This window comes from Corynebacterium sp. HMSC30G07, from assembly GCF_001806945.1.
Lineage (GTDB): Bacteria > Actinomycetota > Actinomycetes > Mycobacteriales > Mycobacteriaceae > Corynebacterium > Corynebacterium riegelii.
The window spans coordinates 42,557-98,349 of sequence record NZ_KV786473.1 but is presented as its reverse complement, the minus strand read 5'-3'; the positions used below and the strand labels follow the sequence as shown (position 1 = coordinate 98,349).

54 protein-coding genes and 1 pseudogene (1 of these 55 cut by a window edge) are annotated in these 55,793 nt (G+C 60.2%); 39 read left to right on the top strand and 16 right to left on the bottom strand.

Annotated elements, in window-relative coordinates; translation table 11 throughout:
* From rho to HMPREF3104_RS08580, 19 genes are all read left to right on the top strand, one after another.
* Positions 1–1,740, top strand: partial view of a transcription termination factor Rho gene (gene rho, locus HMPREF3104_RS08670; RefSeq protein ID WP_083279033.1) — the 3' portion only. Its footprint begins 114 nt before the window's first position; the window shows 1,740 of its 1,854 coding nt (coding positions 115–1,854); its start codon lies beyond the left edge, outside the window; it ends in the stop codon at positions 1,738–1,740.
* A complete protein-coding gene (gene prfA, locus HMPREF3104_RS08665; RefSeq protein ID WP_070495195.1) occupies positions 1,740–2,819 on the top strand; it encodes a peptide chain release factor 1 in 1,080 nt (359 codons plus the stop codon). The genes rho and prfA overlap by 1 nt, the downstream gene beginning before the upstream one ends.
* Complete coding sequence (gene prmC, locus HMPREF3104_RS08660) at positions 2,806–3,675, top strand: peptide chain release factor N(5)-glutamine methyltransferase (protein ID WP_246816399.1); 870 nt, start codon at positions 2,806–2,808, stop codon at positions 3,673–3,675. Before prfA ends, prmC begins: the two co-directional genes overlap by 14 nt.
* Positions 3,648–4,319 (top strand): L-threonylcarbamoyladenylate synthase, encoded by a 672-nt coding sequence (locus tag HMPREF3104_RS08655; protein ID WP_052204677.1) that lies wholly within the window; start codon positions 3,648–3,650, stop codon positions 4,317–4,319. The genes prmC and HMPREF3104_RS08655 overlap by 28 nt, the downstream gene beginning before the upstream one ends.
* A 16-nt stretch (positions 4,320–4,335) precedes the next feature.
* Positions 4,336–5,481, top strand: a complete 1,146-nt coding sequence (locus HMPREF3104_RS08650; protein WP_070495193.1) for a glycosyltransferase family 4 protein — start codon at positions 4,336–4,338, stop codon at positions 5,479–5,481.
* Positions 5,482–5,556: 75 nt separating this feature from the next.
* Positions 5,557–5,979: a Cg1360 family ATP-synthase-associated protein gene (locus tag HMPREF3104_RS08645; protein WP_070495648.1), complete on the top strand. Its 423-nt coding sequence runs from the start codon at positions 5,557–5,559 to the stop codon at positions 5,977–5,979.
* Positions 5,980–6,340: 361 nt separating this feature from the next.
* Positions 6,341–7,135 (top strand): F0F1 ATP synthase subunit A, encoded by a 795-nt coding sequence (gene atpB / locus HMPREF3104_RS08640; protein ID WP_052204674.1) that lies wholly within the window; start codon positions 6,341–6,343, stop codon positions 7,133–7,135.
* Positions 7,136–7,239: 104 nt separating this feature from the next.
* Entirely contained in the window at positions 7,240–7,485 is a 246-nt protein-coding gene (locus tag HMPREF3104_RS08635; RefSeq protein ID WP_034999811.1) for an ATP synthase F0 subunit C, read from the top strand.
* Between the two features lie 48 nt (positions 7,486–7,533).
* The gene (locus HMPREF3104_RS08630) at positions 7,534–8,115 is read left to right on the top strand and encodes a F0F1 ATP synthase subunit B (RefSeq protein ID WP_070495192.1); all 582 of its coding nucleotides are present in this window, start codon (positions 7,534–7,536) and stop codon (positions 8,113–8,115) included.
* A gap of 5 nt (positions 8,116–8,120) precedes the next feature.
* Positions 8,121–8,954 (top strand): F0F1 ATP synthase subunit delta, encoded by an 834-nt coding sequence (locus HMPREF3104_RS08625; protein WP_070495191.1) that lies wholly within the window; start codon positions 8,121–8,123, stop codon positions 8,952–8,954.
* Positions 8,955–8,961: 7 nt separating this feature from the next.
* Positions 8,962–10,629 (top strand): F0F1 ATP synthase subunit alpha, encoded by a 1,668-nt coding sequence (gene atpA / locus HMPREF3104_RS08620; RefSeq protein ID WP_052204667.1) that lies wholly within the window; start codon positions 8,962–8,964, stop codon positions 10,627–10,629.
* 50 nt (positions 10,630–10,679) lie between these two features.
* Positions 10,680–11,657 (top strand): F0F1 ATP synthase subunit gamma, encoded by a 978-nt coding sequence (locus HMPREF3104_RS08615; protein ID WP_070495190.1) that lies wholly within the window; start codon positions 10,680–10,682, stop codon positions 11,655–11,657.
* 3 nt (positions 11,658–11,660) lie between these two features.
* A complete protein-coding gene (atpD, locus tag HMPREF3104_RS08610) occupies positions 11,661–13,178 on the top strand; it encodes a F0F1 ATP synthase subunit beta (RefSeq protein ID WP_232305784.1) in 1,518 nt (505 codons plus the stop codon).
* Positions 13,179–13,189: 11 nt separating this feature from the next.
* Positions 13,190–13,567 (top strand): F0F1 ATP synthase subunit epsilon, encoded by a 378-nt coding sequence (locus tag HMPREF3104_RS08605; RefSeq protein ID WP_052204663.1) that lies wholly within the window; start codon positions 13,190–13,192, stop codon positions 13,565–13,567.
* Between the two features lie 109 nt (positions 13,568–13,676).
* Positions 13,677–14,135, top strand: a complete 459-nt coding sequence (locus tag HMPREF3104_RS08600) for a DUF2550 domain-containing protein (protein WP_052204660.1) — start codon at positions 13,677–13,679, stop codon at positions 14,133–14,135.
* A 10-nt stretch (positions 14,136–14,145) separates the two neighbouring features.
* Positions 14,146–14,838 (top strand): endonuclease NucS, encoded by a 693-nt coding sequence (nucS, locus tag HMPREF3104_RS08595; RefSeq protein WP_070495189.1) that lies wholly within the window; start codon positions 14,146–14,148, stop codon positions 14,836–14,838.
* A complete protein-coding gene (locus tag HMPREF3104_RS08590) occupies positions 14,839–15,120 on the top strand; it encodes a hypothetical protein (protein ID WP_052204656.1) in 282 nt (93 codons plus the stop codon).
* Between the two features lie 10 nt (positions 15,121–15,130).
* A complete protein-coding gene (locus HMPREF3104_RS08585; protein WP_052204654.1) occupies positions 15,131–15,433 on the top strand; it encodes a thiamine-binding protein in 303 nt (100 codons plus the stop codon).
* A 3-nt stretch (positions 15,434–15,436) separates the two neighbouring features.
* Complete coding sequence (locus tag HMPREF3104_RS08580; RefSeq protein ID WP_070495188.1) at positions 15,437–16,312, top strand: tetratricopeptide repeat protein; 876 nt, start codon at positions 15,437–15,439, stop codon at positions 16,310–16,312.
* A gap of 34 nt (positions 16,313–16,346) precedes the next feature.
* Here HMPREF3104_RS08580 and glgB read toward each other — a convergent pair whose 3' ends face one another.
* Together glgB and HMPREF3104_RS08570 are read right to left on the bottom strand one after the other, a co-directional pair.
* Positions 16,347–18,533: a 1,4-alpha-glucan branching protein GlgB gene (glgB, locus tag HMPREF3104_RS08575; RefSeq protein WP_070495187.1), complete on the bottom strand. Its 2,187-nt coding sequence runs from the start codon at positions 18,531–18,533 to the stop codon at positions 16,347–16,349.
* Positions 18,534–18,549: 16 nt separating this feature from the next.
* Positions 18,550–20,526, bottom strand: coding sequence for a maltotransferase domain-containing protein (locus tag HMPREF3104_RS08570; protein ID WP_070495186.1), 1,977 nt, complete (start codon positions 20,524–20,526; stop codon positions 18,550–18,552).
* A gap of 75 nt (positions 20,527–20,601) precedes the next feature.
* On the opposite strand from HMPREF3104_RS08570, the gene HMPREF3104_RS08565 reads away from it, so the two are divergent.
* The 5 genes from HMPREF3104_RS08565 (at position 20,602) to HMPREF3104_RS08545 (ending at position 25,655) form a co-directional block, all read left to right on the top strand.
* Positions 20,602–21,432 (top strand): ABC transporter ATP-binding protein, encoded by an 831-nt coding sequence (locus HMPREF3104_RS08565; RefSeq protein WP_232305783.1) that lies wholly within the window; start codon positions 20,602–20,604, stop codon positions 21,430–21,432.
* Complete coding sequence (locus tag HMPREF3104_RS08560; RefSeq protein WP_052204645.1) at positions 21,432–22,295, top strand: NUDIX hydrolase; 864 nt, start codon at positions 21,432–21,434, stop codon at positions 22,293–22,295. Before HMPREF3104_RS08565 ends, HMPREF3104_RS08560 begins: the two co-directional genes overlap by 1 nt.
* The gene (locus HMPREF3104_RS08555) at positions 22,292–23,428 is read left to right on the top strand and encodes a THUMP-like domain-containing protein (protein WP_070495185.1); all 1,137 of its coding nucleotides are present in this window, start codon (positions 22,292–22,294) and stop codon (positions 23,426–23,428) included. Before HMPREF3104_RS08560 ends, HMPREF3104_RS08555 begins: the two co-directional genes overlap by 4 nt.
* Positions 23,429–23,458: 30 nt before the next feature.
* Positions 23,459–24,571 carry a cysteine desulfurase family protein gene (locus tag HMPREF3104_RS08550; protein WP_070495184.1) on the top strand — a complete coding sequence of 371 codons (1,113 nt, stop codon included), beginning with the start codon at positions 23,459–23,461 and terminating at the stop codon, positions 24,569–24,571.
* Positions 24,572–24,638: 67 nt separating this feature from the next.
* Positions 24,639–25,655 carry a glycoside hydrolase family 25 protein gene (locus HMPREF3104_RS08545; protein WP_052204638.1) on the top strand — a complete coding sequence of 339 codons (1,017 nt, stop codon included), beginning with the start codon at positions 24,639–24,641 and terminating at the stop codon, positions 25,653–25,655.
* Here the strand turns inward: HMPREF3104_RS08545 and HMPREF3104_RS08540 are convergent, their stop codons facing one another.
* The 8 genes from HMPREF3104_RS08540 to HMPREF3104_RS08505 all read right to left on the bottom strand — a co-directional run bounded on the left by HMPREF3104_RS08540 (position 25,656) and on the right by HMPREF3104_RS08505 (position 33,134).
* Positions 25,656–26,465 (bottom strand): spermidine synthase, encoded by an 810-nt coding sequence (locus HMPREF3104_RS08540; RefSeq protein WP_070495183.1) that lies wholly within the window; start codon positions 26,463–26,465, stop codon positions 25,656–25,658.
* Between the two features lie 36 nt (positions 26,466–26,501).
* The gene (locus HMPREF3104_RS08535; protein ID WP_070495182.1) at positions 26,502–27,251 is read right to left on the bottom strand and encodes an ABC transporter permease; all 750 of its coding nucleotides are present in this window, start codon (positions 27,249–27,251) and stop codon (positions 26,502–26,504) included.
* 3 nt (positions 27,252–27,254) lie between these two features.
* Positions 27,255–28,001, bottom strand: a complete 747-nt coding sequence (locus HMPREF3104_RS08530) for an ABC transporter permease (RefSeq protein WP_070495181.1) — start codon at positions 27,999–28,001, stop codon at positions 27,255–27,257.
* Positions 27,998–28,912: an ABC transporter ATP-binding protein gene (locus HMPREF3104_RS08525; RefSeq protein WP_070495180.1), complete on the bottom strand. Its 915-nt coding sequence runs from the start codon at positions 28,910–28,912 to the stop codon at positions 27,998–28,000. The genes HMPREF3104_RS08530 and HMPREF3104_RS08525 overlap by 4 nt, the downstream gene beginning before the upstream one ends.
* 81 nt (positions 28,913–28,993) lie before the next feature.
* Positions 28,994–29,674, bottom strand: a complete 681-nt coding sequence (locus HMPREF3104_RS08520; RefSeq protein WP_070495179.1) for a response regulator — start codon at positions 29,672–29,674, stop codon at positions 28,994–28,996.
* Entirely contained in the window at positions 29,671–30,783 is a 1,113-nt protein-coding gene (locus tag HMPREF3104_RS08515) for a sensor histidine kinase (protein ID WP_070495178.1), read from the bottom strand. The genes HMPREF3104_RS08520 and HMPREF3104_RS08515 overlap by 4 nt, the downstream gene beginning before the upstream one ends.
* A 55-nt stretch (positions 30,784–30,838) precedes the next feature.
* Entirely contained in the window at positions 30,839–31,153 is a 315-nt protein-coding gene (locus tag HMPREF3104_RS08510; RefSeq protein ID WP_052206377.1) for a metal-sensitive transcriptional regulator, read from the bottom strand.
* 34 nt (positions 31,154–31,187) lie between these two features.
* Entirely contained in the window at positions 31,188–33,134 is a 1,947-nt protein-coding gene (locus HMPREF3104_RS08505) for a heavy metal translocating P-type ATPase (RefSeq protein WP_371441052.1), read from the bottom strand.
* Between HMPREF3104_RS08505 and HMPREF3104_RS12955 the strand changes: the two genes are divergently transcribed.
* The 7 genes and pseudogenes from HMPREF3104_RS12955 (at position 33,084) to HMPREF3104_RS08475 (ending at position 40,313) form a co-directional block, all read left to right on the top strand.
* Complete coding sequence (locus HMPREF3104_RS12955) at positions 33,084–33,515, top strand: hypothetical protein (RefSeq protein ID WP_371441051.1); 432 nt, start codon at positions 33,084–33,086, stop codon at positions 33,513–33,515. The genes HMPREF3104_RS08505 and HMPREF3104_RS12955 overlap by 51 nt on opposite strands.
* A pseudogene (locus HMPREF3104_RS12115) lies at positions 33,503–33,706 on the top strand (tRNA 2-thiouridine(34) synthase MnmA); the annotation flags it as partial. The gene HMPREF3104_RS12955 and the pseudogene HMPREF3104_RS12115, both read left to right, overlap by 13 nt.
* Before the next feature lie 446 nt (positions 33,707–34,152).
* A complete protein-coding gene (locus HMPREF3104_RS08495; protein WP_141738183.1) occupies positions 34,153–35,913 on the top strand; it encodes an ATP-binding cassette domain-containing protein in 1,761 nt (586 codons plus the stop codon).
* On the top strand, positions 35,910–37,700 hold the full coding sequence (locus HMPREF3104_RS08490; RefSeq protein WP_083279029.1) for an ATP-binding cassette domain-containing protein: 1,791 nt from the start codon (positions 35,910–35,912) through the stop codon (positions 37,698–37,700). Before HMPREF3104_RS08495 ends, HMPREF3104_RS08490 begins: the two co-directional genes overlap by 4 nt.
* 293 nt (positions 37,701–37,993) lie before the next feature.
* Positions 37,994–39,091: a tRNA 2-thiouridine(34) synthase MnmA gene (gene mnmA, locus HMPREF3104_RS08485; RefSeq protein WP_070495645.1), complete on the top strand. Its 1,098-nt coding sequence runs from the start codon at positions 37,994–37,996 to the stop codon at positions 39,089–39,091.
* Positions 39,088–39,942, top strand: a complete 855-nt coding sequence (locus HMPREF3104_RS08480; RefSeq protein ID WP_070495173.1) for a uroporphyrinogen decarboxylase/cobalamine-independent methonine synthase family protein — start codon at positions 39,088–39,090, stop codon at positions 39,940–39,942. The genes mnmA and HMPREF3104_RS08480 overlap by 4 nt, the downstream gene beginning before the upstream one ends.
* Positions 39,939–40,313, top strand: coding sequence for a hypothetical protein (locus HMPREF3104_RS08475; RefSeq protein ID WP_070495172.1), 375 nt, complete (start codon positions 39,939–39,941; stop codon positions 40,311–40,313). Before HMPREF3104_RS08480 ends, HMPREF3104_RS08475 begins: the two co-directional genes overlap by 4 nt.
* A 19-nt stretch (positions 40,314–40,332) precedes the next feature.
* Here HMPREF3104_RS08475 and HMPREF3104_RS08470 read toward each other — a convergent pair whose 3' ends face one another.
* Together HMPREF3104_RS08470 and HMPREF3104_RS12105 are read right to left on the bottom strand one after the other, a co-directional pair.
* The gene (locus HMPREF3104_RS08470) at positions 40,333–41,007 is read right to left on the bottom strand and encodes a 3'-5' exonuclease (protein ID WP_070495171.1); all 675 of its coding nucleotides are present in this window, start codon (positions 41,005–41,007) and stop codon (positions 40,333–40,335) included.
* Positions 41,008–41,017: 10 nt separating this feature from the next.
* A complete protein-coding gene (locus HMPREF3104_RS12105) occupies positions 41,018–41,650 on the bottom strand; it encodes a Fic family protein (protein ID WP_083279028.1) in 633 nt (210 codons plus the stop codon).
* Between the two features lie 272 nt (positions 41,651–41,922).
* Between HMPREF3104_RS12105 and HMPREF3104_RS08465 the strand changes: the two genes are divergently transcribed.
* Both HMPREF3104_RS08465 and ligA read left to right on the top strand, forming a co-directional pair.
* Entirely contained in the window at positions 41,923–42,663 is a 741-nt protein-coding gene (locus HMPREF3104_RS08465) for a cyclase family protein (protein WP_070495170.1), read from the top strand.
* 45 nt (positions 42,664–42,708) lie between these two features.
* Positions 42,709–44,733: an NAD-dependent DNA ligase LigA gene (gene ligA / locus HMPREF3104_RS08460; RefSeq protein ID WP_070495169.1), complete on the top strand. Its 2,025-nt coding sequence runs from the start codon at positions 42,709–42,711 to the stop codon at positions 44,731–44,733.
* A gap of 14 nt (positions 44,734–44,747) precedes the next feature.
* Here the strand turns inward: ligA and HMPREF3104_RS08455 are convergent, their stop codons facing one another.
* Entirely contained in the window at positions 44,748–45,413 is a 666-nt protein-coding gene (locus HMPREF3104_RS08455; RefSeq protein WP_052204610.1) for an ACT domain-containing protein, read from the bottom strand.
* 116 nt (positions 45,414–45,529) lie between these two features.
* On the opposite strand from HMPREF3104_RS08455, the gene gatC reads away from it, so the two are divergent.
* The 4 genes from gatC to HMPREF3104_RS08435 are packed head-to-tail and all read left to right on the top strand — an operon-like array spanning position 45,530 to position 49,658.
* Entirely contained in the window at positions 45,530–45,829 is a 300-nt protein-coding gene (gatC, locus tag HMPREF3104_RS08450) for an Asp-tRNA(Asn)/Glu-tRNA(Gln) amidotransferase subunit GatC (protein WP_052204608.1), read from the top strand.
* Positions 45,830–45,834: 5 nt separating this feature from the next.
* Entirely contained in the window at positions 45,835–47,316 is a 1,482-nt protein-coding gene (gene gatA / locus HMPREF3104_RS08445) for an Asp-tRNA(Asn)/Glu-tRNA(Gln) amidotransferase subunit GatA (protein WP_070495168.1), read from the top strand.
* Between the two features lie 22 nt (positions 47,317–47,338).
* On the top strand, positions 47,339–48,616 hold the full coding sequence (locus HMPREF3104_RS08440; RefSeq protein ID WP_246816398.1) for an MFS transporter: 1,278 nt from the start codon (positions 47,339–47,341) through the stop codon (positions 48,614–48,616).
* A 10-nt stretch (positions 48,617–48,626) separates the two neighbouring features.
* The gene (locus HMPREF3104_RS08435) at positions 48,627–49,658 is read left to right on the top strand and encodes a 6-phosphofructokinase (protein ID WP_052206375.1); all 1,032 of its coding nucleotides are present in this window, start codon (positions 48,627–48,629) and stop codon (positions 49,656–49,658) included.
* A 22-nt stretch (positions 49,659–49,680) separates the two neighbouring features.
* On the opposite strand, the gene nadC is transcribed toward HMPREF3104_RS08435, so the two are convergent.
* Positions 49,681–50,535, bottom strand: a complete 855-nt coding sequence (gene nadC, locus HMPREF3104_RS08430) for a carboxylating nicotinate-nucleotide diphosphorylase (protein ID WP_070495167.1) — start codon at positions 50,533–50,535, stop codon at positions 49,681–49,683.
* A 7-nt stretch (positions 50,536–50,542) separates the two neighbouring features.
* Positions 50,543–51,496 carry a quinolinate synthase NadA gene (nadA, locus tag HMPREF3104_RS08425; protein WP_070495166.1) on the bottom strand — a complete coding sequence of 318 codons (954 nt, stop codon included), beginning with the start codon at positions 51,494–51,496 and terminating at the stop codon, positions 50,543–50,545.
* Between the two features lie 64 nt (positions 51,497–51,560).
* On the opposite strand from nadA, the gene HMPREF3104_RS08420 reads away from it, so the two are divergent.
* Together HMPREF3104_RS08420 and gatB are read left to right on the top strand one after the other, a co-directional pair.
* Positions 51,561–52,508 carry a GNAT family N-acetyltransferase gene (locus HMPREF3104_RS08420; protein WP_070495165.1) on the top strand — a complete coding sequence of 316 codons (948 nt, stop codon included), beginning with the start codon at positions 51,561–51,563 and terminating at the stop codon, positions 52,506–52,508.
* A gap of 36 nt (positions 52,509–52,544) precedes the next feature.
* Positions 52,545–54,047 (top strand): Asp-tRNA(Asn)/Glu-tRNA(Gln) amidotransferase subunit GatB, encoded by a 1,503-nt coding sequence (gene gatB / locus HMPREF3104_RS08415; protein WP_070495164.1) that lies wholly within the window; start codon positions 52,545–52,547, stop codon positions 54,045–54,047.
* A gap of 121 nt (positions 54,048–54,168) precedes the next feature.
* Here gatB and HMPREF3104_RS08410 read toward each other — a convergent pair whose 3' ends face one another.
* Positions 54,169–55,572 carry a YkvI family membrane protein gene (locus tag HMPREF3104_RS08410; RefSeq protein WP_052204597.1) on the bottom strand — a complete coding sequence of 468 codons (1,404 nt, stop codon included), beginning with the start codon at positions 55,570–55,572 and terminating at the stop codon, positions 54,169–54,171.
* Positions 55,573–55,793: the final 221 nt, after the last annotated feature.

Genomic DNA, 55,793 nt, shown 5'->3' with positions numbered 1-55,793 from the left:
CTCCGCAAGGGGGACCTGATCCAAGCAATCGCAACCGGCAAACTCCCGGAAAAAGCAGCGGCACAGTCTGGTGCCGCTAGCGCCGCTAAGGAGCAAGCGCCGAAGGAAGACACCCCACGTGACGCCAGTGGCGCTGGTGACACTGACGCAAAGCGCTCCGACGACGACCAGCAGTCGCGCTCCGCGGCGCGCCGGGCACGTCGCAACCGTTCGCGCAATCAGCACGAGCAGGGGGATCAGCAGGGCCAGCAAGAGCACGCAGACTCCAGCAACTCGCACAAGGGCGACGGGGAATCGGGGGAGCGTTCCGGCCGTCATGACCGTGATGACGGTAGCGACCGCGACAATAACCGAGACAATAACCGAGACAATAACCGCGGGGATCGTGACAACAACCGCGACAACAACCGCGACAATAACCGTGAAGACGGCGAAGGTGGCGGGCGCCGCGGGCGCCGTGGTCGTCGCAACCGTAACCGTAACAACCGCGATGGCCGTGACCACGGTGGTAATAACCGCGACAACCGTGACAACAACCAGGGCGATAACCAGAACTTCGAACCGGAAGAGCTGCAGGAAGTTGCCGGCATTGTGGATGTGGTGGATAACAACACCGCGTTCATCCGCACCACCGGCTACCGCCAGAACAACGCAGATGTGTTTGTGAACAACAGGCTGGTTCGCCAGAACGGCCTGCGCTCTGGTGACGCCGTTATCGGCCAGGTTCGTGCCAACGGCCAGGGCCACTCCCACGGCAACGGCCGTAACCGCCAGCGCTACAACCAGCTGGTGCGCGTGGATTCCGTCAACGGCATGACGCCGGAGGAAGCACGTGGCCGCAAGGAGTTCCACAAGCTCACGCCGCTGTACCCGAACAAGCGCCTGCGCCTAGAGACTGAGCCGAACATCCTGACCACCCGCGTCATTGACCTGGTCATGCCGATTGGTAAGGGCCAGCGTGCGCTGATCGTCTCCCCGCCAAAGGCAGGTAAGACGACGATTCTGCAGAACATTGCCAACGCCATTGCCACCAACAACCCGGAGTGCTACCTCATGGTTGTGCTGGTGGATGAGCGTCCGGAAGAAGTGACGGACATGCAGCGCTCCGTCAAGGGTGAGGTCATTGCCTCTACCTTTGACCGCCCGCCGTCAGAGCACACCGCCGTGGCAGAGCTTGCCATTGAGCGTGCGAAGCGTCTGGTGGAGATGGGCCAGGACGTGGTGGTCCTGCTGGACTCCATCACCCGCCTGGGCCGTGCCTACAACAACTCTTCGCCGGCATCCGGTCGCATTCTCTCCGGTGGTGTGGATTCCAACGCGCTCTACCCGCCGAAGCGTTTCCTGGGTGCTGCCCGCAACATCGAGGAGGGCGGCTCGCTGACCATCATCGCAACCGCCATGGTGGAGACCGGTTCTGCTGGTGACACCGTGATTTTCGAGGAATTCAAGGGCACCGGCAACGCCGAGCTGAAGCTGGATCGCAAGATCGCAGAACGCCGCGTGTTCCCGGCTGTGGACGTCAACCCGTCCGGCACCCGCAAGGATGAGCTCTTGATGAGCCCGGAGGAGGCGCGCGTGATGCACAAGCTGCGCCGCATCCTGTCTGCGCTGGATCCGCAGCAGTCCATTGACATGCTGATTAAGCAGCTGAAGAAGACCAAGAGCAACGGTGAGTTCCTCATGGGTGTGGCTAAGTCCGCGCCGATGGCTGCTGACCAGACGGAAGAGGATTACGTCTAATGGCTTCAAACTCGAACGTCTCGCTTGTAGACGACTATGTGGCCGAATACGAAGGCATCCAAGCCCAGATGGGCGACCCGGATGTTGCCGCGGACCAGGATCAGTTCCGCAAACTGTCCAAGCGGTACGCGGAACTCCAGCCGATTATCAAGGTCAACGATGAGCTGACGCAGGCTCGTGAGGACCACGAGGCGGCGTCTGAGATGGCCAACGAGGACAAGGAATTCGCTGAGGAAGCGACCCGCCTCGAAGGCGAGATTGTGCGCCTGGAAGAGGAGCTGGCTGACCTGCTCGCCCCGCGCGATGAGCACGATGGCGATGACGTGATCATGGAGCTCAAGGCCGGCGCCGGCGGCGAGGAAGCTGCGCTGTTCGCAGGCGATCTGGCACGCATGTACCAGAAGTACTGCGAGAAGCACGGCCTGACCTGGGAAGTGCTTGACGTTGCTGAGTCTGACCTCGGTGGCGTCAAGGACATGACCGTGGCTGTCAAGTCCAAGACCCCGTCGCGTGATGGCGCGTGGTCCATGCTGAAGTTTGAGGGCGGTGTACACCGTGTGCAGCGCATCCCCGTGACGGAGTCGCAGGGCCGCATTCAGACCTCGGCTGCGGGCGTCTACGTGTTCCCGGAAGCCGATGAGATTGAAAGCGTCAACATTGATGAGAAGGATCTTCGCGTCGATGTGTACCGTTCCTCCGGCAAGGGCGGCCAGGGCGTGAACACCACGGACTCCGCTGTGCGTATCACCCACTTGCCCACGGGCATTGTGGTGACCTGCCAGAACGAGCGTTCCCAGATTCAGAACCGAGCGCGTGCCATGCAGGTGCTGCAGGCTCGCCTGGATCAGCTGGAGCGCGAGAAGGTCGAGGCTGCTGAGGCTGAGGGCCGTGCCTCCCAGGTGCGCACCATGGACCGCTCTGAGCGCATCCGCACCTACAACTGGCCGGAGAACCGCATTTCGGATCACCGCATTAACTACAAGGCCAACAACCTTGACTCGGTGCTGGACGGCAACATGGATGACTTGATCACCGCGTTGCAGACCCATGAGCGCCAGGAGCGCCTTGAGGCCGAGTAACCTGCGTCAGCTCCTTTCGGAGGCGGCGCACACGCTTGCGCAGGCTGGCATTGATACGCCCGACAATGATGCTCGCCTGCTTGCGGCGTACCTGCTTGAGGTGGCGCCGCTTTCGGTGATGTTCACAGACCCGTACGAGAGCTTCGCTGAGGAGTTTTCCCAGCTCATCGCTCGGCGGGCGGCGCGTGAGCCACTACAGCACATCACCGGGCAAGCGCCCTTTGGCCCCCACACCTTGGCTGTTGGCCCGGGAGTGTTCATCCCGCGGCCCGAGACGGAAGTCATTGCCGAATGGGGAGCTAGTTTGCTTGCCGACGCCACGTCAAACCCCCCAACCGCCCTCGACCTTGGCACCGGCTCTGGCGCCATTGCGCTTTACCTTTCGGAGGCGGTGCCGGGGGCGAGAGTCGTTGGCGTCGACAAGCAAGAAACTGCCCTGGAATATGCCAAGCGCAACGCACCCAAGGTGGAGTTTGTGCGCGGCGACATGACGGATCCCACGCTGTTGGGGGAGCTGGATGGGGCAGTGGATGTGATTGTGGCCAACCCGCCGTACGTGCCTGAGACTCCGGATCTTGACCCGGAGGTGTACCACGATCCGCATGAAGCGGTGTTTTCTGGCGCGGACGGGATGGACGCCATCCGCGGGCTGGTGCCCGTGGCTGCGCGCTTGCTGAGACCTGGTGGGCACCTGGGTATTGAGCATGATGACACGACATCTGAGGCTGTGCAGGATGTTGTGCGTGCGCACGGGGCGTTTGGGGACGTGCGTGTGATTGCGGACCTGACCGGTCGGGCACGGTTTGTTGTAGCGAGTAAGCTACCCCTATGCCCGCCACAACCTACGATTGTTTAACTCCGGACGGCCGCGCCCAAGGGATCGCCGCAGCAGCTGAAGCGCTGCGCGGCGGTGACGTTGTCGTCTTGCCCACCGACACGGTCTACGGCATTGGCGCGGACGCGTTTAACAACGCCGCCGTGGCAAAGCTCTTGGCAACCAAAAAGCGTGGCCCGGATATGCCGGTGCCGGTGCTCGTGGGCTCCTGGACCACCATCCAGGGCCTGGTACGCGAGTTCTCTGACACGGCAAAGACACTGGTTGAGGCGTTTTGGCCCGGAGGGCTCTCCATCATTGTCCCGGAGGCGCCAAGCCTGCCGTGGAACCTGGGTGACACGCGTGGCACAGTGCTGCTTCGCATGCCCAACCAGCCGCTGGCGCTGGAGCTGCTGCAGGAAGTCGGCCCGATGGCAGTGTCCTCTGCAAACATCTCCGGACACCCGCCAGCAGTGAAGATCCATGAGGCACGCCAGCAGTTCGGCAATGCCGTGCCCGTATACCTGGACGGGGGAGAGGCCACGATTGGTCAGGCCTCAACCATTGTGGATATTTCATCCGGCCACCCCGTAATCATGCGTGAAGGCGCAATCTCGCCGGAACGTATCGGTGAAGTTCTTGGCGTGGACCCGGAATCCATGCGCAGAACCCCGCGCGAGCAGTAGGGGAGCTTTTCTTCCAATGAACGGTCTTGGTGTGCCGCTGCGAGAGCTTGGCCTTGTGATTCTTGTTGCCGCGGCTATTACGTACTTGTCTACGGGGCTTGTGCGCTCTGTGCTTGTGCGAACTGGCCGTGTTGCAGAGATTCGCCAGCGCGACGTGCACACCCAGCCGACTCCGTCTGTTGGCGGCGTGGCCATGTTTACCGGTTTTGTCTCTGCGGTGTTTTTGGCGCAGCAACTCCCGGCGCTCACGCGCGGATTTGCGCCGGTGACTCCGGAGATGACGGCTGTGCTTGCAGGCGCGTTTGCCATTGTGCTGGTTGGGATTGTGGATGACCTCTACGAGCTCGGCGCTTTGGCGAAATTGGCTGGTCAGTTCGTTGCCGCGGTGGTGATGGCGCTGATGGGCATTGTCTTTACCGTGTTCTTCCTCCCCATTGGGGAGGGCACCACGTTGGTCCTGGATCAAGTCCAGGGGGTTGTCTTAAGTGCCTTGTTTACCGTGCTGCTGATCAACGCGGTGAACTTTGTCGACGGTATCGATGGCCTTGCAGCAGGCCTGGGCATGATCGCCGGCCTGGCCATTTTGCTTTTTGCGCTGACGGTGCTGCATGACCAAGGTGGCGCCGTATCCGCCTATCCGCCCGCCATCATCTGCGCTGCACTAGTGGGGATATGCGCCGGGTTCTTGCCGCACAACTTTGAGCCCGCACGCATCTTCATGGGGGACTCTGGTGCCATGCTGATTGGTCTGCTGCTGTCTGCGGCAAGCGTGTCAGCCTCCGGCAAGATCAACATGTCGCTCTACGGTGCGGCAGACCTTGTGGCGTTGATCAGCCCAATCATTGTGGTGCTGGCAGCCATTGCGCTGCCGGTTGTTGACTTTGTCTGGGCCGTGGTGCGCAGGCTTGCTCGTGGTCAACGGCCTTGGGAGGCGGACGCGGGACACCTGCACCACCGTCTCTTGAGGCTTGGGCACACCCACCGTCGCACGGTATTAGTGCTGTACATGTGGGTATCCGCAGTGGCGTTTGGCGCAGTGAGTTTTTCCATCGTCCCGACAACGTATGCGGCCGCTTTCACTGTGATCGCGCTTCTGGTGGCATTCGTTGCCACGCTGGTGCCACTCACAAGGGGCAAGATAAGTGCGCCGTTTGGCAAGTGACAGATAGGATTGGCCCCCGTGAACGAAAACGGCAACCAAAACGGTAATGAAAACCTCAGCGATACCGAGCCGGACTTGAACGTCCGAGATACCGAGGAGTTTGATGATCCGCGGCGCCCGTTAATCCGAGCACTACGGTTTGGTGCCTACGCGCTCATTGCCTTGACCGTTATCTCACTGATGGCTTGGGGCAACGCTCGTGATCTGCCGGGCATTTGGGGAGTGTTGATGGGCGCCGCTATCGGCGGTGGCTTTGTCTTGGCTACAGCCTTGACTGTGTTGGCTACGTCTAACTCCACGACGACTGCCACGATGGCTGTCGTGCTTGGCGGCTGGCTGCTGAAGATGGTCGTAATTATTTTGCTACTGCTCTGGCTGCGAACCATGGATTTCTACGACGCAACGGCGTTCGGTGTTACCACCATTGCCGCACTGGTTGTGGCGCTTGCCGCGGAGACGTTTGGCATCATTTCCACGCGTGTTTCTTACGTGTCTTAAAGGCATCTAGTGGTCGTAGGATTAGTTGGGGTAAACACACGACGTTCTGTGACGGACATAACAGTCCCGTAAAAGCTGCCTGTGACCATTGATTTTGTCGCAAAAATGAGCCTGCGTGTTGGGGGAAAGCGACGCGGTTACCCCTAAGGCGCGAAAACCGTTATCAACCTGTTAGGCTATCCGCTGGGTTTACTTGAGGAAGGGGCTTCCCTTACCTGAAGGTCCATCCCCTGTCCCGCGGTAGCAGATGTGCGACGGAGTCCGCCGCGGAGGCAGTCTTCTTGAAGAAGTCCATCGCACCGCATTCCTTGTGGATGCGGCCCGAGAACGGGAGAGAACGCTGAGCGTTACAACGTTGGCCATGAAGGGGAGTTTCCACGCACCCGAACTTGGTCCAGAATTTTTCCCGGGGCAAACTTTCGGCCACATCATCGGTGAAGACTTTGCCGGTGGTTGGTTCGCGCTTGATCGCATCATGCTCGTGCGTCTTTTCATCGCACTGATCATGGTGCTTCTCTTTGTTATTGCCTTTAGGAAGCCGCAGCTGGTTCCCAAGGGCCTCCAGAACTTCGCCGAGATGGGTGTGGACTTTGTCCGCGTCCATATCGCCGAAGACACCTTGGGCAAGAAGGACGGAAAGCGATTCCTGCCGGTTATCGCCTCCATCTTCTTCACCATCTTGTTCATGAATGCAGCCACGATCATTCCGGGATTAAACATCTCGCCAAACGCACGTATCGGCATGCCGATCGTGTTGGCGGTGGTGGCCTACATCGCAATGATCTACGCCGGCGTACAGCGTTACGGCGCGGCCTACTTCAAGCACTCGACGGTGATCCCCGGCTTGCCCCCGCTGCTGCACCTTCTCGTGGTGCCGATCGAGATTTTCTCGACCTTCGTTCTGCGTCCGGTCACCCTGGCACTTCGTCTTATGGCGAACTTCCTGGCCGGCCACATCATCCTCGTCCTTCTGTACTCAGCTACCAACTTCTTCTTCTGGCAGCTGAATGCTTGGACGGCGGTCAGTGGCCTGACCTTGATCGCAGCGATCTTGTTCACCCTGTACGAGTTGATCATCATCTTCCTGCAGGCGTACATCTTCGCTCTTCTGACGGCGGTGTACATCGAGCTGTCGCTGCACGCAGATGCGCACTAACAAAGCGCGTACAAACGGCCAAACTGAATAACCCCACCATTGTCACTCGCGTTCGTGGCACAAACACAACGCCACGGCGCACCTAGAAAGGGAACGACTTTCACATGAACGACATCATTCTTGCTCAGGCAGCAGAGACCGTGAACCGCTACGAGGGTCTCGGCACCATCGGCTACGGCCTTGCAACCATCGGCCCGGGCATCGGCATCGGCATGCTCGTTGGCAAGACCGTCGAGGGCATGGCTCGCCAGCCGGAGATGGCTGGTCAGCTGCGTACCACCATGTTCCTGGGTATCGCCTTCGTTGAGGCACTTGCCCTGATCGGCCTCGTTGCCGGCTTCCTGTTCTAAAAAGAACACGCGTTTATACCCGTTCATTTTTTAGATCAGGAGCAACCAATGACAAACGTCAACGCTTTTATCGTGGCTCAAGGCGCTGAAGCCGGCCACGAGACGCTGCCGCTTGAGACGACTCCGTCGATCCTTTTGCCAGCAGCGTACGACGTGGTTTGGTCGCTCGTTGTCTTCATCATCGTCTTCCTGGTGTTCGCGAAGTACGTGCTTCCGCGTTTCCAGGAGGTTCTGCTGGAGCGCGAGGACCGGATCAAGGGCGGCATTGAGCGTGCTGAGGTCGCCCAAAAGGAAGCAAAGGCTGCCCTGGAGAAGAACAACGCCGAACTCGCTGAGGCTCGCGCCGAGGCGGCTGAGATCCGTGAGGCTGCGCGTACGCGCGGCAAGGAGATCGAGGCCGAGGCTCGCGCACGTGCTGAGGAAGAGTCCCGCCGTATTGTCGAGGCAGGGGAGAAGCAGCTGCTCGCATCGCGTGAGCAGGTTGTTTCCGAGCTGCGCAATGAGATGGGCCAGAACTCGATCAACCTCGCTGAGCGTCTGCTTGGCACCGAGCTGTCGGATGCTACCCGCCGCTCGAACACGATCGATGACTTCCTCTCTGAGCTCGACCACGTTTCGACGAGGAAGTAGGCGAAATGAAGGCAGCAAGTCGCGAAGCACAGACGCACGTGGAGGGCAAGCTCGATGAGCTGATCCGCTCCTCTGACAACGCCGTCGCCGTTGCCGCGCAGATCGGCACCGAGCTGTTCCTCACTGTGGACCAGCTCGACGCTGACCGTTCGCTGCGTGTCGCTGTTGCAGATACTTCGCTTGACGCATCTCAGCGTGAGGGCATCATCACCCAGGTGTTCGGCTCGAAGGTTGCAGAACCGACGAAGAACATTCTGAGTGAGGCTGCATCGCAGGAGTGGTCCACGCCTCGTGAATTCCGCCAGGGCCTGGTTGCTTTGGGTCGTCGTGCGCTTTCCCGCGCCGCCGAATCCCAGGGCCAGCTGGAGCAGGTGGAAGAGGAGCTTTACCAGCTGTCTGTTCTTCTGGAGAACCAGAAGGAACTGACGCAGCTGTTGTCGGACCGCACCGCCACTGCCGCGCAGAAGCGTGGTCTGTTGGCCAGCGTGATCTACGGCAAGGTGACCATGTTTACCGAGGCGCTTGCGCTGCAGGTAATTGGCCGCCCTATGCACAACCCAGTTGATGATCTTTCGGCTCTGGCTGAGGAGATCGCTGAGTTGCGTGGCAAGTCCGTGGCGCGCGTTGTTGCAGCAGAGGCGCTTTCCTCTGCGCAGCGTGAGGCACTCGCAAGCAAGCTTGAGAACATTTACGGTCGCGAGATGGCCATCCACACCGAGGTTGACCCCAGCCTCCTCGGCGGCATGATCATCCGTGTTGGTGACGAGGAAATTGACGGTTCGACGCGCGGCAAGCTCGCACGTCTTCGTACTGACCTCGCTGCGAGCGCGACCCTTTAAGAACAATATGCTGGAAGAATCTACCGAGAGCAGGAAGAACATGGCGGAGCTGACGATCTCCTCCGATGAGATCCGTAGCGCGATAGCGAACTACACCTCGAGCTACTCTGCGGAGGCCTCCCGTGAGGAGGTCGGCGTGGTGACTTCGGCTGCAGATGGTATTGCCCAGGTTTCCGGGCTGCCAGGCTGCATGACGAATGAGCTGCTCGAGTTCCCGAACGGCGTCATCGGCGTCGCACAGAACCTGGACACCGACAAGATCGGCGTTGTGGTTCTGGGTAACTTCGAGTCCCTCCACGAGGGCGACAAAGTAAAGAGGACCGGCGAGGTCCTGTCCGTACCGGTCGGCGAGAACTTCCTCGGCCGCGTCATCAACCCACTGGGTCAGCCGATTGACGGCCTTGGCCCGATCGAGTCCAACGAAGAGCGTGCACTTGAGCTGCAGGCGGCAGGCGTGCTTGACCGCCAGCCGGTTGAGGAGCCGATGCAGACGGGTCTGAAGGCTATTGACGCCATGACCCCGATCGGCCGCGGCCAGCGCCAGCTCATCATTGGTGACCGTAAGACTGGTAAGACCGCAGTCTGCATCGACACCATCTTGAACCAGAAGGCATTCTGGGAGACCGGCGACCCGTCGCAGCAGGTCCGCTGCATCTACGTCGCAGTCGGCCAGAAGGGCTCCACCATCGCTGGTGTGCGCCAGACCCTGGAAGAGGCAGGCGCACTGGAGTACACCACCATCGTGGCTGCTCCGGCATCTGACTCCGCAGGCTTCAAGTGGCTGGCTCCGTTCACCGGTGCCGCCCTGGGCCAGCACTGGATGTACCAGGGCAAGCACGTCCTGGTTATCTACGATGATCTGACCAAGCAGGCTGAGGCCTACCGTGCGATCTCCTTGCTGCTGCGCCGCCCGCCGGGCCGCGAGGCATACCCGGGCGACGTGTTCTACCTGCACTCCCGCCTGCTGGAGCGCGCCGCCAAGCTCAACGACGAGCTCGGTGCAGGCTCTCTGACCGCACTGCCGATCATTGAGACCAAGGCAAACGACGTCGGTGCCTTCATTCCGACGAACGTTATTTCCATTACGGACGGCCAGGTCTTCCTGCAGTCTGACCTCTTCAACCAGGGTGTGCGCCCAGCTATTGACGTGGGTATCTCCGTGTCCCGTGTTGGTGGCGCTGCACAGACCAAGGGCATGAAGAAGGTTGCGGGTAACCTGCGTCTGGACCTGGCCGCATACCGCGACCTGGAGTCCTTCGCAGCGTTCGCATCTGACCTGGATGCTGCTTCCAAGAAGCAGCTGGAGCGCGGCCAGCGTCTCGTCGAGCTGCTGAAGCAGTCCGAGAACTCCCCGCAGCCGGTTGAGTTCCAGATCGTCTCGATCTGGGCTGCCAACGAGGGCGTCTTCGATCCCGTTCCCGTCGAGGATGTCCGTCGCTACGAGCGCGAGCTGCAGGAGCAGATCCGTGCAACCGCACCTGAGGTGTACGAGCAGATCCAGGGCGGCAAGGCTCTGGACGAGAACTCCCAGGCAGCGATCCTGCGCGTGAACGAGGAATTTGCACGTGGCTTCCAGTCCTCTACGGGCGAGCGCATCGTCCGTGAGCCGGAGGAGAAGGCACTGCCGTCCTCGCAGGTGTCCAAGAATCAGCTCAACGTCAGCCGCTCCAAGTAAGCACGCAAGTGCAACCTTGGACTACTACATAAAGGAAGGGAGGAAACACCATGGCAACTCTTCGCGAATTGCGTGACCGCATCAGGTCCGTCAACTCTACGAAGAAGATCACGAAGGCTCAGGAGCTGATCGCGACCTCGCAGATCACCAAGGCCCAGCAGCGTGTAGACGCAGCGAAGCCGTACGCCGATGAGCTCAAAGACGTCATGGAACGCCTCGCAGCTGCGAGCTCCCTCGACCACCCCATGCTCCGTGAGCGTGAGAACGGTCGAGTCGCAGCAATCCTCGTGGTCACCTCTGACCGCGGTATGGCCGGCGGCTACAACCACAACGTGCTGAAGAAGGCGACCCAGCTGGAGCGCATGCTCACCGAGGCTGGATACAACGTCGTCCGCTACGTCACTGGTAACAAGGGTGTGACCCACTACAAGTTCCGTGACATGGACGTCGAAGGCGCCTGGACCGGTTGGTCCCAGAAGCCGACGTGGGAGTCCACCCACGATGTGCGTCGTCACATCGTCGATGGCTTCATGGCTGGTTCTGAAGGCACGGTTAAGTGGCGTGAGGGACTCACCGGTGCCGAGGGCGAACCCGTTCGCGGTTTCGACCAGGTACACGTGGTGTACACCGAGTTCGTCTCCATGCTTTCGCAGGAGGCCCGCGTACACCAGCTGTTGCCGATCGAACCTGTGCTTGAAGAAGTCTCTTACGAGACCGAGCACATGCTCGCGCCTGCTGAGGAAGGCGTATCGCCAGACATGGAGTTCGAGCCGGATCCGGATACGCTCATGAATGAGCTGCTTCCGGTATATGTCTCGCGCTCGTTGTACTCGCTCTTCTTGGAGTCTTCGGCGTCGGAGTCCGCTTCGCGCCGTACCGCCATGAAGAACGCGACGGACAACGCAACCGAGCTGGCCAACAACCTGTCCCGTGAGGCAAACCAGGCCCGCCAGGCTAAAATCACCCAGGAAATCACCGAGATTATCGGCGGCGCAGGCGCGCTGTCCGGTAGTGAGGAAAGTGACTAAATCATGACTACTGCTCACAACTTTGATGAGCGCGATGAGACGCCGGGCGAGGCCACGTTGCAGGCTGAACCGCAGGCGCCGGCTCGCACGGAGTCCACTCAGAACCCGCGTGGTTCCGAGAACGGCCGCGTGGTCCGCGTCATCGGCGCCGTCGTCGACGTGGAGTTCCCTCGTGGCGAGCTCCCCGCGCTCTACAACGCACTCGAGGTTCACATCGACCTCGAAGGCATGTCCCGTGACATCATCCTCGAGGTTGCCCAGTTCCTGGGCGACAACCTCGTCCGCACCATCGCCATGGCTCCGACGGACGGCCTCGTCCGCGGTGCACAGGTGAAGGACTCCGGCAACCCGATCTCCGTGCCGGTGGGCGACCAGGTCAAGGGCCACGTGTTCAACGCACTCGGCCAGTGCCTGGACGATCCGTCGGTAGGCGAGGACGGCGAGCGTTGGTCCATCCACCGCGAGCCGCCAGCATTCAAGGACCTTGAGGGTAAGACCGAGATCCTTGAGACCGGCATTAAGGTCATCGACCTGCTCACCCCGTACGTGAAGGGCGGCAAGATCGGCCTGTTCGGTGGTGCAGGTGTGGGCAAGACCGTTCTCATCCAGGAGATGATTACGCGTATTGCTCGCGAGTTCTCCGGTACCTCCGTGTTCGCCGGTGTTGGCGAGCGCACCCGTGAGGGCACCGACCTGTTCCTCGAGATGGAGGACATGGGCGTGTTGCCTGATACCGCCCTTGTCTTCGGCCAGATGGATGAGCCGCCAGGGGTTCGTATGCGCGTGGCCCTGTCCGGTCTGACCATGGCGGAGTACTTCCGCGATGTGCAGAACCAGGACGTGCTGCTGTTCATTGACAACATCTTCCGCTTTACCCAGGCGGGCTCTGAGGTATCGACCCTTCTGGGCCGTATGCCTTCCGCTGTGGGTTACCAGCCGACGCTGGCGGATGAGATGGGTGTGCTGCAGGAGCGCATTACCTCGACCCGTGGTCGTTCCATTACGTCTCTGCAGGCCGTGTACGTGCCGGCGGATGACTACACCGACCCGGCACCGGCAACCACCTTCGCTCACCTGGATGCAACCACCGAGCTGAGCCGTTCCATTGCTTCCAAGGGTATTTACCCGGCAGTGGACCCGCTGACCTCGACCTCCCGCATCCTGGAGCCGGGTATTGTCGGCGAGCGTCACTACAACGTGGCGCAGAAGGTCATCGGTATTCTGCAGAAGAACAAGGAACTGCAGGACATCATCGCCATCCTCGGTATGGACGAGCTGTCTGAAGAGGACAAGATCACCGTTATGCGCGCACGTAAGATCCAGCGCTTCCTCGGCCAGAACTTCTTCGTTGCTAAGAAGTTCACCGGCGACGAGGGCTCCTACGTGCCGCTGGAGGAGACCATTGACGCCTTTGACAAGCTGGCGTCTGGCGAGTTCGACCACTACCCGGAGCAGGCCTTCAGCAACCTGGGTGGCCTGGACGATGTCGAGGCTGCATACAAGAAGCTGCAGGAAGCGTAAAGGGGTAGATCATGGCTGAACTTACCGCGCAATTGGTCTCTGTTGACCGCTTGCTCTGGAAGGGGCAGGCAAAGATTGTCACTGCGCAGACCACCGAAGGTGAGATCGGCATCCTGCCCGGTCACGAGCCACTGTTGGGCCAGCTTAAGGACAACGGTGTTGTGACCATCCAGCCGGTGGATGATGAGCGTATCGTGGCGGCCGTACAGGGCGGGTTCCTGTCGGTCCAGGGCGATAAGGTCACCATCCTCGCGGATTACGCGATCTTCGCCGGCGAGGTCGACTCCGCTGCTGCGGAGAGCGGCCTGCATGATGAAGACGAGCTGACCAAGGCCCGCTCCGAAGCGGAGCTGGCCGCGGTCCGCCGCGCGTCCAACATCAATAGGTAGGCGCTTACCTCCTTTGGACACCCCCTGTCGGAAACGGCAGGGGGTGTTTGCCTATCTTCACCCCGCCAACGGCGCTAGGATATTGCGAAACAGGAAAGGCGTGATGTGCATGGAGATCCTCGCCGCTATTGTGCTGCTAGTCATCGCACTTGTCGTGGTAGCTGCGGTGTGGCGCTTCACTATGTTCCGTAACAGTGGTGTCCAAGGCCTGATCCGTCTCTTGCCTGCTGAAGGCTCGCACGGATGGCGTCACGGGGTGCTTCGATACTCGGGTGATGAGGCGCGTTTTTACAAGCTGCGCTCACTGTCCTTTAACTACGATTTGGCGTTTGATCGCCGGGATATGACGTTTAACGGTATCCGGAAGCTCACAGATGAAGAGCGGGACTTCATGCCTGAGGTAGATACCGCGCTTGAGCTGACCGGTCCGATGGGGGATTTTGAGTTTGCGGGCGAGCGTCACGCGGAGATGGCGTTGATCTCGTGGGTGGAATCTGCGCCGGATGTTCGGGCGCAGCGGGGGGATATGAATGAGCTCGCTGAGAGGGCGAACAGGGGGCGTCGATAAGCTGGAGCCCATGCGTTTAATTATCGCTCGATGCTCTGTTGACTATGTTGGCCGCCTGGATGCGCATTTGCCCATGGCAACCAGGCTGATTTTGATCAAGGCTGACGGGTCTGTGTCCGTCCATGCGGATGACCGTGCGTACAAGCCGCTGAACTGGATGATGCCGCCATGCACGCTGAAGGAAGAGGCGGTGGTGGACATCGATGGGGAGGACACCGGCGAGCAGCTCTGGATTGTGGAAGGCAAGAAGGGCGAGCAGCTGCGCATCACCATTGAAGAGATTATTGCTGACAACTCGTATGAGCTTGGGGAGGACCCCGGTCTGGTCAAAGACGGCGTTGAGGCACACCTGCAGGAGCTTTTGGCCGAGCACATCACCACGTTGGGTTCGGGGTATTCGCTTGTGCGTCGAGAATATCCAACGGCGATTGGTCCCGTGGACATTCTCGCACGAGACTCCGGCGGCGGGACAGTGGCGGTAGAGGTCAAACGCCGCGGCGGCATTGACGGTGTAGAGCAGTTAACCCGCTACGTGGAGCTGCTCAACCGCGACGAGCTGCTCGCACCTGTCCAGGGCGTATTTGCCGCCCAGGAGATCAAGCCGCAGGCACGCACCCTGGCGGAAGACCGCGGCATTCGCTGCGTCACGCTTGATTACGGTGAGCTGCGCGGCATTGAGTCCAACGAGTTGCGGCTGTTTTAAATGCCACGCAGAAACCGTAGAGCGAACATCACGCCGTCATACGTGTTGCCGCGTGACGGCTCCACGTTCATTGGCACCCAGGAAGTAGAAGGACCATACGGGGAAACCTACTGCGTGCGCCAGATCGGTGCGGCCGCTGCCACGAAGTACTACGTGTGCCCGGGTTGCAACCAGAACATCCCGCCGGGGGTGCGGCATGTGGTGGCGTGGCCGAAGGATGCAGGCCGCGGCGTAGATGACCGCAGGCACTGGCATAAACACTGCTGGGAGCGACGGCGTTAGACTGGGCCGCATGATTGCAGCGTTTTCTGTCGCGCCAACGGTAACCAATAACGCCACTGCCGCAATGTCTGAAGCGGTAGCCCGGGCCGTGCAGGTTGTGCGCGACTCTGGTTTGCCGCATGAGACAACCGCGATGTTTACCACCATTGAGGGCGAGTGGGACGAGGTCATGGATGTGATCAAGCGCGCCACGGCTGCGGTGGAGGAGGTCTCTCCGCGCGTGTCGCTGGTGATCAAGGCGGATATTCGTCCTGGCTACACTGACATGCTGCATCAAAAGATGAATTCCCTGAACAAGCACTTGGAGGCATAAACGATGACCCAGCCACAGTTCACCGGTGGGGCAGTCGACCTGGCTGCGCTGGCCCAGCAGGCCGAGGCCCGCAAGGAGCTTGCGGAGTCCACGTTCGAGCCGTTTATTGAGGTCACCGAGCGCGACGTTGAGGCCAAGGCATTTGAGCGTTCCACCCAGATCCCTGTGGTGCTGATGGTGGGCACGGCCCGCTCGCCGGAGTCTGAGCAGCTGAAGGCAACGCTTGCATCGTTGGCCGCTGGCCAGCGGGAGTTCCTTGTTGCTTACGTGAATGCGGATGCGCACCCGCAGCTTGCCCAGGCGCTGGGCGTGCGCGCGTTGCCAACGGTGGTAGCACTTGCCGCGGGCCGACCCGTGACCAACTTTGAGGGCAACCAGCCTGCCGAACAGCTCACGCAGTGGCTGCAGGCGCTGGTGCAGAACATCGGCCCGCAGCTCAGTGGTTTGGCAGATGAGTCGGATGCAGGGGAGCCGGAGGCCGATCCGCGCCTGGCCCAGGCAGAGGCTGCCGTGCAGGCAGGCGATTACGATGCGGCGATTGCCGTCTATGACGAGATGTTAGCCCAGGACCCAGCGAACGCCGAGGTCAAGCAGGCGAAGGCCACGGTGGCAGTGCTGAAGCGTTTCAATCCGCAGGCGCGCACGAGTGACCCGATCGCGGACGCCGCCGCGGACCCCACGGACATGGCCAAGCAGCTCGATGCCGCCGATGCCGAGGTCCTTGCCGGCAACCCAGAGGCGGCGTTTGAGCGCCTGCTTGCACACGTGAAGACCTCACCCGAGGCCAAGGATCGTTTGCTGGAGCTCCTTTTGCTTTTCGACGCCAACGATCCCCTCATCAAACGCACCCGCACCAACCTCGCGAGCGCGCTTTTCTAGCGCTGGAGTTCGCCTAGCGCGAGGTTTCCGTAGGTCAGCGGCGCAGCTTGTACCACTGCGCGCTCATCGCGGGCAGGGTGAGCGCCACGGATTGATCGAAGCCGTCCCAGTTAACCGCCTCGGCGGAAACCACATCCGGGAGGTGGTTGCCGGCGCCGCCGTAGACAGCGTCATCAGTGTTGATGATGAGCTCCCACTCGCCACCCTGGGGAAGGCCAAGGCGGTAGCCCTGGTGGGTGCTGCCGCTCAAGTTGATCACGGCGACGATTGGCTGGCCGTCGGCGCCCCAGCGGGTGTAGGCGAGGAGGTTATGCGCGGCGTCGTCACTCTTGAGCCACTGGAATCCCATGGGAGTGTTGTCCTGGCTAAACAGGGCAGGGTTGTCGCGGTAGACAAAGTTCAGGTCACGCACCAGACGGTGGATGCCGCGGTGGTATTCGTGGCCCCAACCGTTATCAAGGTTGTCCCAGTTCACGGAGTGCGCTTCGTCCCACTCGGTGGTCTGGCCCCACTCGCAGCCCATGAAGAGCAGCTGCTTGCCGGGGTGCGAGAACATGTAGCCGTAGAGGGCGCGAAGGCCGGCGGCTTTGTTCCAGTCGTCGCCAGGCATGCGCTGCCACAGGGAGCCCTTGCCGTGGACCACTTCGTCGTGGCTAAACGGTAGGACGTACTTCTCGCTGAACGCGTAGACCAGAGAGAACGTCAGCTCGTTGTGGTGGTAGGAGCGGTGGACCGGGTCGAGGGAGAAGTACTCCAACGTGTCGTTCATCCAGCCCATGTTCCACTTGCAGGAAAAGCCGAGGCCGTCTGCGTCGGTTTGGGCGGTCACACCCGGCCACGCGGTGGATTCCTCCGCGATGGTGAGCACACCAGGGAAGTTGCGGTGCACCGTGGCGTTGGTTTCCTGCAGGAACTGGACGGCCTCCCAGTTCTCGCGGCTGCCGTCAGCATTCGGCAGCCACTCGCCGGGCTCGCGGGAGTAGTCGAGGTAAAGCATGGACGCCACAGCGTCTACACGCAGGCCATCGAGGTGAAACTCTTCGCACCAGTACAAAGCGTTGGCAACTAGGAAGTTACGCACCTCGTTGCGTCCAAAGTTGAACACGTAGGTGCCCCAGTCTTTTTGTTCGCCGCGGCGCCAGTCGGGGTGTTCGTAGAGAGCTGTGCCGTCGAAACGCGCAAGCGCCCACGCATCCTTGGGGAAGTGGGCCGGTACCCAGTCCACAATCACGCCGATGCCGTTGGCGTGCAGTGTGTCTACCAGGGCGCGGAACTCATCCGGGGTGCCCCAGCGTGCAGTCGGTGCGTAGTAGCCGGTGACCTGATACCCCCAGGAGCCACCGAAGGGGTGCTCCGCAACGGGCAGAAACTCCACGTGCGTAAAGCCGTTGTCTACAAGGTAGGGCACGAGCTCTTCGCGCATGGTGGTGAAGTTCGCGCCCTCCTTCCAGGAGCCGATGTGGCATTCGTAGATGCTCATGGCGGCATTGGTGGCGTCGACGCCGGCGCGTGCCTGCATCCACTCCTCGTCGCTCCACTCAAAGGTGCTTGGCGCGGCGACTACGGAGACCGTCTCTGGTGGGCACAGCGTCTGCTTGGCCATTGGGTCGGCTTTGTCAATACGTGTGCCGTCGGCAGTGTGAATAGCAAACTTGTACTGTGTGCCAGGCTCAATGCCGGGGATGAAGATCTCCCACACACCCGTAGAGCCCAGAGAGCGCATCGGGTACTGGCTGGGGTTCCACCCGCAGAAATCACCGATGACGGCCACGCCCTTGGCGTTTGGGGCCCAGACGGCAAAGGAGGTGCCGGTGACCTCTCCAAGGGAGGTGGTGTAGCTGCGCACGTTGGCGCCGAGGACCTCCCACAGACGCTCGTGGCGGCCTTCTGAGATCAGGTGCTGGTCCAGCTCACCAAGCGTGGGCAGGAAGTGATACGGATCCGCGACGATCTTCGGTTCCAACCCTGGGTAGGTGATGCGGAAGCGGTAGTCGGGCGACAGGTCGTCTTCCAACGGGGCGACCCAGAAGTCATCTCCAACGGCTTCCATTTCCAAAGCATCGCCGTGGACAAGTAGTTCTACGCGTTCCGCGCCGATCTGGCGAGTGCGCACGATGGAGGCGTCACCGAGTGGGTGCCACCCGTAGATGTCGTGTGGTGCGTGGTGGGTGCAGCTCAGGAGCCGGCCATAGTCGGCCTGGTCGATTGCAACGTTGTTCATGTGGGCTCCTTAGAAGTTACGGACGGTAGTCGTGGTCAGATATGCGACGATACGCGGTACTCGGCCTGCGTTCAGATGAAATATTTGGCAGCACGAAGATATGCGCAACATTTTGCTGCGGGGCAAGGCGCACGTAGTTTTCTGCACCCCAGGTATACGTTGCGCCGGTGATCTGGTCGGTGACCTCGAAAGACTCACCAGGGTTGATGCCGATCTCTGAAAGGTTGAGACGCAGTATGCCGTCCTGGGTGTAGTAGGGATCCAGGTTGACCACTACTAGCACCGCGTTGCCGGTGATCGCATCCACCTTTGAGTACGCGATGAGCTGGTCATTAGAGATGTCGTGGAAGTGCAGGTTGCGCAGCTGCTGCAGCGCCGGGTTTTCACGGCGGATGCGGTTGAGCATGGTGATGTAGGGCTCAAGTGATTCGCCGCGGGCAAGTGCCGCCTCAAAATCGCGGGGGCGCAGCTGGTACTTCTCGCTATCCAAGTATTCTTCACTGCCCTCATGGACCGGCTCGTGCTCGTAGAGCTCATAGCCGGAGTACACGCCCCACAGCGGGCTCATCGTTGCGGCCAAAGTAGCGCGAAGCGCGAACATTGCCGGGCCACCCTTTTGCAGGGATTCGTGCAAAATGTCCGGCGTGTTCACAAAGAGGTTGGGGCGGGAGATATCCGCAACGTCGATAAGCAACTGCCCAAAATCGGTCAGATCAGCCTTGCTGGTCTTCCATGTGAAGTGGGTGTAGGACTGGCTAAACCCAGCCTTGGACAGCCCGTACATGCGCGGCGGGCGGGTAAAGGCTTCCGCCAGGAAGATGACATCCGGGTCCGTTTCGTGGACCTTGGAAATCAGCCAGTGCCAGAAGTTCACCGGCTTGGTGTGCGGGTTATCCACGCGGAAGGTGGTAATGCCCAGGTTGACCCAGTACATGACTACGCGGTAGATCTCCGCGTAAATCTTCTCCGGGTCATTATCAAAGTTGATGGGGTAGATGTCCTGGTACTTCTTCGGTGGGTTCTCCGCGTACGCAATCGTGCCGTCCGCCAGCACTGTGAAAAACTCCGGGTGGTCTTTGGCCCACGGGTGATCGGGTGCGGCCTGCAGTGCCAGGTCCAGGGCGATTTCCAGGCCGAGCTCGTCGGCGTGGTCCATCATGTCCAGGAATTCCTCTTCGCCGCCAAGCTCCGGATGGAAGGTGTCGTGGCCGCCTGCGGCAGATCCAATTGCCCACGGGGAGCCAACGTCGCCCGGCTCCGGGGTCAGGGTGTTGTTGCGGCCTTTACGGTTGACTTCACCGATCGGGTGAATTGGTGGGAAGTACACGGTGTCAAAGCCCATTGCGGCAACACGGTCGAGTGCCTTGGCGGTTGTTGCCCAGGTGCCGTGCACCGGGTTGCCCTTGGCATCCACCCCGCCGGTGGAGCGCGGGAACAGCTCGTACCAGGAGTTCACCAATGCTTCACGACGCTCAACGTACACATCACAAATAGGTCCATGCGAGAGCAGCTCACGCAGTGGTTCTACCTCGGCGTGTACAGCCTCGTTGACACGGTCGGCGAGTGGCACCGTGTCGTCCACAAGCAGCGTGCTCAAACGCTTCTTACCTGCAGCCTTAAACAGAGCTGCACCGTGGGCGAGGTCATTGGCCATCTCCTCGGCGGTTTGGCCGGCGGCAAGCTTCTTGGAGGCGGCGTTGCGCCAGGTGGCAAGCACGTCGCTCCATGCGTCGACCCGGAAGCGCCACAAACCCTGCTCATCCGGAACGAAGACTGCGTGCACGTAGTCCGGGCGATATGCCTCGGGCTGCATGGCAATGGCGTACTCTGCCCCGCTGGGGGAGGTCACTTGCAGTGTGGCGCCGACTGCATCGTGGCCTTCGCGCCACACCAGCGCGGAGACGGGAACAACTTCGCCGACTACCGCTTTCGCGGGCAGGGTGCGGCCGGAGACTTGGGGGCGGACGTCATCTATTCCAAAGCGAGCAACCATACTTTTCAAGCGTAGTCGCCACGCAGCGTTTCGACTTCCCACACTTGGAGCGAATTTTAGTCCACAATAGGAGGGGTGAATCAGACAACGGATCCTGACCTGCTTATAGATTTCCGCGATGTGACGTTTGTGCGCGGCGGCAATACCCTTGTCGGCCCTGTGGATTGGCAGGTTGAGCTGGACGAACGCTGGGTGATTATCGGCCCCAACGGCGCTGGCAAGACCACGCTGATCCGGATGGCATCGGCACAAGAGTTCCCGTCTTCCGGCACCGCCTTTGTGTTGGGTGAGCAGCTGGGCAAGACCGACATGCGTGACCTGCGCGCCGCGATCGGCCTGACGTCTTCGGCTATTGCCAAGCGCGTACCGGATCAGGAGAAGGTGGGGGATCTGGTTGTTTCCGCAGGCTACGCCATTATGGGGCGTTGGCGTGAGGAATATGACGAGCAGGACTATGACCAGGCTGTGGAGGTGCTTGAGCAGGTTGGCGCCATGCACCTGATTGATCGCACCTGGGGCACGTTGTCTGACGGTGAGAAGAAGCGTGTGTTGATCGCGCGCGCCGTGATGACTAACCCGGAGCTTTTGATCATGGACGAGCCAGCGGCCGGCATGGACTTGGGTGGCCGCGAGGATCTGATTGCGTACCTGGGGGATCTGGCGCTTGACCCGGACGCCCCGGCGATTGTGATGATCACCCACCACCTTGAGGAGATCCCGTATGGGTTTACTCACGCCATGCTGTTGGATGAGGGCGATGTGGTGGCACAGGGCCTCATTGAGGACGTGTTGACCAGTGAGAACGTGACCAAGGCGTACCACCAGCCGATTGAGGTTACGTATGAGGATGGCCGTTTTGCTGCGCGCCGTGCACGCAAGGCCAGGGGTGGGGCGCACCGCAAGTGATGGATAAGGCGCGCACGACTGGTGCCGTGTCGGCGGATAAAGGTGACGCAATTGATGTCACTGACACCACCGGCTACGGCGGCGCGCGCCTGTCTGCAACCGTGATCTTGCTGCGCGATGACGCTGACGGGATGAAGGTGTGGGTGCAAGAGCGCGTGCTGTCCATGCTGAACTACCCGGGGTTGACGGTGTTTCCGGGAGGCGGCGTTGACACTCGCGATTTCCCGGGGCGTTCCTGGGATGACGGTGAGCTGTGGCAGGGCCGTAGTGCCATTTCGCTCGCTCGCCAGTTGGGGGTGACTAAGTACAAGGCGCGTGCGATTCTGTTTGCGGCAGTGCGTGAGCTGTTTGAGGAGACCGGTATTTTCCTGGCCGTGGATGGCACAGGCGAGGTGCTCTCGGATGCCCGCACGTACCACGATCAGCGAATGACGCTTGAAACGCATGAGCTTTCGCTCACGGATGTGCTGCAAAAGAACAAGCTTGCGGTATGCGGTGACTTGTTGCATCCCTTTGCCCGCTGGGTGGGTAACTCTGAAAGCGGCATGTGGTTTGATACGTTCAGCTTCCTTGCCGCCAACCCCGAGGGCCAAGAGCCGGATGCTGAGACAGATGAGGCGGATGACGCGAATTGGTTCTCGCCCTCTCTGCTGATGGACGGCTGGCGCGCCGGTCTTGTCCGCTTCGCTCCACCGACGTGGATGCAGATCATGGAGCTCACCTCCTACGATTCGGTCGCGGAGATTATTGAAGCAGCCAAGCATCGCACGATTACCCCCGTTGTAGGTGACCCGGTCGATGACCCCCGGATGGAGGAGTACTTCTACCGTGCACCGCAGGATCGCATTGGTCGCAAGCTATGAGCTTTTCGCTTGACGACGTTGCGCTGCTTGCCACCAACCGCCCCCGCATCCAGGAGCTCGCAGGACAGCTTGCGCTGACGAAGAAGTCCATCTTCGCTGACCGTGCGCTGCTTGAGCGTGAGTTTGGTGAAGGTGCGCGGGCGGTGAGTGAACTCGTGGCGTCGCAACGCATGGGTGCCGGCAAGTTTCCGGGAGACTGGCTGACTGACGCCGATGCGGCGCAACAGGCCACCCCGCGGGCAGTGGCGGATGTGCGCGCCAGGCGCATTGCTGCGGCAGGCTACGGGCTGGTGCACGACGTGACATGCTCGATCGGCTCGGAAGCGCCGGCGTTTGCGGAAGCTGGCGTGCAGTGGATCGGTTCAGACCTGGATATGGTGCGCCTTGCCATGGCGCGCGAGAACCTAGGCGAGCGTGCGTGGTTGGCGCGCGCTGACGCGTTACACCCGGTGACAAGCGACGGCGTGGTTGTCGCCGACCCCGCCAGACGTGCCGACGGCCGGCGCATCACCGACCCCGCCAAACTCATGCCACCTCTGCCGGACTTGGTGGACGCCTACCGAGGCAGACCGCTAGCCGTGAAATGCGCACCCGGCATCGACTACTCCCAATGGGAAGGCCTAGTCAGCGTGGTCTCCGTAGACGGCGGGGTAAAGGAAGCATGCCTGTACTCAGCAGACTTCGGAGGCGGCCGCGAAGCCGTCGTATTGCGTGGAGACTTCGAAGAACGCGTGACATCAGATGAACCCGATGACGTTGTCGCCGATGCTCCCGGAACCTTCATCATCGAGCCAGACGGAGCGATCGTGCGCGCCGGGCTGGTTGCTCACTGGGCAGCACGCCACGGGTTGTGGATGCTGGATGAGCACATCGCGTTTTGTGCCGGTGAGGCCATTCCGGCGGGCTACAGCGGTTTCCGTTTTGTCGAGGCAGTGCCATTGAAGAAGCTGAAAGCTGCCCTGGCTAGCCACGGCGCGGGTTCGGTGGAGATCCTGGTGCGCGGCGTGGACGTTGACCCAGACCAGCTGCGTGGCAAGTTGAAGCTGCGGGGCAAGACGCAGATGGCTGTGGTCATCGCCAGGATTGGGGACGCCGCGGTGGCTCATATCTGCACCGCACGCGAAACCGCGTAAGTGAGGGCAGGGCGCGTAAGTTAGAGCCCTATGACGTATCTTGACCACGCGGCAACTACTCCTATGCGTGCATGTGCCATCGAAGCGCTTGCGAAACATGCGGGTGCGGTGAACCCGGCAAGCCAATACGCGTCTGGTCGCAGGGCGAATGCGGTGTTGCAGGAGGCACGCGAGCAGATCGCACAGCTGCTCGGGGCGGACCCGGTGGAAGTCATCTTCACCGGCTCGGGTACAGAAGCCGACAACATTGCGGTGCGCGGGCTGTACGCGGCAAGTGAGCTAGACCGTGTGGTGGCCAGCACGATCGAGCACCCCGCGGTACTGGAGAGTGTGCACGCTCTTGAGCGTACGGGTGCGAAGGTGGACTGGCTTAGCGTGGGCCGCGACGGTCACGTTACTGATCTTTCCGCCCTGGATACGCCCGCGGCAGTAGCCACGTTGATGTGGGCTAATAACGAAACGGGTGCGGTGCAGCCGGTTGAGGAAGCGGCGCGTCGCGCACAGGTAGCTGGCACGCCGTTGCATGTAGACGCGGTGCAGGCAGTGGGGCGTATTCCGGTTGATTTCCATGCGCTTGGTGCCACCACGCTTGCCGCAAGTGCCCACAAGTTTGGCGGTCCGCGCGGCACTGGGTTGTTGTTGGCTCAGCGTTCGCCGGCGCCGCAGCCGGTGATCGTCGGCGGCGGCCAGGAGCGAGGCATCCGATCCGGCACGGTGGATGTGGCCTCGGCGGCGGCGACGGCTGCGGCACTTGCAGAGGCGGTCGGGGAGATGGAAACAGAATCCGCGAGGGTGCGGCTGCTTCGCGACGATCTGGCGCACTATATCCTCGCCACCATCCCGGATGCCGTGATGACGACGCAGGAGCCTGCATTGCCGGGACACGCGCACTTCATGTTCCCGGGTGCGAATGCAGATGCCATGATCATGCTGCTTGACCAGCAAGGTGTTGAGGTTTCTGCGGGTTCGGCGTGTTCTGCAGGCGTGATCCGCCTAAGCGGTGTGCTGGAGGCCATGGGCATTGGTCAGGAAGAGGGCATGGGCGCGCTGCGCATCACGCTTGGCAGGACCACACCTGCCGCGGATATTGAGACCATCAAGGCGCTGCTGCCGGACGTGGTGGAGCGCGCACGACTGGTGTAACAGGCGCGTCGAACGTAACCCGTGTTGTACGTGTGACTGGTGTGGCTAGTGTGATAAAGTCGCGCGCATGCGTCGACTAGTTGCTGCCTTAACCGCTGCCGCCCTGACTTTTGCACCCCTGCCTGCGATTGCCCAGTCTTTTCCTGGGCTGATCTCTGGCGTTGACGTTGCTGGGCACCAGCGACCGGGCGGCCAGGCAATTGACTGGAAGCAGGTTTCCGGCCCAGGCATGCAGCAGTTCGCCTTTGTAAAGGCCACTGAAGGCTCCGACTGGAAGAACACCTTCTACGACGAGGATGCTCGCGCCGCAGCCGATGCAGGTATGCGCGTTGGCGCCTACCACTACGCGCGCCCGGCTGGCGATGCGCTGGCACAAGCCCGCTACTTCGCCTCCGTGATCAACGAAGGCCCTGCAACCCAGTTGCCGCCGGTGCTTGACCTTGAGGTGGCTGAAGGCAAAAGCGCGCTGCAGCTGACCGCATGGACGCAGCTCTTCCTCGGCGAGGTGCAACGCCTGACCGGCAAGACGCCCATGATCTACACGTACCGCTACTTCTGGTACGAGCACATGGACAACACCAACGCCTTTACCAACTACCCGCTGTGGCTGGCTGCGTACCAGAACCGTCCGCCGCGCCCGGTGGGTGGCTGGGACAAGTTGAGTTTTTGGCAGCGCAGTGAATCCGGCCGTGTGCTGGGTATTTCCACGCCAGTGGACATGAACCTGTACAACGGCAACACTGGCCAGTTCCACCAGTTTGCGGCTGGCAACACGCGCGCAGGCGGCGGCGTGCTGGAACGTTTCCAGGTCGCAGAATCTGGTGAGCTCAAGGTGCTGGAGCAAGACAACACTGCGCTGGTGTTGGCGATTCTGGCACTTGCTGCAGGCGCCGTCGGCCTGGGTGAGCTGACGAAGGCCGTCGACCTCGCTGGCTTTAGTGATGCCGATGCCCGCAATATCGCCAACTTGGTACAGCGCCTGGCAACCACAGGCGAGCTGCCGGTAGAGGATCTTAAGAACATGGTTGCTGGCCGCTACCAGATCGGTGACCTGCTGATTCTTCTGGACAACGCAGCGAAGTAACTACTCGGCGGGGGCAGTAGGGGAGTCGTGGCGCGGCGTCGTTGCCAAGGCACGGCACCACGCCTCACCCTTGAACTGGGCGGGCACCGCACCCATGAGCAGGTTGCGGTTAAGCTGCGGGCTTGCCTCAATCGGCTGGTTAGCGCCAATGAGCACAATGTTGCCGTAGCGCCTGCCTTTCAGCATCGGAGGATCCGCAATCGCCGCCACATGCGGGAACACCTCGCACATGCCCGCTAGCTCCTCCTTGGCCTCCTTGAGGTCTGCATGCGAGCCACAGTTGGCAACATAAAGGCCGCTGTTGCTTGTCGACGCCCTGACGTTTTCATAAAACTCCACCGTCGTCAGACTGCGCGGGGTGGTGGCGGACGAGAACACGTCACGGATAATCACGTCGCGGGTTTCTGGCTTGAACGTGTCGGTGACTTCGCGAGCGTCCCCAACACGGATCTTCACCGCCGGCGCACGCGGGATGTCGAACAGCTCACGGGCCAGGATCGCTAGCTCAGCGTCGATCTCCACAACCGTGTTGCGTGAGCCTTTCCATTTGCTGGCGAAGTAGCGCGGCATGGTGCAGGCCGCGCCGCCGAGGTGAGTCAGGCGTGCCTTCGGCTTGTCTGCATCCGGGTAGGCGCTATCTAAAAAGTCTGCGATCCAGCGCATGTACTCAAAATCCAGGCGCTCCGGATCACCTGGGACGATGTGCGAGCTTGGCACGCCGTTGACCAGCAGCACCATGGAGCCGTCTGGCTCGTGCAAAACCTCGGCGATGCCGGTATCGATCTCATGAAACTCGCTTTTTGTAGCCATGGCTGGTCAGCGTACCCGTCGGCCTGCGCCCGTCGACTAGAGGCGTGCGTCCGTGCCCCGCAGGTAGGCTACAGCGGCAGCCCATCCGGCTACAGTCAGCGCCGCGGAAGCCACGAGGACGCTCACGATGGTCGCAGCATCGAGTGCCCCCGCCGCAGCGACAGCGGAACTGCCCAACCACAGCGTTTGCGACAACAACGCGGGAGCCACAATGAACCGCACACCAGGTACTCCGGCGGCGAGCGCACCGAATGATACGAGACTTGCTACTACCGCAAGACTGATGGGAGCGGCAAAGCTACGGATGATCATGGATAACAGTGACTGCCAAGAGGCCACAGCGACGGCCGGGGCTAGAGCCAATAATGCTGCGACGAGGAGTTCGCCTGGCACTGCACCAGGAATTTGCAACGCCCAACCAACTGCAAGCGTCAGACCGATGAGGATCGCGTGCATCGCCGTGACAGCGACCGTGATCGCGGCGATTTTTGAGGCCACCAGGGCGCCCACCGATCGCGTCGATGTCAGCATGGTGAGCCAGTTGTGCCCGCGATGCTCGACTCGCCAGGCTGCTGCGGCGAGGATCGCGATGCCAGCAGTACAGAACAACAACCCATAGAACAGCATGACCTGGGAGAAGTAGCTACCCCAACCAGCGGTCAGGGTGCCGGTGTTCGCGGTGTAGTTGCCCGCGCCGATCGCAACTGCGGTTATGGGGACGAGGAGGGCAACCGTCCAGACGTGGGAGCGTCGGAGCTTGAGCAGATCGTTTCGGATCAGATCCATGGTCTAGATCTCCTTTCGGTCTAGGGCCTTGGTGCCAGCGACAAAGGCTGCCGCCGCAAGGACGAGGTAGCCGGCCCATAGCAACCAGCTGGGCTGCGTCGGAGTGACCCCGGTCTCGGTGAAGCCGAACGGAAGGATCACAGCGAAATACCCAAAAGGGTTGATCGCGGCCAGCCACGGAGGAGAGAGCAACGATGCGATGCCGAGGAACCCGCCGACGACACCGACTGCGAGCACCACAAGTTGGGATTCAACGAGCGCGGCCAGCAGCAGCATCACCGCAAGGAGTGCAAGCGTGGTGCCCGCGACGCTGAGGCCGAAGCGCAGCCATATCTCCGACATGTCTTCGCGCGGTGCGGGTGCGCCCATCGCGACGGGCAGCGCTATGGCCCCAGCGAACTCAATGCTCTTTGCGACGACAACTACCACCGTCGCAACACCTAACTTTCGAAGAAGCAGCGCTCCGGGTCGAGTTCCTGCGATGGCGTTGAGCCGCCACCCGCCGCTGATGTGCTCTGTATCCACGATGCGGCTGGCCACCAGTGATACCTGCAACGGAGAGAGAAACGCGAGCGCCATGGCGAACCCGATGAGATGTCCCGCCCATGCGGTATCTGGATTGGTTTGGAATGCGACAGCGGTGTCGCCTGCGAAGAGACTCATGTTTGCGAATAGGACAATGCCAACCGTCATCAGCAGACTCAGCCACACGATTTTGGTGCGTCTGAGTTTGGCAAACTCCACCATCATGCGTCTGCCACCTCCTCGCCAGTCAGACCGATAAAGATGTCTTCAAGGCTGCGTCGCTTACGCAGTACCTGATGCAAGGGCACGCCGTGTGCCACTAGGAGGGCGATGGTGTCGGCGACGTGGGCGTCGTCAAGACCGGCAAGCTCCACACCCCCTGCTACTCGAACAGGGTGGAGTCCCTTCAGCACTTCGGCGGCGCTAGCAGCGTCAGGCGTCTGGATGAACACATCCGGCAGTTGCGCGCTGTAAAGCTCCTCTTGCGATCCCTGGAAAACGAGCCGACCGTGGTTGATAATGGTCAAGTCAGTCGCCATCTTTTCAATCTCAGACAACAGGTGGCTCGACACTAGGACCGTTCGGCCCTGATCGCGGGCGAGGCTGATGATCAGTTCGCGGATCTCCTCGATGCCTGCGGGGTCGAGGCCGTTAGTGGGTTCGTCCAGAATGAGCAACTGTGGGTCGCGAGCAAGTGCCATCGCAATCCCCAGGCGCTGCTTCATGCCGAGCGAATAGTTTTTCACCAACTTGTCCATCTGGCCGTCGAGCCGCACCAGCGACACCGCGCGGCGTACCGCATCGGGATCGGCGCCGAGCAGACGCGTGACAATGCGCATGTTTTCACCACCGGTGAGGTGTGGGTATGCGGCCGGAGCTTCGATGAGCGAGCCAACACTCGATAACACCTGGGCGCGGTTCGCACGCGTCATGGGCTGGCCGAGCACGCTGATATCTCCGCGCGTTGGGGTGATGAGGCCGAGCAGCATCTTCATCGTGGTGGACTTGCCGGAGCCGTTTGGGCCGAGCAAGCCGTGGACCACGCCGGGCGCGACCTTGAGGTCCAGGTTGTGGACCACATCTGTGCGTCCGTAGGTTTTGGTCAGACCGTGGGTCTGAATGATCGGTGTTTCCATACACCCCACTTTCACGCCCGACAGGGGGTGAGCGCGTCGGCGTACGGCACGATATTTGCTGTGATACCGGGGTATGACGCTTCAGGAGTCCAACAGGTCGGTGCGCGAGACTAGCCCAGTGCGGTAGGCGAAAAGCGCTGCGTGGACCCGATCGCGCGACTGTGTCTTGGCCAGCACGCGGCCCACGTGAGTCTTCACTGTTGGCATAGAGATGAACATCCGCTCGGCGATCTCCGTGTTGGACCACCCACGCCCGATTGCCACGAGTACTTCGCGTTCGCGCTCGGTTAGGTCCGTAAGCGCCAGCCTGTCGGCAGGGGAGAGGGCAACTGTTTCCTCATCCGGAGCATGCAGCTTTGCTACGACCCGGTTCGTTGCCCGCGGCGAAATCACCGCATCACCGTTTGCCACGGTGCGGATGGCATCGAGCAAAGTCTCCGGTTCAGCATCCTTGAGCAGAAAACCGCTGGCACCGGCGCCAAGGCCGCCAAGCACATAGGCTTCGTCATCAAACGTGGTCAGGATGATCACCTTGGTCGCCGGATGTGTTGCTACAACCTGCCTCGTCGCAGCGATGCCGTCCAACACAGGCATCTGCACGTCCATGAGGACGATGTCCACCGCTTCATTACTGCACGCCTGAACCGCCTCCTTACCGTTGCCAGCAAGCCAACGCACCTGCATATCCTGCTGCGAGTCGATGACGCTGCGGATGCCGTGGAGGAAAAGCGCCTGGTCGTCTACGAGTCCGAGAGTGATCATGGATGAAGTGGGATCCTTGCTTCAGTAGCCCAAGTGCCGGTTGCGCCAAGGGAAGTGGTGACGTTGCCGCCGACAAGCGACGCACGCTGTTTCATCCCCTCGACACCGTGGCCCGGCTGAGACACCGCGCCGGGTGCGACGGGATTGCTTACCAAGACCTTGACGTCGTCGCCCCAGCTCACGGTTAAGTTGGCGCTGCCAGTGCCGTGTTTCATCGCGTTGGTGAGCGATTCTTGGACGATGCGCTGGACGGTTAGCGCTGTGACTGGGGCTAAATCCTTGGGTGGGGTGCCCTTGACGGTGTAGTCCACCTGAAGCCCGCCGGCGCGGCACGTGGCAACGAGCCTGTCAATGTCCAATTCCGCCAACGGTTCCACCGGACGTGGACCGGTATTGCGCAGTAACTCGACAACACCGCGCATCTGCCGAAGTGAATCTCGACCAACACTGCCAATGGTGCGCAATGCCGCGTCTTTCGCTTCTAGAGTTTCGTCACCGAAGCGTGCGCCGTCGGCCTGCGCGACGATGACAGTCAGTGAATGGGTGACAATGTCGTGAATTTCTCGGGCTAGGTGGGCACGCTGTTCTTGGGCCTCGCGTTCGAACTCCGCACGCTGGCGCGCCAGCTCTTGCTCCGCGCTCTCTTCAGCGCGGCGGCGAAGCTCACCGAAAAGTAACGCCACAGTGAGCAGAATGATGCTCCAGAAGACGTAGGGGAGTCGCTCGGCAGGCTCGAGCGCGGTGAGCGCGGGGATGACGAACGCGGTGGCTGCGGCGTCGCCAAGCAGCAGTGCACCCGTGGCGATGTCGCGGTGCGGGGCGGGCAGGTGGCGCCTGGCGATGTAGGCGGCGAACGGCGCCACGGCGATTGTGCCGACGGGGAGTGAGTTGCAGAACGCCGCGGGAATGAGCACCGCAAGTATCGCAGCGAACGTTTCCAGCGGCCAGCGCCAGCGGGTAAACGGGGCCGCAACGGCGCAGGCCAGCAGTGCGAGCCCGACGACCAACTGCCGCGAATCCGGCAGCAGCCCAACTAGGCAGGTGACCAGCATGAACGCTGCCATGCCCGCATTGCGGATCAGCACTGCGCGGGGAGTGGATAAGTTCATGACCGTCCACGCTACTTGCCGCCGCGGGCAGCCGCGTCGTACTGCGGTATGACGCTTAGGACTTCACCAGCCGCGCGATAGCTGCGGACGCCTCTTTGATCTTGTCCTCGGCTTCCTGCCCGCCTTTGATGGCATTGGCGACGCAGTGCTCCAAGTGATCGTCCAGCAAACCCAGTGCTACGCTCTTCAGCGCCGCGTTGACCGCACTGATCTGGGTGAGAATGTCAATGCAGTAGGCGTTTTCGTCGATCATGCGGTGAATACCGCGGGTCTGCCCCTCGATACGCTTGAGACGAGCGAGATAGCGGTCTTTTTCGCTGATGTAGCCGTGGTTGGCTGAGTTCCCGGAAGCGGGGGTGGGGGTGTTCATCATCGGTCTCCTGGATGGTGTGGACGGTGTTGGGTCACTTGGACCGGTTAAGTATCCGGTCGGTGCTGCTCTGTGGGGTGAGGTCGAGTCGGCGCAGCAGTTGCGCATTCAGAGCCACGACGACGGTCGAGGCCGACATCAGGATCGCACCGACGCTCATCGGCATCACGAAACCGATTGGAGCGAGGATACCGGCAGCCAGCGGCACGGACAGCAAGTTGTAACCGGCCGCCCACCAGAGGTTCTGCTTCATCTTCCGGTAGGTCTCTCGCGAGAGCTCAATGACCGAGAGCACCGATCGCGGATCAGAGCTTGCCAGGATGACCTCCGCCGAGCCGATGGCCACGTCGGTGCCCGCACCGATCGCGATACCGACATCGGCCTGGGCCAGCGCCGGTGCGTCGTTGACGCCGTCGCCGACCATGGCGACCTTGTGTCCCTCGCTCTGCAGTTCCTTGACCTTTGTGGCCTTGTCCTCCGGCCGCACACCGGCGAAGACCCGATCGATGCTCAATTCGCCCGCTACGGTGTTCGCCACGGCCTGCGCGTCGCCGGTAATCATGACGACTTGAGCACCCGATGTGTGCAGTGCATCGACGGCGTCGCGGGACTCGGGGCGGATCTCGTCGGCAAGCCGCAGCGCGCCGATCACTTCGCCGTCGGCGAGGACGTGGAGAATGATCGCGCCCTCCTTTCGCCACTCGTCTGCGATGGGGAGCTCTTCGGCGGAATGCATCTCAAGCAGGTAGGGACCACCGACCTCGATTACCTCACCGTCAACCGTTGCCTTCACGCCCACTGCTGGGGACGAAGAAAAGTCGGTGGCCTGCGGGACGGCTACGCCACGGGCCTGAGCAGCCCCGGTGATGGCGCGGGCGAGCGGGTGCTCGCTGTCTGCTTCGGCGGCCGCTGCCAGGGCAAGCACGTCTTCTTTATCACGCCCGCCGGCGGGGTCGATCGCGGTGACGGTGGGTTCGCCCTTGGTCAACGTGCCGGTCTTGTCGAACAACACAGCGTCGACTGAGCGCATCGATTCGAGCGCGAGCCGATCCTTGATCAGCACCCCGCCGCGTGCCGCGCGCTCAGTCGCGATTGAGACGACCAGCGGGATGGCAAGGCCGAGGGCGTGTGGGCAAGCGATGACGAGCACGGTGATGGTGCGTACCACGGCGTCATTTGGCATGCCGACGACGGTCCAGACCACGGCGGTCAGAATGGCGGCGCCGAGGGTGAACCAGAACAACCACGCGGCGGCCTTGTCTGCGAGGCGCTGCGCCCGCGATGACGATTCTTGCGCATCGGTGACGAGCTTTTGGATGCCGGCCAACGCGGTGTCGCTACCCGTGGCCGTGACCTCGACTCGCAGACCCGAGTCAGTCGCGATAGTGCCAGCAACCACGTGCTCTCCTTCACCGCGGCGCACTGTTTTCGACTCGCCGGTAACCATCGACTCGTCCATGCTGGCGCTGCCGTCGACGATTGTGCCGTCGGCGGGCACGGACGCTCCGGGCCGGACGATCACGATATCGCCGACCTCAAGATCCGCCGGGGAGACCTTCACAACTTCGTCGCCGTCGATCTTCTCGGCCTCGTCGGGCAGAAGAGCGGCGAGCGAATCCAGGGCCGAGGTGGTCTGGGCGAGGGAGCGCATCTCGATCCAGTGTCCCAGCAGCATGATGACCACCAGCAGCGCCAGTTCCCACCAGAAATTCAGCCCGCGGTCCAGCAAGTTCAGGCTCGCACCCCAGGAGGAGACGAAGGCGACCGTGATCGCGAGCGCAATCAGTAGCATCATGCCGGGTTTGCGGGAGCGGATCTCTGAGGCCGCCCCGGACAAGAACGGGCGACCTCCCCAGAAGTAAATGACCGTGCCCAAAAGCGGCGAGATCCACCGGGCCCATTCCGTGTCTGGCAGCTGATAGCCGATGAGATGGGCGAAAGTGCTGTTGAACCCGACGACCGGGATAGCGAGAACCAGCATGATCCAGAAGAGTCTGCGGAACTGGGCAACGTGATCACCGTGGCCTGTGTGGCCCGCGTGGCCATGGCCTCCATGTTCTCCGTGGCCCGCGTGCTCTGCGTGGTTGTGGTCGGCATGGCCTTCGTGGTTGCTGTGTTCGTGGTGACTGGCGTACCCACCGGGTCCGGTGTGGGAGTGGGTGTGCCTGTCGTTCATGGTTCTGTCCTTTCGTTGCAGTTCATAGTTGTGATCGGTTCGGCCGTGCCGGGGCCTAGCACGACGGCTGTCATCCACATTAATACCCCATGGGGGTATATGTCTAGAATGCGTCCTCATCGTTACGGCCCGACGTTTCACCTTTCGTGGGCGTGGCACTACACTGCGCTGACATGCGAGTACTAGCGGCGATGAGTGGGGGAGTCGACTCCTCGGTAGCGGCTGCGCGCCTTGTTGAGGCTGGTCACGATGTTGTCGGCGTACACCTGGCGTTGAGCAAAGATGCGCAGCAGACGCGCGAGTCTGCCCGCGGATGCTGCTCGCTCGAGGACTCTGCGGATGCGCGCCGCGTGTGCGACAAGTTGGGCATCCCGTTTATAGCTTTTCTCTAGCAGGCCCGAAAACTTTGGCAACCACCAGAAGCTGACAGTGGATACCGTAGAGCTGAAGACAGAGCTAACAAAGTGGGGGTTACTACCATTGCACGGCGAGATGATTTCCAAAAATGGATTCCAAAAATGGAACTGTGGGGACTCGATCAAGAACTTGATACTAGGGAATTTCCAGCTTGCGACCAACATACTTCGGACCTTAATCCCCGGAAAGTAACCCAAGTTCCAGCGCGAGGTCCAAAACCAACGATAAGGTACAAGACAAGTAACTCCTCACTCGATAGAAAGGCGGGCCCATGGAAATGCATACTCAATTCACTCTTGGAGTAGTTGCATACGTCCGTTTCGGGCAAGATTGCGACTATGACCGCCTTTCTGTACATACTTCGACGGGGTACTGACCTGTCGCATTAACTTTGTAGGGGAGGAAATTGGAAGAACTGGAGTTCTTCCAATTTGTTCGAATGATAAAAACTGCTTACCCTAATACGTTGCAGTTATCTTGGGCTTCAGCCCCAAAGCTGCTTTGCGCTTCAATAATCTGTACTTTTGCATCTGCGTTGCTTCAACTGGCACTAATGCTTGAAGTATCACAATCCGTAAGTAGGCTTTCGCAACCCGAAACTCTGAATTTGATTGCATTTGCTCCTTTGATTGCGCTGTTACTTGGCGTTCCTGTAGTAAGTGCAGTCAATGATCTATTGATTTACCGATTGCAATACGCAGTTCAACTCGTTCTCCAGCCGGCTGCACTTTGCAGCGATTTCAATAATGGAAGGTCAAGTCTTAGCGAACAGACTCGAACATGGGTCGGGCAAGAAGGAATCTCACTTCAGTTCTATGTAATTCAAAAGCGGTTAAGTGGTCTTGCTTCATTCTTGGTATTGGCGCAATGGAACTTCATTCTCGCGGCCTTGGTGACGGCTGCAGCTTGGTATTCGGGACACAGGACTTTCGCATTTGCAGTTAAGCAGCAACAGCAATTGTCGAGCGTCGCTGATGAATCTTCAATCCGGAGCCAATTCTATTGGAGGGCATTGACATCTCCCGAGTTTGCAGAAGAAACCCGCCTTTTTGGGCTGAATAAGCTGTTGACGAGACGCTTCGAGAATTATTCTCGAAAACGACTCGAGACTGCACGCTCGGATACCAAGAGGGGCATTATGCAAAGCGCGATCGCTAATCTGCCGCTCGTCGGCGCAATGTGCCTATTTTTTGTCTGGGCGCTGAGAGCTAACAACCTAGACTATCCAGGATTTCTCAGTGCAGCAGTCGTGGCACTACCAGGTCTTTCCGGAGTCGGCAATCAAGGTTCCATCCAAATTAGAGCACATGAATTTGACGAAATGGTTTCGCAAGCAGTGAAGCAGCCCAAAGAATTGACAACAAATTTCAGCGCGGCGCCCCATATTCCAAACGATCGGCTTATCGAATTTCGAAACGTCGGATTTGACTATAAAAACAAGTCGGTGTTCAAAGGACTTACGCTAGCCATTAGATCTGGGGAAAAAGTAGCAATAGTCGGACCTAATGGGGCCGGAAAATCCACACTCGCAAGACTGATTACTGGGCAAGAGGAAGCACAACAGGGGCTAATTACGCTTGACGGTTTACCCCCCGGCGTCAAGCTTGATGGAACCGGATTGGGTTACGTAGCACAAGATTTTATGAAGTATCCTGGTGATCCAAATGAAGGCATTGAACTGGGGCGCGATCTTTCACCGGCTAATGTTCAATCCTTGTCAGATCAGTTAGGCATCTCTCAGATACTGAACGCAATCAAGTCTCCTGGAGCATACTCCGAGGGACAGTGGCAGAAATTAGCAATTGCGCGCGCGCTTCTTACAGAAAGCGCCCAGTGGGGCCGCTTGATTCTACTGGATGAGCCCACGTCCGCACTAGATATCCATGCGGAGCAAGCTCTTTATGATCTCGTGATTCGAAATGCAGAACCCAATGACACCGTCATCGTTATAACGCACCGACTGCAGTCTGTCGTTGAGGTAGACCGGATTATTGTAATTGATAACGGAAAAATTGTTCAACAGGGTAACCATAAAGAGCTAATGGCTGACACAAAGGGACTTTATGCCCAAATGTTCACAACCCAGCAGCGTCTTTATACTGTTGGATCAAATAGCTCGGAAAAGACTTCATATACTGGAGATTCCCGAAGGGGAGGGACTCGATGAGTTCCAAGAAAAATCCTCGAGCTGGAAGGAATGAAGTCAACAAGGCTCATCGGTCGCTGATCGGCATGTTTTTGAGCAACTTATCAATCCGTACGATGGTCGTTTTTGCGATCTACACCATATTGACTGTGGGAACAGCACTTTTCCCTCTCGCGGTCAACGTAGCGCTGTCAGGAAGCATCTTCTCATTGTCGCTACCAAACTGGAGCGGAATTGTTTATTTTCTCTGCGTTACGTCGCTTCTGTACGTAATCGGCCCAATTGCAGGAAATGCCCAAATTGAGTTTGCATTTCAGATTGGTGCCGCGACCGACAGACGCATTGCCGAGGTAATCGGCAGCCAGAAGTACCTAGATGGCATGGAATCAAAAAACATGGTGAGTGACCTTGAAGTGTTTCGTTCAAGGCAATCGGTACTCGGGGAGGCGCTAGCACGTGGATATTTTGCACTCGTCACATTGTTAATCCCGTTTATTGTCGTCTTTTCGACAGCCTATACAAATTCCTTACTTATCCTTCTCATACCAGCAAGTGTGCCGGTCATTTGGGCTGGCATTTATTCAGAAAAACTTCAAGAGGAAGCTGAAACTGAATCGGCACCCGTCCAAGTAGAGCTAGCTGACATGGCGAATCTTGCGAACAATGGCTCTACGCCAACCGAACTACGAGTTTACGGCGCGATCAATTGGTTCTTTGAGAACTACAGGAACATAGTGGCACGCTGGGCAGCGCCAAGTCTGAAGGCAAATAGCTTTGTCGTTCTGTTTACTGAGTTGGCGCGAATCACTTATTTTTTGACTGTAGCATTTGTGCTGTGGCGTAGTATTGCTAACCACGATCCTGAAGGGGCCTTGCTGGCTATATTGGCTAGTTTCCAGCTTTTTACTGTTCTATCCGGCGTTAGATTTGCGTATTCAGATATTTCACGCGCGCGCAGACAGTACTCTCGATTTCAACGAATAATTAAAGGGCTTACCTGCGAAACACTGGACATTCGAAGCATTTTGCCGAAGACTGAAAACGCGCTCGTCGAGCTTAAGAATGTTTGTTATGAATATCCCGGCGCAACCTCTAGCGCCCTAAACAACGTTTCAATCTCGGTGCCAAAGCGGTCACTGATAACCATTATCGGATCCAATGGATCTGGGAAGTCAACGCTTGCCCAAATTCTAAGGGGAGTTCGAAAGCCCCAAGAAGGCACAATCGCATGGGCGTCATCACATACTGAGCAATTCATCGCTGGAGTCCCGCAGCACCCCAGCCGATGGGAGCTCAAGGCGATAGAATGCTGCACGTTGCCTCAAATAGGCGAGAATGGACCCTTTACGAACCAAGATGCCGCCTTGCTTGCTAGCGGGGCAGCTGAGGTGATATCTAAGCTACCCGAGGGAGCTTCCACAAAGCTAGGCGAAAGTTGGCTAAATTCTCAGCACCAACTGTCAGGTGGGCAATGGCAACGACTAGGAAACTCTCGAGGGCTACTCGGCGCAAATCAGGCCTGTTTGACAATTGTCGATGAGCCTACGTCGGCGTTAGATCCATTCGCAGAGGCTCGCCTGATCGAAGAAGCCAAGAGCATTGTCACCAATTCGGAATGCGATGGTTCTGTTGTGATGATCACCCACCGAATATCATCAGCACTTAATTCGGATTATGTAATTCTAATGGAGGATGGCAGAAAACTGGCCGAGGGGAATCCCGCCCTACTCCGTAAAGAATCCGATGCATTTATTGCTTTGCTAGCAACCTCGGCTTTAGCTGATTCAGATCCAGCCACCAAACCATAGGTGTTGCGACCGGCTATTTGGTAGCAGTGTCGTGACTAGCTGGTAGCAGCTCACAACGCTCGGGGTGAAGTGGTCTGGTAGCCGCACTACTCGGGTGTGGCGTGTGACTGGAAGGAGTGCGTGTGACGGATTGCCGTGCGGTGATGTCGCTGCTTTTAAAAGCATTCTGACCGTCAGATTGAAGATGAAGTGTGCCTCGCTGTCTCATCCTGCCGCCTAAAAGGGACCCTTGAGGACTGTTTTTAACGAAGAGTTTTGGGGCACACATGCATTTCGCACTACACTGCGCTGACATGCGAGTGTTGGCAGCGATGAGCGGGGGAGTCGACTCCTCAGTGGCCGCCGCGCGCCTTGTTGAGGCTGGTCACGACGTTGTCGGCGTACACCTGGCGTTGAGCAAAGATGCGCAGCAAACGCGCGAGTCTGCCCGCGGGTGCTGCTCCTTGGAGGATTCGACCGACGCACGTCGGGTGTGCGACAAGCTTGGCATCCCGTTTTATGTGTGGGATTTCTCCGACCGGTTTAAAGAAGAGGTCATTGACAACTTCGTCTGGTCCTACGAACACGGCGAAACCCCCAATCCGTGTCTGCGCTGCAACGAGAAGATCAAGTTTGCTGCCTTGCTTGACCGAGCGGTCACGCTTGGTTTCGACGCGATTGCAACCGGCCACTACGCCATTATTGATAAGGACGGAAACCTACGGCGCTCTGCTGATCCGTTAAAGGATCAGTCCTACGTGCTTGGTGTGCTGACACGCGACGAGTTGGATCGCTGCATCTTCCCAGTGGGCGACACCGAGAAGCCACAGATCCGTGAAGAGGCAGCGCGGCATGGGTTCTCTACTGCGTCGAAGCCGGATTCCTACGACATCTGCTTCATTCCGGACGGCAACACGCAGGCCTTTTTGGGCCGCTCTATCGGCATGCGTCCCGGCCTGATCAAGGACACGCACGGCAATGAGCTCAAAGAACATGACGGCGCGTTTCAGTACACGATCGGCCAGCGCAAGGGTCTGAACATCCGCGTGCCCGCGGCGGACGGCAAACCCCGCTACGTCACCGACGTCGATGCAGCCACAGGAACCGTCACCGTTGGCCCCCGCGAAGCGCTGAAGGTGCACGAGATCACCGCGGACCGACTCAAGGTTTTGCACCCGGCGATGTCAGAGGCTGCCGCAAGCGGCGAGGAACTTGCTGCTCACGTGCAGATCCGCGCCCACGGCGGGGTAGTGCCGTGCACAGCACGTATCAGCGGCGACCGCATGACGCTTTCTCTCCACCAACCGCTGGAGGGAGTGGCCCGGGGACAAGCGGCAGTGCTCTACCTTCCTGATCCAGATGGCCTAGGCGATGTTGTCTTAGGCTCCGGCACTATCTGCGCAACGGCATGACACTTTCACCTACTGCATTTGGTCTCGGACCTCTGCCCGGTACTGACCTCGTACAGGCAGCGGACGTGGTGCTGTCTGAGTCGCCGCTGCCACACCTTCCGCAGCTTCCGGACCGCGGGGTCGGCTCCGACCTGATCGGACGCACCGCAGCGCTTCTAGAGATCCCAGTTGCCCCGGGTCCGCGTGGGTGGCGCGTGGCAGCACGCAAGCGTGGGCTTGCGGACCAAATGGATCGCGACTTGGACCTGTTGGAAGAGCTCTGGCATGGCAAGGTGGACGTGGTCAAGGTGCAGGTGGTGGGGCCGTTGACGTTGGCGTCGTTAGTAGAAATGCCCAATGGGCACCGGATGATCACTGACCCGGGTGCGTTTCGGGACCTGACTGAGGCGCTGCTGCATGCGTGCGAGGAGCACCGCGCGGATGTAGGTCGGCGCTTTGGTGCGACGGTGCTGCAACTCGACGAGCCGCAGCTGCCAGCGGTAATGGCGGGAAGCCTCAAAGGCACCACAGATTTTGACACCATCCGTGCGATCCCAGAGCCAGAGGAGATCCTCCAACGCTTCGGCGAGCACCTGCTCAACACACCGGCGCTGGTGGGCGTGCCGTGGATTACTGTCGATCCACGACGTGCAGAAAAGGATGCGTTGGCTCGGCTGCTTGATGGCGGCACGCGCATCGCCATCCCAACCATGCAGCCGCGCGAGCTGTTCAACTTGTTTGATGAACTACAGATTGACCCCGCGGAGACCCGGATTGACGTGTATGCGTCTCCGGCAGAAACGCTGGTAGGGAGCGCGAAGAACTACTTCGCCGCGCGCGAAATGCACGAAGCACTTACAGTTGAATTATGAATGAACGACTTCACTGGGAAAAGAAATCCGTGAACTGGGCCCTTGCCGTGGGCTTGGCGGTGCTGTTTTTCATCGTCCTCGCAATAGTCATGGAGCGTCTGTGGGCAGGTGTTGCAGTTGCCGTGATTATTGCCGTGGTGTTCGCGTTAATGCCGGATAAGCGCTGGGCGAATTTTGACGGCCAGACGCTGCGCTTTGGCCAGAAGAAGCTCGGCATCGAGCTGCCGCGCGAAACCATTGCGAGCGTTAGCGCCAATGACGCTGGTGACTTGGTCGTGCAAACCACGGCAGGGGAGCACCACACCCTGAAATCGGGTGGGGACGCAGACGGGCTACGCGCGTTCGCGCAAAAGGTGCAGGCAGCGCTGTAATAGGCCTAGCCCAGCAGGACTAGCCCAACATCGGCCAACCGGACAACACGTCTGAGGCGTCGCGGCCGTTGGATTCGAAATACCTGCGGCGTTCCTCCTGCATTTTGTAGTACTCCACAGCTTGGTACTCCATCAGCTCGCCGGTATCCATCTGCGCGAGCTCTGGGAAGTGCTTGCGCACCTGCATCCACGCAACGCGCGCGGCGGCAGTTGCATCAGCGGTTGCCTCATGCGCGTTATCAATGCGCACACCGTAGTGGTCACACATAGCCGTCAGGTTGCGCTTGCCCTTGCGGTAGCGATCCTTGGCGCGGTCAATCACCAGCGGGTCATAGACCGGGCCGGTCACGGTGAAATCGCCCGTGAGCTGGCGCAGCACTGTCAGATCGTAGGGGGCGTTGAACACCACCAGCACCAGGCCGTCATCCCAGCCTTTTTTGATCGCCTCGACCGTTTCGTGCAGCACCTCATCGTGGTCGCGGCCCTCCGCACGCGCCTTTTCCGTGGTGATGCCGTGGACCTTCGCGGCCTCCTCGGGGATCTCTATGCCGGGGTCGGCGAGGGTTTCGTTGGAGGTGACCTCAGCACCGTCGATACGCACGAGCGCAGACGTGACAATCCTGGCCTCACGCGGGTTAGCGGAGGTGGTCTCCAGGTCAAAGGAGAGCATGCGGGAGGCGTCGAAGTTAGCCATGCACGCCATTCTAACGGTCGCCGGCACACGCCCGGGACGGAATGAAATCACACAGCGGTTGTGGATCTCGATTGAGATCAAAAGTGCGTAAAAGCTGGATATACGTCCGCTTATCAATGCTCCAGTCATACTCCAACGTATGTGGAAGGCTTTGTCCAGCGGCGAATACTAGGTCAGCCAACAGTCGAGTGACACGTCCGTTGCCGTCTACAAAAGGATGAATTCGAACGAACTCGGCATGGGTGCATATTCCGAGATCGTGTGGAGAAGTAACTGATGCTTCTTCCCAGCGATAATTCAGATTCCCGCAGGCCATAAAGATTTCGCTCGAGATGTGACTGGGTTCAACTCCAATGTTCAAGACAGTTTTACGGAATTTACCTGCCCATTTCCAAATGCCCTCAAACAACATGGTGTGAAGTTCTATTAGAAACGAAGGCGTCAAGAGATCAGGAACTGTTAGTTTTTCATGATCAATCTCGGATAGGAGTCTTTCCCTAGCTTCGCTGTAAAGTGCGGTTTCTAGGTCATAAATCGCTGACTTTGTGAAGCTTTCACCCAGGTTACGAAGCACTTCAGGGTTGAGAGATTCCAGTTCATCCCCTTCGAGAGGCGTTTCTCCATACCCAGGTGTTAAACCCATGAACGATCACTTCGGAGGCGTTGGAGTACTTGCTCAGTTATGGCCGAACGAACATAGTTTTTGGGGACATTTCGTCCTTCGAGAGCCATCGATGCTTTGGCAGCCCGCATTGAAGTCGCTAGCTCTAGAGGACGTTCGTTTTGCTGATGAGTAGCTGGCACTTTGGCTCCTTTCCAGAATTCTTTCAAATATTCTAGACACCTCTCGAAACCCGCAGGGATACTGAATACAATCCTTGCCCCCAGCGCACGTGATGTTTGATAGTCACATTCATGACACAACTTACTGATTGGCAAAAGCAGGTTCTCGGCGCGAAGCGCGTTGACCTTACCCACCAGATCCACCCGGAGATCCCGCACTTTCCGGCATTTCAGCCCATGTCTGAGCGCACGGTGACCACGATTGCAAAGGACCGTTTCTTTGCTAAGGAGTACACCTTTGCCACCCCGTATGGCACCCACATTGATGCGCCTGGGCACTTTGCGGAGGGCAAGAGGCTTGTGGACGCTATCGGTGCCGACGAACTCATCCTGCCCCTGTTTGTGCTGCACCTGGAAGACAAGGTCGAGCAGAACCCGGATCACGGTGTGACGGTGGAAGACATCAAGGCTTTCGAGGCCGAGCACGGCGAGATCCCCGAGGGCAGTTTCGTGGCGTTTGCCAGTAACTGGCATAAGCGCTGGGAGGACCCGGCGGCGTTTGTCAACCACGATGACAGCGGCGTGCAGCACACCCCAGGCTGGACGCTGGATGCGCTGAAGTTCTTGGTTGAAGAGCGCAAGGTGGCTGCCATCGGGCATGAGACGCTGGATACGGATCCGGGCGTGGTGGCTGCTGAAACGGGCTTCCTCTACGGCGAGCTCTACATTCTGGAGCAGGACATTTACCAGGTAGAGGTCATGGCCAACCTGGACCAGGTCCCGGCGACGGGTGCGGTGATTGTGGTGGGCCCGGCGAACTTCCGCGGCGCGCCTTCCATTAGCTCGCGCGTGTTCGCACTGTTCGAAAACTGATCTGCGAACACTGATCTGTGCAATCACTCACTAGACTGGCTGCCCATGAGCGAACTTCAAGATTTGCAGCGCGAATGGGACCAGCTAGCGGGGGAGGTCCGCCACCACCGGGACCTGTACTACAACGGCCAGCCGGTGATTTCGGACGGTGAGTTTGATGAGCTGTTTCGTCGCCTGCAGGCGCTTGAAGAGGAGCACCCGGAGCTAGCCGTACCGGATTCCCCGACCAAGGAAGTCGGCGCTCCAGTGAATGACGGTGCGTTTACGGACGTCACCCACCCAGAGCGCATGATGAGCCTGGACAACGTTTTCTCTGAAGAGGAGATGCGTGATTGGCTGGCCAAGACTCCTGGCCCGTACCTCACTGAGCTGAAGATCGACGGGTTGTCCATTGACCTGGTGTATGAAAACGGTGAGCTCACCCGTGCTGCCACGCGTGGCGACGGTGTGACGGGCGAAGACATCACCGCCAACGCACGAGTGATCGAGGACATCCCGCACACGCTTAAAGGTGACGCCCCGGCTTTCCTTGAGGTGCGCGGCGAGGTGTTTATCCGTCCCGAGGACTTCCCGGAGCTCAATGAGCTGCGCCAGAAGGAAGGCGGCAAGCCGTTTGCCAACCCGCGCAACACGGCAGCAGGTGGCTTGCGTCAGAAGAACCCGGAGGATGTGAAGAAGCGCAAGCTTCGCATGATCTGCCACGGTATCGGCGCGCGCGAGGGCTTCAACCCGCAAACGCAGCACGAGGCCTACCTGAAGCTTGCGGAGTGGGGGCTGCCGGTCAGCGAGTACACGCGCCAGGCGGAAACCGCCGAGGACGTAATCAAGGCGGTCAAGTACTGGGGCGAGCACCGCAATGACGCGATCCATGAGATGGATGGCCTTGTAGTCAAGGTGGATTCCGTGGCCGAGCAGCGTGCGCTGGGTGCTACCTCGCGCGCGCCGCGTTGGGCGATTGCGTACAAGTACCCGCCGCAGGAAGTGACCACGAAGCTGCTGGACATCGAGGTCTCTGTGGGCCGCACTGGGCGCGCAACCCCGTTTGCAGTGCTAGAGCCGGTGTTTGTCTCTGGCTCCACGGTCTCCATGGCCACCCTGCACAACCAGCACGAGGTCAAGCGCAAGGGTGTGTTGATCGGGGACACGGTGGTGGTGCGCAAGGCCGGCGAGATCATCCCGGAGGTCTTGGGCCCCGTTGCTGATCTTCGCGACGGCACCGAGCGCGAGTTCGTCTACCCGGAGAATTGCCCGTCGTGTGGCACGAAGCTGGCCCCTGCGAAGGAGGGGGACGCCGACTGGCGCTGCCCCAACACCCGCTCCTGTCCGGCGCAGCTGGCGACGCGGCTGGAGTACATCGCATCCCGCGGCGTCTTTGACATTGAGGCACTGGGGGAGAAGGGCGCTCAGGACTTGATCGCGTCCGGTGTGCTTGAAGATGAGGCGAAGCTGTTCGACCTCACCGAGGAAGACCTGAAGAAGTCCAGCGCGTACACGCGTAAAGACGGCGCAGTCAACGCTGCTGGCAAGAAGCTGTTGGCCAACCTTGAGACCGCGCGTCACGCGGATCTGTGGCGGGTGATCACCGCGCTGTCTATCCGCCACGTCGGTCCCACCGCGGCCCGCGCCCTTGCCACGCGCTACCACTCGTTGCAGGCGCTTATGGACGCCCCCGTGGAGGACCTTGCCGAGACTGACGGTGTTGGCGAGGTGATTGCAGCGTCGTTTAAGGAATGGTTCACGGTTGATTGGCACCAGGCGATCGTGGATGCCTGGGCAGCCGCCGGGGTGACCATGGAGTCGGACGAGGAAGAGCGCGCCCCGCAGACGCTGGAGGGCCTGACCATCGTTGCCACCGGCACGCTGGAGGGCTTTACTCGCGACGAGATTAAGGAAGCGATCCTGTCACGCGGCGGCAAGGCAGCAGGTTCGGTATCGAAGAAAACTGACTACGTGGTGGTTGGTGAAAACGCCGGCTCCAAGGCCGCAAAGGCCGAGGAGCTGGGGCGGCCGATTCTCACCGAGGCGCAGTTTGTGCAACTGCTTGAGGGCGGCCCAGACGCGCTTGCATAAGGCGCGCGGTACTTCTAGCGCAGCATCGCGCCGACGATGCGGCCCAGATCGCCGATCTCACGGACCTCAGATGCCAGGTAGTCAGGCCCGCCAACACGCCCGATGACCAGCACCATGTCGGTGCCGTTGAGCGGAGTAATAGTCAGCGCGGTACCGAGTTGGAACCACGGCTCTGGCGCCCATTCGTCGTAGTCGGGTTGGAGGACCCGTGCTGCGTCGATAAGCGGCATGCTCGGGTGGGAACCATCATCCTCCGGTGCGGCCGGGGAGGCGGCGACCCGGGCAAGCCCATCGGGGGTATCACGCAGCACGACCGCCCAGGAGGAGGTAACCGCACCCGGCATGACATTGACCAGCTCATCCAACGTGTCGTTGACGCGGCTGGAACAATCCGCAATCTTTGCAAGCATCTCAATCTGTCCGCGGCGGTCCACACGACCCGTAAACGGGCGGATGGAATCCACCTCCGCACCCTCAACCGAGGCTACGGCGGTAATCAGCGTGTCTACCATGACGCCAGTGGGAAGTGTCACCACGATGTCATCGGTTACGGTGCCATCTAGCGAGGTTTCCACAATGTCCACGGAGTTAATGTCAGCGTCCACAATGCCAAACGCTTCGGCCAGCTGACCAAGGCTGCCGGGGACGTTCGGAAGGGTTACGCGGATGAGATAGGACATGAACTCCTTTATAGCAACCGGGGCTGGCCGGTAGTTGTGCCGGTGGTTGTGTAGGCGTGACGTAAGATGATCCCCGTTAAACGCAACCCACGTGACGTGGAAGGGATATAACGACTGTGGCTGAGATTTCCCGCGACGAGGTCGCGCGCATTGCGCGCCTTGCTCGAATCGCGCTGAATGATGAGGAACTCGACGATATTGCGAAGCAGCTAGACACGATTGTGGATGCTGTTTCGAAGGTCCAGGGCGTGGACACCGAGGGGGTTACCCCGATGAGCCACCCGCACTCCATCGACGCGGGCATGCGCGCAGACGTGGAGAAGAAGACGCTGACCCAGGCGCAAGCGCTGGACCAGGCTCCGGCCGTGGAAGACGAACGCTTCGTTGTGCCGCAGATTCTCGGAGAGGGAGATTAAGAACTATGACCCAGTACACGATTCCTGCCGAGGGCCTGATTTCGAAGCCGGCACACGAGCTGGCTGCCATGATCCAAGCTGGCGAGGTGACTTCGCGTGAGGTCACCGAGGCGTTTTTGGACCGTATCGCCGAGGTTGACGGTGAGATCGGTGCATTCCTGCACGTTGGTGTGGAGGAAGCGCTTGCTGTGGCCGACAAGGTGGATGAGCAGGTGAAGAGCGGCGAGGAGCCGGCTTCTGCGCTTGCTGGTGTGCCGCTGGCGCTTAAAGACCTGCTGGTGACTACGGATGCGCCGACGACTGCGGCATCCAAAATGCTTGAGGGCTACATGAGCCCGTACGACGCAACTGTGGTGACCAAGCTGCGCGAGGCTGGTATCCCGATCCTGGGCAAGACCAACCTAGATGAGTTCGCCATGGGTTCCTCTACGGAGAACTCTGCCTACAAGCCGACGAAGAACCCACACGACTTGGAGCGCGTGCCGGGTGGTTCCGGTGGCGGTACCGCTGCTGCGCTGGCCGCCGGTGAGGCACCGCTGGGCATTGGTACGGACACCGGCGGCTCGATCCGCCAGCCGGCATCTTTGACCGGCACGGTGGGCGTGAAGCCAACCTACGGTGGCGTGTCGCGCTACGGCGTCATCGCCTGTGCCTCCTCGCTGGATCAGGTCGGCCCGTGTGCCAATAACGTGCTTGATACGGCACTGTTGCACGAGATCATTGCAGGCCACGACGAGTTCGACGCAACCAGCGTGGACCGCGAGGTACCCAAGTGTGCAGATGCGGCGCGTGAGGGCGCATCCGGCGACCTTACGGGCGTGAAGATTGGCCGCGTGAAGCAGTTCAACCGCCCGGGCACGCAGGCTGGCGTGGCTGAGCTGATCGATGAAGCCTTTGCGCAGTTTGAGCGCCAGGGCGCGGAGATCGTTGAGGTTGACTGCCCGAGCTTCGATGACGTGATGGGTGCCTACTACATCATCCAGATGTCTGAGGTCAGCTCGAACCTGGCTCGTTTCGACGGTATGCGTTACGGCCTGCGCGTCGGCGATGACGGCACCCGTTCCGCTGAGGAGGTCATGGCGGCCTCTCGTGGCGCAGGTTTCGGCCCTGAGGTCAAGCGCCGCGTAATCCTGGGCACCTACGCGCTGTCTGTTGGTTACTACGACGCGTACTACCTGCAGGCACAACGCGTGCGCACGATGATCGCGCAGGACTTGAAGCGTGCCTTCGAGCAGGTTGACGTCATCGCTGGCCCAGCTGTGCCGTCCACGGCGTTCAAGCTGGGGGAGAAGGTGGATGATCCGTTGGCGATGTACAACTTTGACCTGTTCACCCTGCCGCTGAACTTGGCTGGCCTGCCGGGCATGTCCGTGCCGGCTGGTAAGGCGTCAGACACCGGCCTTCCGGTTGGTCTGCAGCTGATCGCCCCGGCGTTTGAGGACGCGCGCCTCTACCGCGTGGGTGCCGCTTTTGAAGCCGGCCGTTAATCCTTGGAATACCCTCGCAGCCTTGGCTGCGGGGTATTTTCTTGTCCTGATTGATCAGGGCTTCATGCCCGTGATCACGCCGCTTTTGCCTTTCGACGTGAAAAGCGCCGTCTGGCTGACCTCCATCTACCTGCTGTGCACGGTGGCACCGATGCCCGCCACGGGCCGTCTTGGAGACGTCTACGGGCAGCGCCGCATGTTCCTTGCCGGCTTGTGCGTCTACGTCCTGGGTTTGGGATTGGCGGGTGCCTCGTGGTCTTTTGGCTCTTTGGTGGCAGCGCGTGCGTTGCAGGGCTTTGGCGCGGCGGTGTTCCTGCCGCAAGCGTTCGGGCTGATCCCGCGGGTGTTTGCCGATGACAAGCAAGGCCGAGCGTTTGCTGCCTGGGGCGTGATTGGCTCAGTGGCCTCCATGCTGGGACCCGTGGCTGGCGGTGCTGTTGCGGAAAGCTACGGCTGGCGCGCGGCGTTTTACGCCCAAGCGGGGCTGGGGGTTGCGGCACTGGTGGCTGGCTTGATTGCCTTGCCAGCGCTGCCGCGCGGGCAGCAGCAGGTGACGCTTCTGCCCGTGCTGCTATCGTTCGGCGGCCTTGGGTGTTTGGTCTACGGCATCCAGTTCGGCCAGTGGCCTTCGATCCTTCTCGGCTTGCTGCTGGTGATGTCGCTCGTGCTTTCTGCACGCAACGGCACCGACGGTGGGTTCCTGCCAATCGGGCTTCTCAGCGGTAGGGCCTTTGCGCTGGGCACGATAGGTGTGGCCATGATGGGCTTTTCGGTGGCATCCATGTTCATCCCCCTGATGTATTGGCTGCAAACGGTTGCGGGCGCAATGCCAACCACGGCAGGGCTTGTCACCGTGCCCATGTCCTTATTCGCACTCGCCTTGACCCCGGTTGCCGGCTACCTCACGGACCGTATGGACCCAGGCAAGCTGTGCGTTGCGGGCTTTAGTGTGTGCGCGGCGGGCCTTGCGTTGGCCGTTGCACTGATTAACGCCGGGGCGCCCGTTGCATGGTTTGCCGCGGTGACCTCGCTTCTGGGTATCGGCGGGGCATTCGTGTGGGCGCCGAACGCAGCGCTGACCATGCGGGGTATTGACGGCGCGCACACCGGCGCGGCCTCGGGGCTCTACAACACGGCGCGCCAGGTAGGCAGCGTGGTGGGTGTCGCGCTGGTTGGAGCAGTGCTGGCGTCGGGGGAGATCGACGCGACTGCTGCAAAAGCGCTGGTGCTGCCGTTGGGGGCGATGGTGGTGGGGGCGGTGGCGTCGCTAAGCATGAAGCCCCATGGGGTGGCGCGCTAGGCTGGGAACCATGCGACTTGCCACTTTGACTTCAGGCGGCGACTGCCCGGGACTGAATGCTGTAATTCGAGGAATCGTGCGAACGGCCAGCGCGGAGTACGGCTCCACCGTGGTCGGCTACCTCGACGGCTGGGTAGGCCTGATGGAGGACCGCAGGGTGGACCTCTACGACGACGCCTACATTGACTCCATCCTCCTACGCGGCGGCACCATCTTGGGCACCGGCCGCCTGCACCCCGACAAGTTCAAGGCAGGCATTGACCAGATCAAGGCCAATCTTGCAGACGCTGAGGTGGACGCCCTTATCGCCATCGGCGGCGAAGGCACGCTCAAAGGTGCAAAGTGGTTGGCAGACAACGGCATCCCGGTAGTCGGTGTGCCGAAGACCATTGACAATGACGTGGCCGCGACGGACTACACCTTCGGCTTTGACACCGCGGTGTCTGTGGCAACAGACGCGATTGACCGCCTGCACACCACCGCGGAATCGCACAACCGCATCCTGATCGTGGAGGTTATGGGCCGCCACGTCGGCTGGATCGCCCTGCACGCGGGCATGGCTGGTGGCGCGCACTACACCGTGATCCCGGAAGAACCCTTCGACATTGAAGAGATCTGCAAAGCCATGGAGCGCCGCTTCCAGATGGGGGAGAAGTACGGCATCATCGTGGTCGCCGAGGGCGCTGTGCCCAAGGAAGGGACGATGGACGCAGGTCTGGGCGAGGAAGATGAGTTTGGCCACAAGACCTTCAACGGCATGGGCCAGATTATTGGGGACGAAATTAAGCGCCGCCTCGGCTACGACGTACGCACCACCGTGCTCGGCCACATCCAGCGCGGCGGCACGCCCACTGCCTACGACCGTGTGCTTGCCACCCGCTACGGCGTGCACGCAGCGCGCGCAGCACACGAGGGCAACTTTGACACCTGTGTGGCACTCCATGGCGAGAACATCGACCTGGTGCCGCTGGAGTCTGCCGTGGCGCACTTGAAGCAGGTGCCGGAAGCGCGCTACAAGACGGCGCGCAGCATGTTCGGCTAAATTTGTTCGGCTAGATTTTCATCTAGCCTTCCTCGGCATCCAGGCCTATGTCGAGGATGCGCACCGAGTGCGTTAGCGCGCCGACGGCGAGAAAGTCCACGCCGGTTTCGGCGTACGCGCGCGCCACGTCAAGGCTTAAGCCTCCGGAGGATTCCAGCCGCGTGTTCGGCGAGAGCCGGTTGCGCAGCTCCACGGCTTGACGTGTGGTGTCCACGCTGAAGTTGTCCAGCATGACCAAGTCAGGGTGCAGAGCGAGGACTTCTTCAAGCTGGGCGAGGGTGTCTACTTCTACCTCGCGGGGCAGGTCCGGAAATGCTTCCGCCGTACGACGGTAAGCTTGCGCCACGCTGCCAACACCTGCCACGTGGTTGTCTTTAATCAGGGCGCTATCGCCCAGGCTCATGCGGTGGTTTACGCCACCGCCGCAGCGCACGGCGTATTTGGCAAAGTCGCGGTAGCCGGGAAGCGTCTTGCGTGAGTCGCGCACTTTGGCGCCAGTGCCGGCCAGCGCATCAGTCCACTGCTGCGTTTGCGTGGCAATGCCGCTGGCGTAGGTCAGCAGATTCAGCATGGTGCGCTCCGCCGAGAGGATCGGGCGGGCAGGACCGCTCACGGTTGCGAGCTTTGTTCCGGGGGCAACCTTGTCGCCGTCGTTCGCGTGCATGGTGACGCGGATTTCCGGGCTGATCTCTTGCATGATCCAGGCGATCACGTCTAGACCCGCCACTACGCCCGGTTGGCGTGGGACGACGTGGGTGGTCAGTACTGCGTCCGCGTCGATGGTGGCTTCCGTCGTAGCGTCGGGGCCGTGTGCGAAATCCTCCTCTAAGCCGATGCGGATTAGGCGTAGCGTTGCTTCTTTATCTAGAGGTTGCATCTGCGTTCTACTCCCCACTACCCGGGTTACCAATGGCAATCATGCGCTCCAGCGACTGTCGAGCCTTCGCCGCCACATCCTCCGGCACCGTGACCTCATCGCGCATCTCCCGCAGCGAAGAGACCAACTTCTCCGGGGTAATCATCTTCATGTACGTGCATGACGCCTTGGGGTTGACCGGCTGGAAATCAACCGCAGGCGAAGCTTGCTGCAACTGGTGCAACATGCCTACCTCAGTAGCCACCAGCACCGTGCCCTCAGTATCCCGACCAGCCTGCTCAAGCATGCCGCCAGTAGAGAGCATGTGCACACGCTGCGGATCAATCACGCCCTCGCCCGCCAGGTAGATTGCGGAGTTGGCGCAGCCGCACTCCGGGTGGATGTACAGCGGCGCATCCGGGTGTGCGGCCGCCTGGTCCGCCAGGTCCTTGCCGTTGATACCGGCGTGGACGTGGCACTCACCAGCCCAAATGCGGATGTTCTCACGCCCAGTCTCACGCTTGACGTGGGCGCCTAGGAACTGGTCGGGGCAGAAGAGGATCTCCTGATCCGGGTCGATGGAGTTGACCACATCAACCGCATTGGAAGAGGTGCAGCAGATATCAGTTAGCGCCTTGACCTCTGCGGTGGTGTTGACGTAGCTGACTACCAGCGCGTCCGGATGCTGCGCCTTCCATTCACGCAGCTGATCGGCAGTAATGGAGTCCGCCAGCGAGCAGCCAGCATCCGCATCTGGGATGAGCACGGTCTTGTCGGGGCTTAAGATCTTCGCACTTTCCGCCATGAAGTGCACACCGCAAAAGACGATCACATCCGCATCGGTTTTCGCCGCGATGCGGGACAGCGCAAGCGAGTCGCCTGTAAAGTCGGCGATGTCTTGAATCTCCGGGATTTGGTAGTTGTGCGCCAAAATCACGGCGTTTTTCTCTTGCTTCAGTTTTCGCACTTCATCAGTCCACATGCGTCTAACCTAGCCCGTTTCAGCTCGGGTTTTGGTCAGTTTGACACTAACGGAAGACACACACATGACGTTGCTCGAACAAATGGCTGAGCGCTACGAGGCATGGATGCCGAGCAGGTTGCGCCAGTGGTACGGCCCAGAAGAGCGGCTTCTACTAGCCACGCAAGAAATGCGCCCCCAAGCTGACCACGTAGCCAACACGGAATTTGGCGCAGGTTTTAGAGACCACCTCCGCACCCTCGGCGGTCCCGATGTGTCAGACCCGTTGGCGTGGGCAAACCGGCACATCGAGTTCAACGACGGCAACTGGTGTGTAGCCGGTATCCGGTTTCTTGGACTGGATCCGCAAAAGCCGTTTGTAAGCGTTGTAGCCACCTCGTTGCCTCCGCAGTACGACGCTTTGGTGCCGTATGCGAAAAAGCTCCACCGGGAGTTCGCCGAGTTTGTGCCGCTTGCCATCCGCTTCGAACTGCCGGACCCGCCCGCAGATGTTGACGTGGACCAGTGGATTATCGCGGGTCTTGTCTCGCAGCTTTGTAAGCGGCCGTTGCGGCCACAGTGCGAGCGCGTGCGGCTGGTACCTGCAGAACCGGCCGAGATAGTTACCTATGCCGATGAGGTGCTTGCCCGCGTGATTAAGCAAACGCCCGAAGTTGCCACGTGGACTGAAGCGGCAACGCTTGAGCAGCTGACAAGCTGCGCGGAGACAGGCGCGCTGTGCACCATTGAGATTGACGGGCAGCACGCGGGCATCATTGCCGCCGCGCGTGATGATGCGAACGGCATGCGCGGTTTCCAGGTCTACGAAATCCTGCTTGATAATCATGCCCGGGGCCGTGGTTTCGGCTCTGCTGCGATGCAACTGTTGTGCCGCGTATTGCCAGCCGAGGCAGGGGATACGTTGTGGGGGACGGTGCATGGGGGCAATGTGGCGTCGATAAGCAATGGGCTCTCAGTGGGCCGTGAAAAGACCGCAGCTTTTGTTTGGATCGAGCGACGCGGCGAGCTGTAGCGCGGGCGTGTGGGGTGGGGCAGTAGACTGACCGGCATGACTGCGTATGACCTGATGGATTACGACGAGGTACTGGAAAAGTACGACCCGGTTATGGGTCTTGAGGTGCACGTCGAGCTTGCCACTGAGACGAAGATGTTTTCCACCGCCTCCGCACACTTTGGTGCGGCGCCGAACACGAACATTGACCCGGTTTCGCTGGGTCTTCCTGGCGCACTGCCGGTGGTGAACGCGAAGGGCGTGGAGTGGGCCATCAAGATCGGCTTGGCGCTGAACTGCAAGATTGCAGAGTCTTCCCGGTTTGCGCGGAAGAACTACTTCTACCCGGACCAGCCGAAGAACTACCAGATTTCCCAGTATGACGAGCCGATTGCGTACGACGGTTACCTGGACGTCATGCTGGAGGACGGCACGGAGTGGCGCGTTGAGATCGAGCGCGCGCACATGGAGGAAGACACCGGCAAGCTGACCCACCTGGGTTCTGCGTCCGGCCGTATTACGGGCGCGACGGCGTCGCTTGTGGACTGCAACCGTGCCGGCATCCCGCTCATTGAGATTGTGACCAAGCCGATCATCGGCGCTGGCGAGCGCGCCCCCGAGGTTGCCAAGGCCTACGTTGGCGCCCTGCGCGAGCTGGTGAAGGCACTTGGTGTCTCCGATGCTCGTATGGACCAGGGCAGCATGCGTTGCGACGCTAACGTCTCCCTTCGCCCCATCGGCCAGGAGAAGTTTGGCACCCGTACCGAAACGAAGAACATCAACTCCCTGAAATCGGTCGAGCAGGCCGTACGCTTTGAGATGCAGCGCCAAGCCGCCGCGCTGGAAAACGGCGAGGAGATCGTCCAGGAGACCCGCCACTACCAGGAGAAGGACGGCTCCACCTCCAAGGGGCGTCCGAAGGAAGAGGCGTCGGACTACCGCTACTTCAACGATCCTGACCTGCCGCCGGTGATTGCAAAGCCGGAGTGGGTTGAGGAAATCCGCGCAACCCTGCCGGAGCTTCCGTGGGTGCGCCGCGCCCGTATTCAGGAGGAGTGGCAGCTGCCGGAGAAGGAATTCCGCGACCTGGTCAACGCTGGTGCATTGGATCTGATCGTGGACACCGTTGAGGCCGGCACCACTCCGGACGAGGCCCGTTCCTGGTGGGTCTCCTACATCAACGGCAAGGCCAATGAGGCGGGCAAGGACCTGGACGCGCTTGGTGTCAACCCGGCTGATGTTGCGCGTGTGGTGGAGCTGGTCAAGGAAGGCAAGCTGACCACCAAGCTGGGCCGCCAGGCCATCGACGGTGTCATTGCTGGCGAGGGCAGCGTCGACGAGGTTGTCGCCGCCCGTGGCCTTGAGGTCGTGCGTGACGACGGCGCAATCGAGAAAGCCGTCGACGAAGCCCTGGCCGCCAACCCGGACATCGTGGAGAAGTACCGCGCAGGCAATAAGAAGGTCACCGGTGCCATCGTTGGCGCCGTGATGAAGGCAACGCAGGGCAAGGCCGACCCAGGCCAGGTCAACCAGCTGATTGCCAAGAAGCTCGCCGAGTAAGCGGGGGAGAACTCCCGCTTGGTAGTGCTCCCGCTGAGGAGACGAAAACCCCTACCAGTGCGTTACCCGTTGGGTGCGCGGTTGGTAGGGGTTTTGCGTTTGGGCGTTGACAAGCGAAGTGCTACTTCGTTTCAGGCTTTACGGCCGGGAACTCACCAGTTTTGTACATTTCCTCGTACGCCTCCCAGTGAATCTCATCGCCCTTGGCCTCAGGCGCGCCCTCATAATCTTCGTGCTCCGGGTCGAGCGCAGGCGTATCCGCAATATCGAATTCACTGGAGCTATCCGCGTGCAAGTCAGCCGCAACTTCCTCCTGCACGGACTGCCACAGATCCTGCGTGTCCACGTGAGAATCCGCAGCCAGCTCATCAACCTCAGCGCGCTCGGCACGAGTTAGATCCTCCATTGCCGGGTCGAGCTGAGTCTCAGCCAGCTCTGCAAGACGTTCGCGACGCTCCGTCTCATCCTGGATATTCTTGCGGTCACGGAACCACGCGACACCCATAGCCACGCCAAGCACCAGGCCAAGGTAACCAAGCACCGGGTACACCCAGCCAACAAGATCGGCGAAGCCAATGAAGGACAGCGCGAAACCAACCATCACCGCCAAGAAGTAGTACAGGCGGAAACGCTTCGGGTTGCTGTGGCTAGTGCGGCGACCAATGGCGTAGAACATGCCAACAGCAGTGTTGTAAATCATCAGGTAGATCACGATGGAGACGAACACGCCAATAGACGGGTGCATGTTGTCAAAGACCATCAGCAGCGGCATATCTGCGCCCATGACGTTTTCCATGTTGGCAAACAGGATGAACGTGAGCATGAGCAGCAGTACCGCGAACATGATGCCGCCGAGCAGGCCGCCCTTGCCCGCCTGGGCCGGGTTCATGTGGGAGCCGGCGAAGACGAGCATCATGGAGGCGTCCATAATCATGACCAGCGTGGCGTAGTTCAGTGCGGTAATAAACCAGTTACCAAACGTGCCCGAAGCCTGCGTGTTGGTCATTGCAAGCTCATTGATGTGCGCGAAATCAGACGGCATGTTTGCCAACGTGATTGCAAACGCGCCAAGCAAGCAGATGATCAAAAGCGGGGTAATGAACGAGAACACATCCGTGAGCTTGTCAATATCCAGCAAACCCGACAGCAGGAGCAGCACCACCATGATGGCCGAGCCAATCCACGTGTCCAGACCGAACTGCTGCTGCAAGTTAGCGCCCGCGCCGGCGACCATGACAAAGCCAATGCAGAACAGCGTAAAAATAGTGGTGACGTCCATGTACCTGGCCACCCACGGACGCGACACGCTCTTGAACACCGCGCTGTGGTCATCAGCCATGTAGTAGGAGCCAAGCTGGTAGACCCAGCCACTGAAGATGGCGATGGCGGCGCCCGCAATGGCCGCACCTACGATGCCCCAATAACCGAACGAGAGAAAGTATTGAATGACTTCTTGGCCTGACGCGAAGCCGGCGCCGACCGTCAGGCCAACAAGCGCTAGCGCTACTTTTAAGGTTTTGGGCATGAAGTTGTGTTTCCTTCCAAAAGTGGTTCTGTCACAAACGGGCCCGATGGTAACACTTTGATATTAAGATGCCCCCAGATGGAACATGCAGCGTACAAAGCTGGAGGGCGTTGGAGGGTGGTTCCCGGGTGGATTTTTGTAAGCGACCCCGGGGTCATTTGCAAAAACCCAGGTGGCGGTTTTCACTTCCGTAACAAACGGCCTTGGTTGCAATGAGGCTG

What these genes read in the sequence shown, in the direction of transcription:
- HMPREF3104_RS08470 (WP_070495171.1), bottom strand. Translation starts at nt 41,007, where the DNA reads ATGGCTAACTTCGACGCCTCCCGCATGCTCTCCTTTGACCTGGAGACC.
- HMPREF3104_RS08505 (WP_371441052.1), bottom strand. Translation starts at nt 33,134, where the DNA reads ATGCTGGTTCTCGCTATCCCGGTCGTCGGGTTCAACAGCACTTTCGCC.
- HMPREF3104_RS08535 (WP_070495182.1), bottom strand. Translation starts at nt 27,251, where the DNA reads ATGGATCTGATCCGAAACGATCTGCTCAAGCTCCGACGCTCCCACGTC.
- HMPREF3104_RS08530 (WP_070495181.1), bottom strand. Translation starts at nt 28,001, where the DNA reads ATGATGGTGGAGTTTGCCAAACTCAGACGCACCAAAATCGTGTGGCTG.
- HMPREF3104_RS08465 (WP_070495170.1), top strand. Translation starts at nt 41,923, where the DNA reads ATGACACAACTTACTGATTGGCAAAAGCAGGTTCTCGGCGCGAAGCGC.
- HMPREF3104_RS08515 (WP_070495178.1), bottom strand. Translation starts at nt 30,783, where the DNA reads ATGAACTTATCCACTCCCCGCGCAGTGCTGATCCGCAATGCGGGCATG.
- HMPREF3104_RS08410 (WP_052204597.1), bottom strand. Translation starts at nt 55,572, where the DNA reads ATGCCCAAAACCTTAAAAGTAGCGCTAGCGCTTGTTGGCCTGACGGTC.
- HMPREF3104_RS08605 (WP_052204663.1), top strand. Translation starts at nt 13,190, where the DNA reads ATGGCTGAACTTACCGCGCAATTGGTCTCTGTTGACCGCTTGCTCTGG.
- HMPREF3104_RS08480 (WP_070495173.1), top strand. Translation starts at nt 39,088, where the DNA reads ATGACACTTTCACCTACTGCATTTGGTCTCGGACCTCTGCCCGGTACT.
- prfA (WP_070495195.1), top strand. Translation starts at nt 1,740, where the DNA reads ATGGCTTCAAACTCGAACGTCTCGCTTGTAGACGACTATGTGGCCGAA.
- HMPREF3104_RS08455 (WP_052204610.1), bottom strand. Translation starts at nt 45,413, where the DNA reads ATGTCCTATCTCATCCGCGTAACCCTTCCGAACGTCCCCGGCAGCCTT.
- HMPREF3104_RS08555 (WP_070495185.1), top strand. Translation starts at nt 22,292, where the DNA reads ATGAGCTTTTCGCTTGACGACGTTGCGCTGCTTGCCACCAACCGCCCC.
- HMPREF3104_RS08490 (WP_083279029.1), top strand. Translation starts at nt 35,910, where the DNA reads ATGAGTTCCAAGAAAAATCCTCGAGCTGGAAGGAATGAAGTCAACAAG.
- HMPREF3104_RS08600 (WP_052204660.1), top strand. Translation starts at nt 13,677, where the DNA reads ATGGAGATCCTCGCCGCTATTGTGCTGCTAGTCATCGCACTTGTCGTG.
- HMPREF3104_RS08545 (WP_052204638.1), top strand. Translation starts at nt 24,639, where the DNA reads ATGCGTCGACTAGTTGCTGCCTTAACCGCTGCCGCCCTGACTTTTGCA.
- nucS (WP_070495189.1), top strand. Translation starts at nt 14,146, where the DNA reads ATGCGTTTAATTATCGCTCGATGCTCTGTTGACTATGTTGGCCGCCTG.
- HMPREF3104_RS08630 (WP_070495192.1), top strand. Translation starts at nt 7,534, where the DNA reads ATGACAAACGTCAACGCTTTTATCGTGGCTCAAGGCGCTGAAGCCGGC.
- HMPREF3104_RS08525 (WP_070495180.1), bottom strand. Translation starts at nt 28,912, where the DNA reads ATGGAAACACCGATCATTCAGACCCACGGTCTGACCAAAACCTACGGA.
- HMPREF3104_RS08570 (WP_070495186.1), bottom strand. Translation starts at nt 20,526, where the DNA reads ATGGTTGCTCGCTTTGGAATAGATGACGTCCGCCCCCAAGTCTCCGGC.
- atpA (WP_052204667.1), top strand. Translation starts at nt 8,962, where the DNA reads ATGCTGGAAGAATCTACCGAGAGCAGGAAGAACATGGCGGAGCTGACG.
- HMPREF3104_RS08615 (WP_070495190.1), top strand. Translation starts at nt 10,680, where the DNA reads ATGGCAACTCTTCGCGAATTGCGTGACCGCATCAGGTCCGTCAACTCT.
- nadC (WP_070495167.1), bottom strand. Translation starts at nt 50,535, where the DNA reads ATGCAACCTCTAGATAAAGAAGCAACGCTACGCCTAATCCGCATCGGC.
- ligA (WP_070495169.1), top strand. Translation starts at nt 42,709, where the DNA reads ATGAGCGAACTTCAAGATTTGCAGCGCGAATGGGACCAGCTAGCGGGG.
- HMPREF3104_RS08625 (WP_070495191.1), top strand. Translation starts at nt 8,121, where the DNA reads ATGAAGGCAGCAAGTCGCGAAGCACAGACGCACGTGGAGGGCAAGCTC.
- HMPREF3104_RS08435 (WP_052206375.1), top strand. Translation starts at nt 48,627, where the DNA reads ATGCGACTTGCCACTTTGACTTCAGGCGGCGACTGCCCGGGACTGAAT.
- mnmA (WP_070495645.1), top strand. Translation starts at nt 37,994, where the DNA reads ATGCGAGTGTTGGCAGCGATGAGCGGGGGAGTCGACTCCTCAGTGGCC.
- HMPREF3104_RS08585 (WP_052204654.1), top strand. Translation starts at nt 15,131, where the DNA reads ATGATTGCAGCGTTTTCTGTCGCGCCAACGGTAACCAATAACGCCACT.
- HMPREF3104_RS12105 (WP_083279028.1), bottom strand. Translation starts at nt 41,650, where the DNA reads ATGGGTTTAACACCTGGGTATGGAGAAACGCCTCTCGAAGGGGATGAA.
- HMPREF3104_RS08635 (WP_034999811.1), top strand. Translation starts at nt 7,240, where the DNA reads ATGAACGACATCATTCTTGCTCAGGCAGCAGAGACCGTGAACCGCTAC.
- atpD (WP_232305784.1), top strand. Translation starts at nt 11,661, where the DNA reads ATGACTACTGCTCACAACTTTGATGAGCGCGATGAGACGCCGGGCGAG.
- HMPREF3104_RS08540 (WP_070495183.1), bottom strand. Translation starts at nt 26,465, where the DNA reads ATGGCTACAAAAAGCGAGTTTCATGAGATCGATACCGGCATCGCCGAG.
- HMPREF3104_RS08590 (WP_052204656.1), top strand. Translation starts at nt 14,839, where the DNA reads ATGCCACGCAGAAACCGTAGAGCGAACATCACGCCGTCATACGTGTTG.
- HMPREF3104_RS08520 (WP_070495179.1), bottom strand. Translation starts at nt 29,674, where the DNA reads ATGATCACTCTCGGACTCGTAGACGACCAGGCGCTTTTCCTCCACGGC.
- nadA (WP_070495166.1), bottom strand. Translation starts at nt 51,496, where the DNA reads ATGTGGACTGATGAAGTGCGAAAACTGAAGCAAGAGAAAAACGCCGTG.
- HMPREF3104_RS08580 (WP_070495188.1), top strand. Translation starts at nt 15,437, where the DNA reads ATGACCCAGCCACAGTTCACCGGTGGGGCAGTCGACCTGGCTGCGCTG.
- HMPREF3104_RS08655 (WP_052204677.1), top strand. Translation starts at nt 3,648, where the DNA reads ATGCCCGCCACAACCTACGATTGTTTAACTCCGGACGGCCGCGCCCAA.
- HMPREF3104_RS08560 (WP_052204645.1), top strand. Translation starts at nt 21,432, where the DNA reads ATGGATAAGGCGCGCACGACTGGTGCCGTGTCGGCGGATAAAGGTGAC.
- HMPREF3104_RS08420 (WP_070495165.1), top strand. Translation starts at nt 51,561, where the DNA reads ATGACGTTGCTCGAACAAATGGCTGAGCGCTACGAGGCATGGATGCCG.
- HMPREF3104_RS08510 (WP_052206377.1), bottom strand. Translation starts at nt 31,153, where the DNA reads ATGAACACCCCCACCCCCGCTTCCGGGAACTCAGCCAACCACGGCTAC.
- HMPREF3104_RS08550 (WP_070495184.1), top strand. Translation starts at nt 23,459, where the DNA reads ATGACGTATCTTGACCACGCGGCAACTACTCCTATGCGTGCATGTGCC.
- gatB (WP_070495164.1), top strand. Translation starts at nt 52,545, where the DNA reads ATGACTGCGTATGACCTGATGGATTACGACGAGGTACTGGAAAAGTAC.
- atpB (WP_052204674.1), top strand. Translation starts at nt 6,341, where the DNA reads ATGAAGGGGAGTTTCCACGCACCCGAACTTGGTCCAGAATTTTTCCCG.
- HMPREF3104_RS08475 (WP_070495172.1), top strand. Translation starts at nt 39,939, where the DNA reads ATGAATGAACGACTTCACTGGGAAAAGAAATCCGTGAACTGGGCCCTT.
- HMPREF3104_RS12955 (WP_371441051.1), top strand. Translation starts at nt 33,084, where the DNA reads ATGGGCGAAAGTGCTGTTGAACCCGACGACCGGGATAGCGAGAACCAG.
- glgB (WP_070495187.1), bottom strand. Translation starts at nt 18,533, where the DNA reads ATGAACAACGTTGCAATCGACCAGGCCGACTATGGCCGGCTCCTGAGC.
- HMPREF3104_RS08650 (WP_070495193.1), top strand. Translation starts at nt 4,336, where the DNA reads ATGAACGGTCTTGGTGTGCCGCTGCGAGAGCTTGGCCTTGTGATTCTT.
- gatA (WP_070495168.1), top strand. Translation starts at nt 45,835, where the DNA reads ATGACCCAGTACACGATTCCTGCCGAGGGCCTGATTTCGAAGCCGGCA.